The sequence below is a fragment of the Blastococcus sp. TF02A-30 genome (genome assembly GCF_003319185.1).
In the GTDB taxonomy this organism is placed as follows: domain Bacteria; phylum Actinomycetota; class Actinomycetes; order Mycobacteriales; family Geodermatophilaceae; genus Blastococcus.
This window is the reverse complement of sequence record NZ_QOHJ01000006.1, coordinates 227,876-285,158: the sequence shown is the minus strand read 5'-3', so window position 1 is coordinate 285,158 and position 57,283 is coordinate 227,876. Positions and strand designations below refer to the sequence as shown.

Annotated in this window: 51 protein-coding genes, 5 tRNA genes and 1 pseudogene (1 of these 57 only partly in view); 14 read left to right on the top strand and 43 right to left on the bottom strand. The window is 74.2% G+C overall.

What is annotated here, in order from left to right:
- Nucleotides 1–194 precede the first annotated feature (194 nt).
- The 10 genes and pseudogenes from DQ241_RS21470 to DQ241_RS15250 all read right to left on the bottom strand — a co-directional run.
- Nucleotides 195–764, bottom strand: a pseudogene (locus tag DQ241_RS21470) (heparan-alpha-glucosaminide N-acetyltransferase domain-containing protein); the annotation flags it as partial.
- Nucleotides 765–770: 6 nt separating this feature from the next.
- Nucleotides 771–1,313, bottom strand: coding sequence for a hypothetical protein (locus tag DQ241_RS15290; protein WP_113831045.1), 543 nt, complete (start codon nt 1,311–1,313; stop codon nt 771–773).
- Nucleotides 1,314–1,323: 10 nt separating this feature from the next.
- Complete coding sequence (locus tag DQ241_RS15285; protein ID WP_113831044.1) at nt 1,324–2,532, bottom strand: glycosyltransferase family 4 protein; 1,209 nt, start codon at nt 2,530–2,532, stop codon at nt 1,324–1,326.
- The gene (locus DQ241_RS15280) at nt 2,532–3,491 is read right to left on the bottom strand and encodes a phosphatidylinositol mannoside acyltransferase (RefSeq protein ID WP_113831043.1); all 960 of its coding nucleotides are present in this window, start codon (nt 3,489–3,491) and stop codon (nt 2,532–2,534) included. The genes DQ241_RS15285 and DQ241_RS15280 overlap by 1 nt, the downstream gene beginning before the upstream one ends.
- Nucleotides 3,488–4,105 (bottom strand): phosphatidylinositol phosphate synthase, encoded by a 618-nt coding sequence (gene pgsA, locus DQ241_RS15275; RefSeq protein ID WP_113831042.1) that lies wholly within the window; start codon nt 4,103–4,105, stop codon nt 3,488–3,490. Before pgsA ends, DQ241_RS15280 begins: the two co-directional genes overlap by 4 nt.
- Entirely contained in the window at nt 4,105–4,710 is a 606-nt protein-coding gene (locus DQ241_RS15270) for an HIT domain-containing protein (RefSeq protein WP_233492460.1), read from the bottom strand. The genes pgsA and DQ241_RS15270 overlap by 1 nt, the downstream gene beginning before the upstream one ends.
- A complete protein-coding gene (gene thrS / locus DQ241_RS15265; RefSeq protein WP_113831041.1) occupies nt 4,707–6,746 on the bottom strand; it encodes a threonine--tRNA ligase in 2,040 nt (679 codons plus the stop codon). The genes DQ241_RS15270 and thrS overlap by 4 nt, the downstream gene beginning before the upstream one ends.
- 55 nt (nt 6,747–6,801) lie before the next feature.
- Nucleotides 6,802–7,914, bottom strand: a complete 1,113-nt coding sequence (locus tag DQ241_RS15260) for a CapA family protein (RefSeq protein ID WP_233492459.1) — start codon at nt 7,912–7,914, stop codon at nt 6,802–6,804.
- A 10-nt stretch (nt 7,915–7,924) separates the two neighbouring features.
- Nucleotides 7,925–8,467: an MOSC N-terminal beta barrel domain-containing protein gene (locus DQ241_RS15255; RefSeq protein ID WP_113831039.1), complete on the bottom strand. Its 543-nt coding sequence runs from the start codon at nt 8,465–8,467 to the stop codon at nt 7,925–7,927.
- Nucleotides 8,468–8,476: 9 nt separating this feature from the next.
- Entirely contained in the window at nt 8,477–8,881 is a 405-nt protein-coding gene (locus DQ241_RS15250; protein ID WP_113831038.1) for an HNH endonuclease, read from the bottom strand.
- Nucleotides 8,882–9,051: 170 nt separating this feature from the next.
- Here DQ241_RS15250 and DQ241_RS15245 point away from each other — a divergent pair, with 170 nt between their 5' ends.
- On the top strand, nt 9,052–9,612 hold the full coding sequence (locus DQ241_RS15245) for a dihydrofolate reductase family protein (RefSeq protein WP_113831037.1): 561 nt from the start codon (nt 9,052–9,054) through the stop codon (nt 9,610–9,612).
- A 79-nt stretch (nt 9,613–9,691) separates the two neighbouring features.
- Here DQ241_RS15245 and DQ241_RS15240 read toward each other — a convergent pair.
- Both DQ241_RS15240 and DQ241_RS15235 read right to left on the bottom strand, forming a co-directional pair.
- Nucleotides 9,692–9,763, bottom strand: a tRNA-Val gene (locus DQ241_RS15240).
- Between the two features lie 26 nt (nt 9,764–9,789).
- A complete protein-coding gene (locus tag DQ241_RS15235; protein WP_233492457.1) occupies nt 9,790–10,278 on the bottom strand; it encodes a TIGR02611 family protein in 489 nt (162 codons plus the stop codon).
- A 233-nt stretch (nt 10,279–10,511) separates the two neighbouring features.
- On the opposite strand from DQ241_RS15235, the gene DQ241_RS15230 reads away from it, so the two are divergent.
- From DQ241_RS15230 to DQ241_RS15215, 4 genes are all read left to right on the top strand, one after another.
- Nucleotides 10,512–10,970, top strand: a complete 459-nt coding sequence (locus tag DQ241_RS15230; protein ID WP_113831036.1) for an SsgA family sporulation/cell division regulator — start codon at nt 10,512–10,514, stop codon at nt 10,968–10,970.
- An 83-nt stretch (nt 10,971–11,053) separates the two neighbouring features.
- Nucleotides 11,054–11,126, top strand: a tRNA-Gly gene (locus tag DQ241_RS15225).
- A 41-nt stretch (nt 11,127–11,167) separates the two neighbouring features.
- Nucleotides 11,168–11,238, top strand: a tRNA-Cys gene (locus DQ241_RS15220).
- Between the two features lie 55 nt (nt 11,239–11,293).
- A tRNA-Val gene (locus DQ241_RS15215) sits at nt 11,294–11,365 on the top strand.
- Nucleotides 11,366–11,422: 57 nt separating this feature from the next.
- Here DQ241_RS15215 and DQ241_RS15210 read toward each other — a convergent pair.
- A complete protein-coding gene (locus DQ241_RS15210; RefSeq protein WP_233492456.1) occupies nt 11,423–11,932 on the bottom strand; it encodes a GNAT family N-acetyltransferase in 510 nt (169 codons plus the stop codon).
- Nucleotides 11,925–12,521 carry a dephospho-CoA kinase gene (coaE, locus tag DQ241_RS15205; RefSeq protein ID WP_113831035.1) on the bottom strand — a complete coding sequence of 199 codons (597 nt, stop codon included), beginning with the start codon at nt 12,519–12,521 and terminating at the stop codon, nt 11,925–11,927. The genes DQ241_RS15210 and coaE overlap by 8 nt, the downstream gene beginning before the upstream one ends.
- A 147-nt stretch (nt 12,522–12,668) precedes the next feature.
- On the opposite strand from coaE, the gene DQ241_RS15200 reads away from it, so the two are divergent.
- Nucleotides 12,669–12,941: a hypothetical protein gene (locus DQ241_RS15200; protein WP_113831034.1), complete on the top strand. Its 273-nt coding sequence runs from the start codon at nt 12,669–12,671 to the stop codon at nt 12,939–12,941.
- Nucleotides 12,942–13,245: 304 nt separating this feature from the next.
- On the opposite strand, the gene rpsA is transcribed toward DQ241_RS15200, so the two are convergent.
- The gene (gene rpsA / locus DQ241_RS15195) at nt 13,246–14,718 is read right to left on the bottom strand and encodes a 30S ribosomal protein S1 (protein ID WP_113831033.1); all 1,473 of its coding nucleotides are present in this window, start codon (nt 14,716–14,718) and stop codon (nt 13,246–13,248) included.
- 220 nt (nt 14,719–14,938) lie between these two features.
- Between rpsA and DQ241_RS15190 the strand changes: the two genes are divergently transcribed.
- On the top strand, nt 14,939–15,793 hold the full coding sequence (locus tag DQ241_RS15190) for a class I SAM-dependent methyltransferase (RefSeq protein WP_113831032.1): 855 nt from the start codon (nt 14,939–14,941) through the stop codon (nt 15,791–15,793).
- A 71-nt stretch (nt 15,794–15,864) separates the two neighbouring features.
- Here the strand turns inward: DQ241_RS15190 and polA are convergent, their stop codons facing one another.
- Nucleotides 15,865–18,603, bottom strand: coding sequence for a DNA polymerase I (gene polA / locus DQ241_RS15185; protein WP_113831031.1), 2,739 nt, complete (start codon nt 18,601–18,603; stop codon nt 15,865–15,867).
- A 64-nt stretch (nt 18,604–18,667) separates the two neighbouring features.
- Between polA and DQ241_RS15180 the strand changes: the two genes are divergently transcribed.
- The gene (locus DQ241_RS15180) at nt 18,668–19,078 is read left to right on the top strand and encodes a PaaI family thioesterase (protein ID WP_113831198.1); all 411 of its coding nucleotides are present in this window, start codon (nt 18,668–18,670) and stop codon (nt 19,076–19,078) included.
- On the opposite strand, the gene DQ241_RS15175 is transcribed toward DQ241_RS15180, so the two are convergent.
- From DQ241_RS15175 to DQ241_RS15145, 7 genes are all read right to left on the bottom strand, one after another.
- Nucleotides 19,062–19,706, bottom strand: coding sequence for a GNAT family N-acetyltransferase (locus DQ241_RS15175; protein ID WP_158545943.1), 645 nt, complete (start codon nt 19,704–19,706; stop codon nt 19,062–19,064). The genes DQ241_RS15180 and DQ241_RS15175 overlap by 17 nt on opposite strands.
- Nucleotides 19,707–19,815: 109 nt before the next feature.
- The gene (locus tag DQ241_RS15170; protein ID WP_370444385.1) at nt 19,816–20,529 is read right to left on the bottom strand and encodes an ABC transporter ATP-binding protein; all 714 of its coding nucleotides are present in this window, start codon (nt 20,527–20,529) and stop codon (nt 19,816–19,818) included.
- A gap of 2 nt (nt 20,530–20,531) precedes the next feature.
- Nucleotides 20,532–21,356, bottom strand: a complete 825-nt coding sequence (locus DQ241_RS15165) for an ABC transporter ATP-binding protein (protein ID WP_113831028.1) — start codon at nt 21,354–21,356, stop codon at nt 20,532–20,534.
- Nucleotides 21,349–22,536, bottom strand: a complete 1,188-nt coding sequence (locus DQ241_RS15160) for a branched-chain amino acid ABC transporter permease (protein WP_113831027.1) — start codon at nt 22,534–22,536, stop codon at nt 21,349–21,351. Before DQ241_RS15160 ends, DQ241_RS15165 begins: the two co-directional genes overlap by 8 nt.
- Nucleotides 22,533–23,522, bottom strand: coding sequence for a branched-chain amino acid ABC transporter permease (locus DQ241_RS15155; protein ID WP_113831026.1), 990 nt, complete (start codon nt 23,520–23,522; stop codon nt 22,533–22,535). The genes DQ241_RS15160 and DQ241_RS15155 overlap by 4 nt, the downstream gene beginning before the upstream one ends.
- Before the next feature lie 86 nt (nt 23,523–23,608).
- Nucleotides 23,609–24,763 carry a branched-chain amino acid ABC transporter substrate-binding protein gene (locus DQ241_RS15150; protein ID WP_113831025.1) on the bottom strand — a complete coding sequence of 385 codons (1,155 nt, stop codon included), beginning with the start codon at nt 24,761–24,763 and terminating at the stop codon, nt 23,609–23,611.
- A 272-nt stretch (nt 24,764–25,035) separates the two neighbouring features.
- Nucleotides 25,036–25,635, bottom strand: coding sequence for an ANTAR domain-containing response regulator (locus DQ241_RS15145; RefSeq protein WP_113831024.1), 600 nt, complete (start codon nt 25,633–25,635; stop codon nt 25,036–25,038).
- A gap of 78 nt (nt 25,636–25,713) precedes the next feature.
- Here DQ241_RS15145 and DQ241_RS15140 point away from each other — a divergent pair.
- Both DQ241_RS15140 and DQ241_RS15135 read left to right on the top strand, forming a co-directional pair.
- Nucleotides 25,714–25,787, top strand: a tRNA-Leu gene (locus tag DQ241_RS15140).
- A gap of 54 nt (nt 25,788–25,841) precedes the next feature.
- Nucleotides 25,842–27,446 carry a pyridoxal-dependent decarboxylase gene (locus tag DQ241_RS15135; RefSeq protein ID WP_233492455.1) on the top strand — a complete coding sequence of 535 codons (1,605 nt, stop codon included), beginning with the start codon at nt 25,842–25,844 and terminating at the stop codon, nt 27,444–27,446.
- 7 nt (nt 27,447–27,453) lie between these two features.
- Here the strand turns inward: DQ241_RS15135 and DQ241_RS15130 are convergent, their stop codons facing one another.
- The 15 genes from DQ241_RS15130 to DQ241_RS15060 form a co-directional block, all read right to left on the bottom strand.
- Nucleotides 27,454–28,335, bottom strand: coding sequence for an acyl-CoA thioesterase II (locus DQ241_RS15130; protein WP_113831023.1), 882 nt, complete (start codon nt 28,333–28,335; stop codon nt 27,454–27,456).
- Complete coding sequence (gene pyk / locus DQ241_RS15125) at nt 28,332–29,747, bottom strand: pyruvate kinase (RefSeq protein ID WP_113831022.1); 1,416 nt, start codon at nt 29,745–29,747, stop codon at nt 28,332–28,334. The genes DQ241_RS15130 and pyk overlap by 4 nt, the downstream gene beginning before the upstream one ends.
- A 100-nt stretch (nt 29,748–29,847) precedes the next feature.
- Entirely contained in the window at nt 29,848–31,338 is a 1,491-nt protein-coding gene (locus DQ241_RS15120; RefSeq protein WP_113831021.1) for a glutamate synthase subunit beta, read from the bottom strand.
- On the bottom strand, nt 31,331–35,986 hold the full coding sequence (gltB, locus tag DQ241_RS15115) for a glutamate synthase large subunit (RefSeq protein ID WP_113831020.1): 4,656 nt from the start codon (nt 35,984–35,986) through the stop codon (nt 31,331–31,333). Before gltB ends, DQ241_RS15120 begins: the two co-directional genes overlap by 8 nt.
- A gap of 355 nt (nt 35,987–36,341) precedes the next feature.
- Complete coding sequence (gene lgt, locus DQ241_RS15110) at nt 36,342–37,277, bottom strand: prolipoprotein diacylglyceryl transferase (RefSeq protein ID WP_113831019.1); 936 nt, start codon at nt 37,275–37,277, stop codon at nt 36,342–36,344.
- Entirely contained in the window at nt 37,274–38,074 is an 801-nt protein-coding gene (gene trpA / locus DQ241_RS15105; protein WP_113831018.1) for a tryptophan synthase subunit alpha, read from the bottom strand. The genes lgt and trpA overlap by 4 nt, the downstream gene beginning before the upstream one ends.
- Complete coding sequence (trpB, locus tag DQ241_RS15100; protein WP_113831017.1) at nt 38,071–39,420, bottom strand: tryptophan synthase subunit beta; 1,350 nt, start codon at nt 39,418–39,420, stop codon at nt 38,071–38,073. Before trpB ends, trpA begins: the two co-directional genes overlap by 4 nt.
- 16 nt (nt 39,421–39,436) lie before the next feature.
- Entirely contained in the window at nt 39,437–40,246 is an 810-nt protein-coding gene (gene trpC, locus DQ241_RS15095) for an indole-3-glycerol phosphate synthase TrpC (protein WP_113831016.1), read from the bottom strand.
- Between the two features lie 102 nt (nt 40,247–40,348).
- Complete coding sequence (locus DQ241_RS15090) at nt 40,349–40,972, bottom strand: Trp biosynthesis-associated membrane protein (protein ID WP_113831015.1); 624 nt, start codon at nt 40,970–40,972, stop codon at nt 40,349–40,351.
- A complete protein-coding gene (locus tag DQ241_RS15085; RefSeq protein WP_113831014.1) occupies nt 40,969–42,465 on the bottom strand; it encodes an anthranilate synthase component I in 1,497 nt (498 codons plus the stop codon). The genes DQ241_RS15090 and DQ241_RS15085 overlap by 4 nt, the downstream gene beginning before the upstream one ends.
- Nucleotides 42,462–42,824: a phosphoribosyl-AMP cyclohydrolase gene (hisI, locus tag DQ241_RS15080; RefSeq protein WP_113831013.1), complete on the bottom strand. Its 363-nt coding sequence runs from the start codon at nt 42,822–42,824 to the stop codon at nt 42,462–42,464. Before hisI ends, DQ241_RS15085 begins: the two co-directional genes overlap by 4 nt.
- Nucleotides 42,825–42,849: 25 nt before the next feature.
- Nucleotides 42,850–43,308 (bottom strand): hypothetical protein, encoded by a 459-nt coding sequence (locus DQ241_RS20630; RefSeq protein ID WP_158545942.1) that lies wholly within the window; start codon nt 43,306–43,308, stop codon nt 42,850–42,852.
- A 248-nt stretch (nt 43,309–43,556) separates the two neighbouring features.
- Nucleotides 43,557–45,221, bottom strand: a complete 1,665-nt coding sequence (locus DQ241_RS15070) for an FAD-binding dehydrogenase (RefSeq protein ID WP_233492454.1) — start codon at nt 45,219–45,221, stop codon at nt 43,557–43,559.
- Nucleotides 45,222–45,288: 67 nt separating this feature from the next.
- The gene (locus tag DQ241_RS15065; RefSeq protein ID WP_199584588.1) at nt 45,289–47,127 is read right to left on the bottom strand and encodes an ABC transporter ATP-binding protein; all 1,839 of its coding nucleotides are present in this window, start codon (nt 47,125–47,127) and stop codon (nt 45,289–45,291) included.
- Nucleotides 47,124–48,899 (bottom strand): ABC transporter ATP-binding protein, encoded by a 1,776-nt coding sequence (locus tag DQ241_RS15060; RefSeq protein ID WP_233492453.1) that lies wholly within the window; start codon nt 48,897–48,899, stop codon nt 47,124–47,126. The genes DQ241_RS15065 and DQ241_RS15060 overlap by 4 nt, the downstream gene beginning before the upstream one ends.
- Before the next feature lie 117 nt (nt 48,900–49,016).
- Between DQ241_RS15060 and DQ241_RS15055 the strand changes: the two genes are divergently transcribed.
- Nucleotides 49,017–49,619, top strand: coding sequence for a TIGR03085 family metal-binding protein (locus DQ241_RS15055; protein WP_113831010.1), 603 nt, complete (start codon nt 49,017–49,019; stop codon nt 49,617–49,619).
- Here DQ241_RS15055 and hisF read toward each other — a convergent pair.
- Genes hisF through priA form a run of 3 tightly spaced genes read right to left on the bottom strand, consistent with a single transcriptional unit; the run spans nt 49,616 to nt 51,503 of the window.
- Nucleotides 49,616–50,386, bottom strand: coding sequence for an imidazole glycerol phosphate synthase subunit HisF (hisF, locus tag DQ241_RS15050; RefSeq protein ID WP_113831009.1), 771 nt, complete (start codon nt 50,384–50,386; stop codon nt 49,616–49,618). The two genes, DQ241_RS15055 and hisF, sit on opposite strands and share 4 nt — an antisense overlap.
- Complete coding sequence (locus DQ241_RS15045; RefSeq protein WP_113831008.1) at nt 50,383–50,775, bottom strand: RidA family protein; 393 nt, start codon at nt 50,773–50,775, stop codon at nt 50,383–50,385. The genes hisF and DQ241_RS15045 overlap by 4 nt, the downstream gene beginning before the upstream one ends.
- Entirely contained in the window at nt 50,772–51,503 is a 732-nt protein-coding gene (priA, locus tag DQ241_RS15040) for a bifunctional 1-(5-phosphoribosyl)-5-((5-phosphoribosylamino)methylideneamino)imidazole-4-carboxamide isomerase/phosphoribosylanthranilate isomerase PriA (RefSeq protein WP_113831007.1), read from the bottom strand. The genes DQ241_RS15045 and priA overlap by 4 nt, the downstream gene beginning before the upstream one ends.
- A 51-nt stretch (nt 51,504–51,554) precedes the next feature.
- Here priA and DQ241_RS15035 point away from each other — a divergent pair, with 51 nt between their 5' ends.
- Both DQ241_RS15035 and DQ241_RS15030 read left to right on the top strand, forming a co-directional pair.
- A complete protein-coding gene (locus tag DQ241_RS15035) occupies nt 51,555–52,154 on the top strand; it encodes a nitroreductase family protein (RefSeq protein ID WP_113831194.1) in 600 nt (199 codons plus the stop codon).
- Complete coding sequence (locus tag DQ241_RS15030; protein ID WP_113831006.1) at nt 52,141–52,899, top strand: SDR family NAD(P)-dependent oxidoreductase; 759 nt, start codon at nt 52,141–52,143, stop codon at nt 52,897–52,899. The genes DQ241_RS15035 and DQ241_RS15030 overlap by 14 nt, the downstream gene beginning before the upstream one ends.
- Here the strand turns inward: DQ241_RS15030 and DQ241_RS15025 are convergent.
- Nucleotides 52,896–55,238, bottom strand: coding sequence for a M20/M25/M40 family metallo-hydrolase (locus DQ241_RS15025; RefSeq protein ID WP_113831005.1), 2,343 nt, complete (start codon nt 55,236–55,238; stop codon nt 52,896–52,898). The genes DQ241_RS15030 and DQ241_RS15025 overlap by 4 nt on opposite strands.
- A 41-nt stretch (nt 55,239–55,279) precedes the next feature.
- Nucleotides 55,280–55,918 (bottom strand): imidazole glycerol phosphate synthase subunit HisH, encoded by a 639-nt coding sequence (gene hisH, locus DQ241_RS15020; RefSeq protein ID WP_113831004.1) that lies wholly within the window; start codon nt 55,916–55,918, stop codon nt 55,280–55,282.
- 168 nt (nt 55,919–56,086) lie between these two features.
- Between hisH and DQ241_RS15015 the strand changes: the two genes are divergently transcribed.
- Nucleotides 56,087–57,283, top strand: partial view of an HNH endonuclease signature motif containing protein gene (locus DQ241_RS15015; RefSeq protein ID WP_199584587.1) — the 5' portion only. The gene runs 42 nt beyond the window's last position; 1,197 of the gene's 1,239 nt are visible here — the first part of the coding sequence; its start codon is at nt 56,087–56,089; the stop codon falls past the right edge of the window.

Sequence of the window (57,283 nt, the reverse complement as noted above, 5' to 3'; positions counted from 1 at the left end):
CGCTGTGCGGCCACGCCCCCGAGAACCACGAGAGCTCCCACGTGCCCCGGTCGGCCGCGATGCCGGCGTCCAGCCCCTCGGCTGCCGCCGTACCGCCGCCGAACTCCCGGGCGCTCAGCCATCCCCCCCGCGTAGCCCGCCACCGCCGCGGCGCTGCCCCACCCCACCAGCCGGGCGCGCACGCCGGCGCGGCGCAGGTCCTGCCGCCCGATCGCCAGGCCCACGAGCACGAACACCCACCACAGCAGCGCCGGGTAGAACCCGGTCACGGTGAGCGCGACGAACGGCAGCTCCTCGTCGCCGTGGTCCACCGCGATCTGCCCGACCCCCACGATGACGGGGGGCGCGACCACGGTGAGCCCGGCAGCGAGCAGCAGCAGGCGGCGCGGGGACCAGCCGAGCACCGGCAGCGCCAGCACGAAGAGGACCGCGTACGCGCCGAGGATCACCGCGACGAAGGTGTCGAGCAGCTCCAGCAGGCCACCGATGAGGAAGATCCAGGCGGCCCGCACGAAGACGCGCACCCGGGCCCGCACCAGCGCGTCCCCGGTCGCCGGCTCGTGCCCGCCGGACAGCAGGGCGATGGAGACCCCCGCCAGGGTGGCGAAGAGGATCGACGGGCGGCCGTGCACGACCGCTCCCCAGGAGGAGGGCGACCAGCCCAGCCGGTCGTCCAGGCCCAGGTGGGCGCCGAACATGCCGAGGACGGCGAGGCCGCGGGCGAGGTCGATCCCCCCGATCCGCCCCGGGGCCTCCGGCGGCACGCCGGCTCAGGCCCCGCGGTGCCGGTCGGCGCCGACCAGCGTGCCGGTCAGCCGGTCGTCGATGTCGAAGAAGCGCGGCATGGGCCGCGACGCGTGCACCCGCAGGAGCCTGGTGAGCCGGCGGTGCCGCAGGGCCTGGGTGTCGCGCACCGCGTCGTTGTAGAAGCGCCGGGCCAGGACGACCCTCGTGCTGGTGCCCGCCAGGTCGGTCCGCAGCGAGACCGGCACCCCGACCAGGTCGGGCGGGAGCTCGCGGAGCTCGCGGCCGAGGGCGTTCTCGGCGACCTCCCGGTCGCCCCCGGCGGGGGCGCGGACCGCGGCGGCGACCGCGGCCAGCCGGGCGGCGCGCTCCTCGCCCAGGGCAGCGGGGTACTGCCGTGCCAGCTCCTCGGCCAGCCCGGCGCGGCGCTGCAGCTGCGTCTCCAGCGCGTTGCGTGCCCGGGCCACCCGTCCCTCGAGCCGGCGGAGCCGGGTGAGCGTCCAGCCGGTCCAGGCCACCAGCACGACGAGCACCGCTGCGGCGAGCAGCAGGAGGGCCTGGGCGGTCATGGGACTCACGCTAGCGGGGCACCCACCGCCTGCGGGAGGACCGCGGCCGCGAGGCGGTCGGCGGGATCGCCGGGAAGTCCTCGTGCTCCCCCGCGGTCACCGTTCCCCCACCGGCGGGGAGGACGGTCTCGTAGACGGCCAGGATCCGGCGGGCCAGCACCTGCCAGTCGTACTGCGCCGCGGCCGCCGAGCCGCGGGCGGAGAGCTCGGCCCGCCGTTCGCTGTCGCCGAGCACGTCGACCAGCGCCCGGGCCAGCGCGCCGGGGTCCCCGCGGCGGACCAGCACCCCGGCCGTCCCGTCCTCGAGCACGCGGGCGAAGGCGTCCAGGTCGCTGGCGACCACGGGCGCGCCGGCCGCCATCGCCTCGATCAGGATCACGCCGAAGGACTCGCCGAGCAGGTTCGGCGCGCAGTACACGTCCACCGAGCGCAGCAGCGCGGCCTTGTCGGCCTCGCTCACCTCGCCGAGCAGCGCGACGTGCGGCCGGAGGTCCTCGCCGATCAGCGCGCTCACCGCGTCGGCGTTCCCGCGCCCGGCGATCAGCAGCCGGGCCCCCGGGTGGGTGGCGACGACGGTGCGCAGGGCCTCCAGCAGCACCGGCAGGCCCTTGCGCGGCTCGTCGAAGCGGCCGACGAACCCGATCGTGGGGCCGTCGCCGCGGATCGCCGCCGGCAACGTCGGGCCGTCGGCGAAGAAGCCCACGTGCACGCCGTTCGGGATGATCACCGCGTCGCCGCCCAGGTGCTCGACCTGCACCCGGCGGGCGAAGTCGGAGACCGCGATCCGGCCGCTGATCCGCTCCAGCCACGGGCGCACGACCGGCCCCCAGGCGGCCAGCCACTTGGAGCGGGTCGTCGCGGTGTGGAAGGTGGCGACGATGGGCCCGGTGGCGATCATGCAGACCAGCAGCGACACCGACGGGGGCGCTGGTTCGTGCACGTGGACGACGTCGAAGCGCCCGTCCCGCAGCCAGCGGCGGACCCGGGCGGCCGACACCGGTCCGAACTGCACGCTGGCCATCGAGCCGTTGTAGGGCACCGGCACGGTGCGGCCGGCGAAGGTGATGAACGGGTCGTCGATGGACTCCTCGCGCTCGGCGGGGGTCAGCACCTCCACGTGGTGGCCCAGCCCGCGCAGCGTCTCGGCCAGGTCCCGCACGTGGTACTGCACCCCGCCGGGCACGTCCCACTGGTAGGGGCAGACCAGGCCGATGCGCATCAGACCCGGACCTCCCGGGAGGCCCCGGCCCGCTGCGCGGCGGGCGGGTCGGGTGGCACGTCCGCCCAGATCCGGCCGAGCATGTGCCAGTCCTCGGGCTGGGTCGCGATCGTGGCGGTGAAGGCGTCGGCCACCCCCTGCATGGCGGCCGCGACCCGGTCCTTGAGCCGGCCCGGGCCCTGCACCGGCACCTCCGGGTGGACGCAGACCCGCCAGCCGGACGGGGTGAACTGGCAGACCGCCGGCACGAGGGCCGCGCCGGTGCGCTCGGCGAGCAGCGCGGCACCCGACGGCATGGTGGCCGGTCGGCCGAAGAAGGAGACGGGGACGCCGCCGGCACCGAGGTTCCGGTCGACGAGCAGGCAGGCGACGCCGGCGTCGGCCAGCCAGTCGCGCAGCACCTCGGAGCTGGGCCGTTCGCCGCCGGTCAGCGGCACCACCCGGAAGCCGAGCGTCTCGCGGTACTCCAGGAAGCGCCGGTACAGGGACTCGGGCCTGAGCCGCTCGGCGACGGTCATGAACGGGCCGCCGAGCCAGTCGACGAACCACGCGCCGGCGGCGTCCCAGTTGCCGCTGTGCGGGAGGGCGACGATGACGCCGCGCCCCTCGGCGCGGGCCCGGGCGATGTGCTCGATCCCGGGCAGCACGCTGTCGCGGCGGATCCGGTCGGCGGTCAGGGTCGGCAGCCGGAACGCCTCCTGCCAGTACCGGGCGTAGGAGCTCATGGCCCGCCCGGTCAGCTCGTCGAGGTCGCTCTCGGACAGGGTGCCGCCGGTGGCCACCCGGAGGTTCGCGCGCAGCTGGCGCACGCCCTTCCCGTCGCGCCCGGCCGCCCAGCGCCCGGCCCGGTCGAAGGCGCCGCGGGCCCACGGCTCGGGCAGCATCCGGACCACGCGCCAGCCGGCCCCGTAACCCGCGTCGGTGAGGCCGGCCAGCAGCCGCTCGCGGGCGCCGCTCACGGCTCGATCCGGCGTCCGGCGGCGGACCGCTTCACCGCCAGCACGCGCTGCCCGACGGTCACCGCGCTGCCGGCCAGCAGCACCCACAGGGCCACGTGCACGGCGTACGGGATGCCCAGGCCGGTGAAGCCCGTGCCGGTGAGCACCAGGATCAGCCGCTCGGTGCGCTCGACGATCCCGACGTCGCAGGACAACCCCATGCCCTCCGCGCGGGCCTTGATGTAGCTGGTGAGGACGCCGAGAACCAGGCAGAGCAGGGCCAGCAGGACGAGCAGCCGGTTGTCGCCCTCCCCCGAGTACCACCAGACGAGGGCGCCGAAGATCGCGGCGTCGGCCGCCCGGTCGCCCACGGAGTCGAGGACCGCGCCGAACACCGAGCCGCCCCCGCGCAGGCGGGCCAGCGCGCCGTCGAGCATGTCGAGCAGCACGAACAGCGTGACCGTGAAGGCACCCCAGAAGAGGTGCCCCGTGCCGATCAGGAGGACCGCGCCCAGGACCGCACCCACCGTGCCGGTGACGGTGACCGCGTCCGGCGTGACCCCGGCCCGGTTCAGCCGGGACACGACCGGCTTGACGACCTTCGCGACGGCGGGGCGCGCGTTGACGCCGAGCACTACGCCTCCTCGCCCTCGGGCACGCGCGCGGGCCACGCCGCGGCCAGCAGCGCCCGGGTCTCACGCAGCACCTGCGGCAGCACGCGGGTGAGCCCGACGACCGGCATGAAGTTGGTGTCGCCGCCCCAGCGCGGCACGGCGTGCTGGTGCAGGTGGTCGGCGATGCCGGCCCCGGCGACCGAGCCCTGGTTCATCCCGATGTTGAAGCCGTGCGCCCCGGCCACCGTGCGCACGACCCGCATCGCCGTCTGGGTGAAGGCGCCGAGCTCCGCGACCTCCTCGGCGGTGAGGTCGGTGTAGTCGGGCACGTGGCGGTACGGCACGACCATCAGGTGCCCGGCGTTGTACGGGTACAGGTTGAGGACGGCGAAGACCGTCGTCCCCCGGGCCACGACCAGGCCCTCCTCGTCGGTCATCGTGGGGATGACGCAGAACGGGCAGTCGTGCGCGCCGGTCGGCTTGCCCTCGCCGCGGATGTAGGCCATCCGGTAGGGCGTCCACAGGTGCTGGAAGACGGTGGCCGGGCCACCGTCGTCGGAGGAGACGGCGATCCGGTAGGGCTCATCGCCCCCGGCCCACCCGGGTCCGTCGAGGGGCGCGCTCATCCGGCCACCTGCGGGGTCTCCGCGGTCGGGTCGGCGTTGTGCCGCGCGGCGATCCACGCCTCGACCTGGGCGACGGCGTCGTCGACCGGCACCCCGTTGCGCTGGGAGCCGTCGCGGTAGCGGAAGGAGACCGCGCCCGCCTCGGCGTCGGTGGCCCCGGCGATGAGGACGAACGGCACCTTCTGCTTGCTGGCGGTGCGGATCTTCTTCTGCATCCGGTCGTCGGAGTCGTCGATCTCCACCCGGATGCCGCGCGCCCTCAGCTTCAGCGCGACGTCGCGCAGGTAGGGCACCTGGTCGTCGGTGACCGGGATGCCGACGACCTGCACCGGGGCCAGCCAGGCCGGGAAGGCGCCGGCGTAGTGCTCGGTGAGGACGCCGAAGAAGCGCTCGATCGAGCCGAACTTCGCCGAGTGGATCATCACCGGCTGCGCGCGGCCGCCCTCGGGCGTCGTGTACTCCAGGCCGAACCGGGCCGGCTGGTTGAAGTCGTACTGGATGGTCGACATCTGCCAGGTGCGGCCGATGGCGTCCTTGGCCTGGACGGAGATCTTCGGGCCGTAGAAGGCGGCACCGCCCGGGTCGGGGACGAGCTCCAGCCCGGTCTCCTTCGCCGCGTCCTCGAGGACCTGCGTGGCGACCGCCCACTCCTCGTCGGAGCCGATGAACTTGCCCTGCTTGTCCGGGTCGTCGCCGCGGGTGGACAGCTCGAGGTAGTACTCGTCCAGGCCGAAGTCGCGCAGCAGGCCGAGCACGAACGCCAGCAGGTGCCGGATCTCGCCCGGCGCCTGCTCCGGGGTGACGTAGCTGTGCGAGTCGTCCTGGGTCAGCCCGCGTACCCGGGTCAGGCCGTGCACGACGCCGGACTTCTCGTACCGGTAGACGGTGCCGAACTCGAAGAACCGCAGCGGCAGCTCGCGGTAGGACCGCCCGCGCGACCGGAAGATCAGGTTGTGCATGGGGCAGTTCATGGCCTTGAGCCGGTACTCGCTGTTCTCCAGCTCCATGCCGGGGAACATCGTGTCCGCGTAGTACGGCAGGTGGCCGGAGGTCTCGAACACCCCGCTCTTGGTGATGTGCGGGGTGCCGACGTAGTCGAAGCCCTCCTCGATGTGCCGACGGCGGACGTAGTCCTCCATCTCCCGCTTGATCACCCCGCCCTTGGGGTGGAAGACGGCCAGGCCCGAGCCGATCTCGTCGGGGAAGCTGAACAGGTCCAGCTCGACCCCCAGCCGGCGGTGGTCGCGGCGCTCGGCCTCGGCCAGGTGCTCCAGGTACGCCTTGTGCGCGTCCTTGCTCTCCCAGGCGGTGCCGTAGATGCGCTGCAGCTGGGGGTTCTTCTCGCTCCCCCGCCAGTAGGCCGCGGCGGACCGGGTCAGGCTGAACGCCGGGATGCTGCTCGTCCGCGGCAGGTGCGGACCCCGGCACAGGTCGGTCCACACCCGCTCCCCGGACCGCGGGTCGAGGTTGTCGTACATCGTCAGCTGCGCCCCGCCGACCTCGACGGAGGCACCCTCGGCGGCGTCGGATGCGCCGCCCTTGAGCCCGATCAGCTCGAGCTTGTACGGCTCGTGCGCCAGCTCGCCCTTCGCGTCGTCGTCGCTGATCTCGCGCCGGGCGAAGTGCTGACCGGCCCGGACGATCTCCTGCATCCGCTTCTCGAGCGCCTTGAGGTCCTCGGGCGTGAACGGGCGCTCGGGGTCGAAGTCGTAGTAGAAGCCGTTCTCGACCGGCGGGCCGATGCCCAGCCGGGTGCCGGGGAACAGGTCCTGCACCGCCTGCGCGAGCACGTGCGCGGTGGAGTGCCGGATGACCGCGCGGCCGTCCTCGCTGGAGGCGGCGACCGCCTCCACCTCGGCGTCGGAGTCGGGCACCCACGCCAGGTCCTTGAGGTCGCCGGAGGCCACGTCGCGGACGACGACGGCGCCGTCGGGTCCCTTGAGCGGGACGCCGGCCGCCTTGAGCGCGTCCGCGGCAGTCGTCCCGGCCGGCACCCGGACGGGACCGACGGCGGTGGGCGAGGGCTGCGTGGGCACGGGGACGCTCCAGGGATCAGGCGGGCAGACGCCCCGAGCCTAGTGCGCGCCGGGCTCAGTCCCGGACGACGTCCAGCCCGGCGGCCACCGCGCCCCGCCGGTCGAGGACCTCGAAGATCCGCGACCAGCTCACCGGATCGGCCGGCACCACCTGGACCCCGGTGCCGATCTCGATGCGCAGCGGCACCGCCTCGGCGTGCGCCACCGCGAACCGGCCGTCGTCCCCGCGGGTGAAGGTGAAGCGGGCGGCGACGGAGTCCTCGGTCGGGTACCCCTCGGTCGCGTGCTCGGCGACGTGGTTGCCCAGGCCGTAGGCCACCCACTTCCCGTCGATCCGCTCGAACGGCTGCACCACGTGCGCGTGGTGGCCCAGCACGAGGTCGACGTCGGGCGACGCGAGCAGCGCCCGGACCGCCGCCACCTGCGTCTCGGTCGGGTCGTTCCGGTACTCCTGGCAGCAGTGCAGGCTGGCGACGACGACGTCGGCTCCCGCCGCCCGCGCCCGCCCGGCCGCGGCCAGGACCCCCTCGACGTCCGGGACCGCGGCCACGTCGACCGACCACTCCCGCCCGGGCGGCAGCGGCACCCCGTTGAGGCTGAAGGTGGCGGCGACGTGCCCGACCGTGACCCCGCCGACGTCGACCAGCACCGGCTCCTGACCCTCGGCCTGGCTGCGGTAGGTGCCCGCGTGCGCGATCCCGGCCGCGTCGAGCGCGTCCAGCGTGCGGGTGAGCCCCTCGAAGCCGTCGTCCAGCGAGTGGTTGGACGCGGTGGAGCACAGGTCGTAGCCCGCGCCGGCGAGCGCGTCGACGATCTCCGGCTGGACGGCGAAGCTCGGGTAGCCGCGGTACGGGCCGCCCTCCGGCGCGACCGGCGTCTCCAGGTGGCAGATCGCCAGGTCGGCGTCGCCGATGATCCCGGAGACGGGGGCGAACACGCCGCTGAAGTCGTAGGACCCGTCGGGCCGCTGCGCCCCGTCGGTGAGCCGGCGTCCCTGGTGGACGAGCACGTCCCCCGTCGCCACGAGCGTGAAGCTCTCCGGCTCCGGCGGCGCCGTCGCGGTCGCCCGGGGGTCGGGCGCCGGGGCCGGGTTCTCCGGCGTCCCCGGCTCCGCGCCGCAGGCGGCGGTCAGGAGCACGGCCGCCGCGGCGGCCACCCAGCGGCGCACGACCGGCAGGCTAGAGCAGGACGGCGTCCCCGACGGTGATCTCGCCGGGCTGTCGCACCTCGGCGTAGACGCCCAGGCAGTGCTTGGGCGTGCGGGTGACCACCAGCTCGGCGGTCCCGATCCGCACGGTGCGCCCCACCCACGTGCGCTCGTCGTCGTCGGGCAGGTCGAGCACGACGTTGGCCCGCGGGTCCTCGGCCGAGCACCCCTCGGGGACGTCGCCGGCCCCGGCTCGGTCGATCGCCTGCCGGGAGACCAGGTGCACGGCGGCGGCGTCGGCGCCGGACCCCTCCACCGCGCGCAGCCGCACGGGGCGACCCAGCACCGCGGTGGCGGCGCGCTCGTCGGCCGCCGGGTCGCCGGTCGGCGCGACGCCGGTGAGTCCCGGGGCGTGTTTGCTCCGCACCACCTCGTCCGTGGTGGCGTCCACGAGGGTCCAGGCCCGGTCGCCCTCGGGGCCGGTGGGCGTCAGCCGCACCCGCTCCCGTGCCGCGCCGGCCATCGACTTGACCGGGTAGATCCAGATGCCCGCCACCGTGCCGTCGGTCGTCACGGCTCGACCCTAGGCCGGGACCGCGGCACCGCCGCCCCGGCGGCGGAGCCGGCGCAGCTGGGCGTCCAGGTACGGCCGTGCCCGCCGCTGACCGCCCTCCCGGGCGATGGCACCGGCCAGCGCGGTGAGCGCCCGCGCCAGGCGGGGCTCGTCGGGCGACCAGCCGCGTCGGTCGCACTCCTCCAGCCACTCCACGGGGCCGCGGTGGCCGCGCTCGGAGTTGCACCTCCGGCAGGCCGCGACCTCGTTCTCCAGCCAGGACGGGCCGCCCTTGACCCGGGGCACGACGTGCTCCCGCGTCGGCGGCACCAGGGGACCGAACGCCCGGCCGCACCAGATGCAGGTGGCGCCGTCCCGGTCGACGGCGGAGCGGAGGCGCTGCGCGCGACCGGGCTGCGTTCCCACCCTGCCCATGGTCCCCCGTTCCGGCCGACGACGCCGGTGCTCCGCATCCCGGATCGCCGGAACCCGGCCACGAGCACCACCACCTGGACGACGAGAGCGATGAGATCGAGCGGCCGCACAGGTCACAGCCCACGAGCGCGGGGAGCCGACCGTCGCGCCGCGACCCGGAGGGATCCCGCATGGCCAAGCTCATCTACTCGATGGTGACCTCGCTGGACGGCTACGCCGAGGCGACCGAGGGCGACCTCGGCTGGGGCGCCGCCGACGACGAGGAGGTGCACACCTTCATCGGCGACACCTTCCGGCACGTGGGCACGTACCTCTACGGCCGGCGCATGTACGAGACGATGGTCTTCTGGGAGACGGCGCACGAGCTGCCCGACGCCCCGCCGTTCGTCGTGCAGTACGCGCGGGACTGGCAGGCGGCCGAGAAGGTCGTCTACTCCACGACGCTGGACCAGGTGTCGAGCGAGCGGACCAGGCTCGAGCGGAGCTTCGACCCGGAGGCGGTCCGCCGGCTGAAGGACGGGTCCGGCTCCGACCTCACCGTGGACGGACCGACCCTGGCCGCCCAGGCGATCCGGGCCGGGCTGGTGGACGAGTACCACCTGTTCCTCACCACGAGCGTCGTCGGCGGCGGCAAGCGCTTCTTCCCCGACGGGGTGCGCCTGGACCTCGAGCTGGTCGAGGAGCGGGCCTTCGCCAGCGGCCTGCTCTACGCGCGGTACCGGACGCGCTGAGCCGCCCCCGGACGTCGCGGCCGCAACACGGCGAAGGGCCGGGCCCCCGTTTCCCGGGAGCCCGGCCCTTCCGTGCGGGTGGGCGATACTGGGTTCGAACCAGTGACCTCTTCGGTGTGAACGAAGCGCTCTACCACTGAGCCAATCGCCCGGTGCGTCGTCGATTGTGCCAGATGCTCACCGCCAGAGCGGCACCCACCCCGGCACCCATCCGGGAACACCGAGCAGGTGCAGGGTCACCACCAGGACGCCGTAGACGAAGGCCGCGGTCAGCAGCCCGATCAGCACCCGCACCCAGATCGGCTGCGTGCTGACCCAGTCGGTCCAGCGCTTGACGTGCTTCCGGGTGAACTCCAGCAGCCGCTCGGCCCAGGTGAACTCCGACGCCAGGACGAACAGCCCGGCGATGACCGTGAGCCAGCCCGGCCCGGGGAGCGGGATGGTCGCCAGGCCCACGGCGACGATCAGGCCGCCGACGACACCGACCGCCACCCGGTACCCGTGGTTGACGCTGCGCCGCGCGGCCAGCCGGCGACGCCAGGCGGTGTCGGCCACGCGCTCGCGCAGGCTGCGGACGTCGTCCTCGTCGTACCGGGCGATCCGTTCGTCACGGGTCTCCCGGTGCCGCTCGGGCGCCGTCGTCTCCGGTCCGTTCAGCCTCGTCACCCGCCCGGTCGTGCTCGTGCCGTCGGGACGACGGCCTGCCCCGCAGCCTACGGGGCCGCGTGGGGCCGCCGGGGCTGCTGTTCCCCCGTCCGGGAGGAACCCGCGTGATCCCGTTTCCGAACCCCCATCGGCGGACACATAGGGAGGCGTGACCGAGAACCGTGGCGGCTGGTACGTGTGTGACAGGAGTGACGAACCACGTCACTTCCCGACCGGGACGTCGTTGACCTGACATGGCCAGCCGATGGACTCCCGGGCACACCTCGCCGATCACGCTGCAGCTCATCGGGCCGCAGTCGTGGACCGAGGTGCCGGCGCTGCTCTGCTACGAGATCTCCGACCCCTACGCCGTCCGGATCGCCTTCGGTGACCTCGGCGAGGACGACGCCGCCGCGGACGACGGCATCGCGTGGCTGGTGAGCCGCGAGCTCCTCCGCGCCGGCCTGGACGCCCCGGCCGGCGAGGGTGATGTGCGCATCTGGCCGGCGCACGCGGCCGCCGACGTCCTGTTCCTGCACCTGCGCGCACCCTCGGGTGAGGCGCTGTTCGAGCTGTCCCGCGCCACCGTCGCCGGGTTCCTCCGGCAGACCGAGGCGATGGTGCCCTCGGGGACGGAGAGCGACCTGCTCGCCCTCGACGACGAGCTGCACGCCCTGCTGTCCAACGGCGGAACGGACCCGTCGGGGCGCTGACCTGGGGAAACAGGCCTGACACCCCCTCCGGGGACCCCCCCTCGCAAGCCCCGGATCGGGTCAGGTAATGTTCTCCCTGCAACGCGGACGTGGCTCAGTTGGTAGAGCATCACCTTGCCAAGGTGAGGGTCGCGGGTTCGAATCCCGTCGTCCGCTCGGAACCTCGGGCGCTGATCGAGAGATCAGCGCCCGCGTGCGGTGGAGTGGCCGAGAGGCGAGGCAACGGCCTGCAAAGCCGTCTACACGGGTTCAAATCCCGTCTCCACCTCGTTCTCCCCCGCGGAGCACGAGCGCGGAGGAGGGACCGGTCGCGAGACCGGGCCGGGCGATTGGCGCAGCGGTAGCGCGCTTCCCTGACACGGAAGAGGTCACTGGTTCGATCCCAGTATCGCCCACAACGAGAACCCCAGGACGCCGATCCGGCGCCTGGGGTTCTGCCGTTCCGGGAGTCGCTAGCCGTTGAGCGGCAGCTGGGCCCGGACCCCCTCCCGGTCCACCCGTGTGGCGAAGCCCACCGACCGCAGCGCCGCGAGAGCGCCGCGGTTGCCGGGAGCCGTGTCGGCCACGACCCGTCGGGCGCCGGCCGCCCTCGCCCGGTCGACCACGAGACCGAGGGCCTCGGCGCCCAGACCGCGGCCGCGGGCGTCGCGCGCGAGCCAGAGCCCCACCTCCACGACGCCCGGCTCGGCCAGGCGCCGGAGCCGGGCGCCGCCGACGACCCGCGCCCGACCGGCGACCTCCACGACCGCCCAGGTGGCCTCTGCCGCCGGGCCGTCCAGCCCGGGACGGCGGTCGCGGTGGAACGCGCGCAGCCACTCCACCCGCTCGGGCGTCCACCCCTCCCCCGGCGTCACGGCCGGGGTGACCTCGTCGGCCGCGGCACCGTCGAGCGCTGCCGCCACGAGCTGGTCGAGCAGCGCCTCGCCGACCGGCTGCAGCTCGACCCGTGCGGGATCAGCCACGGGCCGGCTCGACCCGTTCCACCCAGAACCGGTCGACCTGGGCGGCGAGCTCCTCGGGGGTGCCGGTGTTGTCCAGGACGACGTCGGCGACGGCGCGGCGCTGCTCGTCGGTCGCCTGCGCGCCGATGCGGGCGCGCGCGTCGTCCTCGGTCAAGCCCCGGCCCACGAGGCGCGCCACCCGCGTCTCCGTGTCGGCCTCGACGACGAGCACTAGGTCGTAGGAGGCCGCCTGGCCGGTCTCGACCAGCAGGGGGACGTCGTTGACCACGACGGCGCCGTCCGGGACCTCCGCGAGCAGCTCAGCGGACCGGGCGCGCACCAGCGGGTGGACCAGGGCGTCCAGCCGGGCCCGCGCCTGCGGGTCGGCGAAGACGAGCGCGGCCAGGGCGGGCCGGTCGAGGGCGCCGTCGGCGGTCAGCACCCCGTCGCCGAACGCGTCGACGACCGCGGCCAGACCCGGGGTGCCGGGTGCCACCACCTCGCGGGCGATGCGGTCGGCGTCGATCAGGACGGCGCCCCGCTCGACGAGCAGCTTCGCCACCGTGCTCTTGCCCGAGCCGATCCCACCGGTCAGTCCGATCCGCAGCATGCACGGACAGTAGCGAGCCGACGCCGGTGTTGGTCACGAAGAGATAACACGGGTGCGTGTCGACCGGCGCGTCGCACCAGTCACACGAGTCCCACCGATAACGTCCGTCCCGGCGAACTTCCCCGCCGAGAGAGGCAGAACCGAACCATGTCCGTTGCCACGTCCGCCGGTACCCCGTCGACCCGTGCTGCCCGCCGTGGCGCCGGCCGGCACCGGCTCGGCACGCCCACCGGGGTGCGCTGCACCGACATCCCGGCCGTCCGCGAGCGCATGGCGTTCCAGCGCCCCGCTCCGGCCCCCCGCAACTCGTTCCTGCGCTGGCTCTTCCAGGCCCCGCCGACCGGCCGGCACACCTGGACCTTCCTGGCCGGCAACGGCGGCCGCCCGCGCACCGCGTTCGCCATCATCCTCAGCCTGTAGCAGGGCAGCCTCCCCTCGCAGGGAACGCGAGAGGCCCCGCGGACCAGTGGTCCGCGGGGCCTCTCGCGCGTCTCGCGGGAGACGCGCCCACCTCGACCTCGCGGTGTCGTAGCGAGGTGCGCGGTCGACGGCGAGGCCGACCACCGCACCGCGAGGGCAGGGATGCACCGGAGGGCAGGCCCGCGCCGCGAGGACGAGCAGGGAGCCGGCGCGCCCGGCCCGGCAACGCCGGAGGCCCAGGACCACGTGGGTCCTGGGCCTCCGGTGTGTCCAGCGCTCAGGCGTTCAGCGCCGAGCTACCTGCTCACTCGCCGCCGGCGAGCTTGGCGCGCAGGGCGGCCAGGGCCTCGTCGCTGGCCAGCGTGCCGCCACCGGTCGCGGCGGCGTCGCCACCGGCCGGAGCGTCGCCGCTGGTGTAGTTGCCACCGGCCGCAGCCTCGGCGTCGGCCTCCTTGGCCGCCGCGATCTGCTTGCGGTGCGCCTCGAAGCGGGCCTGGGCCTCGGCGTACTGCCGCTCCCACGTCTCGCGGGCCTCGTCGTAGCCCTCGAGCCACTCGCCGGTCTCCGGGTCGAAGCCCTCGGGGTAGATGTAGTTGCCCTGCTCGTCGTACGAGGCCGACATGCCGTAGGCGGCCGGGTCGAACTGCTCCTCGTCGCCGATGACGCCCTCGTTGGCCTGCTTGAGCGAGAGCGAGATGCGGCGGCGGTCCAGGTCGATGTCGATGACCTTGACCAGGATCTCGTCGCCGACCTGCACGACCTGCTCGGGGATCTCCACGTGGCGCTCGGCCAGCTCGGAGATGTGCACCAGGCCCTCGATGCCCTCGTCGACGCGCACGAACGCACCGAAGGGGACGAGCTTGGTGACCTTGCCCGGCACGACCTGACCGATCTGGTGCGTGCGGGCGAACTGGCGCCACGGGTCCTCCTGCGTCGCCTTCAGCGACAGGGAGACGCGCTCGCGGTCCAGGTCGACGTCGAGGACCTCGACGGTGACCTCCTGGCCCACCTCGACGACCTCGGACGGGTGGTCGATGTGCTTCCAGGACAGCTCGGAGACGTGCACGAGGCCGTCCACGCCGCCCAGGTCGACGAACGCACCGAAGTTGACGATCGAGGAGACGACGCCGGTCCGGACCTGACCCTTGGCGAGCTTGTTGAGGAACTCGCTGCGGACCTCGGACTGGGTCTGCTCCAGCCACTGGCGGCGGGAGAGGACGACGTTGTTGCGGTTCTTGTCGAGCTCGATGATCTTGGCCTCGAGCTCGCGGCCCACGTAGGGCTGCAGGTCGCGGACGCGGCGCATCTCGACCAGCGAGGCCGGGAGGAACCCGCGCAGACCGATGTCCAGGATGAGGCCACCCTTGACGACCTCGATGACGGTGCCGGTGACGACCTCGTCGGCTTCCTTCTTCGCCTCGATCGTGCCCCAGGCGCGCTCGTACTGGGCGCGCTTCTTGGACAGGATCAGACGGCCTTCCTTGTCCTCCTTCTGGAGAACCAGGGCTTCCACCTCGTCGCCGACCTTGACGACCTCGTTCGGGTCGACGTCGTGCTTGATGGAGAGCTCGCGCGAGGGGATGACGCCCTCGGTCTTGTAGCCGATGTCCAGCAGCACCTCGTCCCGGTCGACCTTGACGATGACGCCCTCGACGATGTCGCCATCGTTGAAGTACTTGATCGTGGCGTCGATGGCGGCGAGGAAGTCCTCGGCGCTGCCGATGTCGTTGACGGCGACCTGGGGGGTGCTGGAAGGACGGACCTGGGTGGAGGTCATGTGGTTGGTTGCTCCGGACGGTTTATGCGTAGGGACAGGACTGCCCGCGACCCTGCGGCCGCGGGGATGATCAGCGGGGAGAGCCGGCTCTGGCGTTCCGTGTGGGGAAAACCACGACAGACCTCTGGCGCATTCCCCATGGTACGGACGTCCGGACCACCGGGTCCACCTGGGTCCGGCACGTCGGTCCCGCGCTGCGGCGTGTCACCATCGGCGCGTCATGAGCCGACCGCCCTCCTCCTCCCCCGGCCTGCCGCTGGGCAGCGACGGGTACCCCGCCGCGGGCGGCGTCGCCCGCCGGCCGGCGGGTCAGGCCGAGTCCGCGCGCGCCAACCGGCTCTGGTGGGACGCGGCCGCGCCGGCCTACCTGGCCGAGCACGGCACCGACCTGGGTGACGCCGACTTCCTGTGGTGCCCGGAGGGTCTCCGCGAGGCCGACGCGCACCTGCTCGGCGACGTCGCGGGGCGCCGGGTGCTGGAGATCGGCTGCGGGTCCGCACCGTGCGCCCGCTGGCTGGCCCGCCACGGTGCCGACGTCGTCGCGCTCGACGTCTCGGGCGGGATGCTCGCCCGGGCGGCGGAGCTGAACCGGGCGACCGGCATCCCGGTCCCGCTGCTGCAGGCCGACGCCGGCGCGCTGCCGCTGGTGTCGTCGTCGGTCGACGCGGCGTGCTCGGCGTTCGGCGGTCTCCCGTTCCTCGCCGACGCGCAGGCGGTGCTCGCCGAGGTGGCGCGCGTGCTGCGGCCCGGCGGGCGGTTCGTCGCCTCGGTGAACCACCCGTTCCGCTGGCCGTTCCCCGACTCCCCCGACCCCGAGGACCTGCAGGTCACCTCGTCCTACTTCGACCGGCGGCCCTACGTGGAGACCGACGGCTCGGGGCGCACCGTCTACGTCGAGCACCACCGCACGGTCGGCGACTGGGTGCGCGCCGTCGTGGGCGCCGGCCTCCTGCTCACCGACCTGCTCGAGCCGGAGTGGACACCGGGACGCACGCAGAACTGGGGCCAGTGGTCCCCCGAGCGCGGCGCCCTGGTCCCCGGCACGCTCATCCTGGTCGCGGAGCGGCCGGCGTAACGAACAGGAGCGGCCTCGCCCCAGGGGCCCGCCCTGAGCTCGCGAAGGGTGGGGAGGGGCGAGGTCCTTCTTCAGTGGGCGGCTTCGTCCCACGTCCGGCCGAAGCCGACCGAGACCTCCAGCGGCACCGACAGCTGGGCGGCGCCGGCCATCTCCCGGCGGACCAGCGTCTCCAGGGCGTCCTTCTCCCCCGGCGCCACCTCGAGCACGAGCTCGTCGTGCACCTGCAGCAGCATCCGCGAGCGCAGCCCCTCGGCCTCGATCGCCTTCTCCACGTTCAGCATGGCGACCTTGATGACGTCGGCCGCCGAGCCCTGGATGGGGGCGTTGAGGGCCATCCGCTCGGCCATCTCGCGGCGCTGCCGGTTGTCGCTGGTCAGGTCGGGCAGGTACCGGCGCCGGCCCAGCGTCGTCTCGGTGTAACCGGTCATCCGCGCCTCGTCGACCACGCCGTCGAGGTAGTCGCGGATCCCGCCGAAGCGCTCGAAGTAGGCGTGCATCTGCCCCCGCGCCTCCTCCGGCGTGATCCGCAGCTGCTGCGAGAGCCCGTAGGCCGACAACCCGTAGGCCAGGCCGTAGCTCATCGCCTTGATCCGGCGGCGCATCTCCGGGTCGACCTGGTCGATCGGGATGTCGAACGCCCGCGAGGCGACGAACGAGTGCAGGTCCTCCCCCGACATGAAGGCCTCGATCAGGCCCTCGTCGCCGGAGAGGTGCGCCATGATCCGCATCTCGATCTGGCTGTAGTCGGCGGTCATCAGCGACTCGTAGCCCTGCCCGACCACGAACGCCTGGCGGATCCGGCGGCCCTCGGCGGTGCGGATCGGGATGTTCTGCAGGTTCGGGTCGGTCGAGGAGAGCCGGCCGGTGGCCGCGACGGTCTGCTGGAACGTGGTGTGGATCCGCCCGGCGTCGTCGACCATCGGGATCAGGCCGTCGATGACCGTGCGCAGCCGGGTCACGTCGCGGTGCCGCAGCAGGTGCTCGAGGAACGGATGGCCGGTCTGGGCGAGCAGGCTGGTCAGCGCCTCGGCGTCGGTGGTGTAGCCGGTCTTGTTCTTCTTGGTCTTGGGCAGGCCCAGCTCGTCGAAGAGCACCGTCTGCAGCTGCTTGGGCGAACCGAGGTTCACCTCGCGGCCGATGACGGCGTAGCACTCGGCCGCCGCGGCGGCGACGCCCTCGGCGAACTCCTTCTGCAGCTCGTGCAGGAAGTCGAGGTCCGCCGCGATGCCGCGGTACTCCATGGCGGCCAGCACCCGGGTCAGCGGCAGCTCGATCTGGCCGAGGAGCGCATCGCCGCCGCGCTGGCCGAGCACCTGCTCCAGCGCGTCCGACAGGTCGTTGACGGCCACGGCCTTGAGCACGTCGGCCTTCGCCGCCTCCGCGGCCAGGTCCTCGTCGCTGGGGCCCAGCCCGTCCAGGGTGAGCTGGCCCTCGGCCTCCGCGGCGTCCTTGAGCTCGCGGCGCAGGTAGCGGACGGCGAGGTCGCCGAGGTCGAACGAGCGCTGACCGGGCAGCGCCAGGTAGGCGGCCAGCGCGGTGTCGCTGACCAGCCCGGCCAGCTCCCAGCCGCGCGCCCAGATCGCCAGCAGCGGGCCCTTGACCTCGTGCACGACCTTGGGCCGGTCGGCGTCGGCGAGCCAGGCGGCCAGCGCCTGCTCGTCGGCCACCTCGAGATCGGGACCCAGGTCGACGAACGCCGTGTGGTCGTCGGCGGCGGCCAGCGCGAGGCCGGTCAGCTCACCGGTGCCCCGACCCCAGGTGCCCCGGAAGATGACGCCGGTGTGCCCGGTGCGGGCGTGCGCGTCGAGCCACTCCCCCAGCCCGCCGGCCGGGACGTCGTCGACCGTGACGTCGAAGCCGCCCTCGACCTCGGGCTCGGCGCTGGTCAGCGTGGCGAACAGCCGGTCGCGCAGCACGCGGAACTGCAGGTTGTCGAAGAGGGTGTGCACCTCGTTGCGGTCCCACGGCTGGACGGCGAGGTCCTGGGGGCCCACCTCCAGCGGCACGGCGCGGTCGAGCTCGGTGAGCCGGCGGTTCTGCAGCACCGAGGAGAGGTGCTCACGCAGCTTCTCGCCGACCTTGCCCTTGACGGTGTCGACCTGGTCGACCAGCGCGTCGAGCGAGCCGTACTCGCGCACCCACTTGGCCGCGGTCTTCTCGCCCACGCTCGGGATGCTGGGGAGGTTGTCGCTCGGGTCGCCGCGCAGCGCCGCGAAGTCGGGGTACTGCGCCGGCGTCAGGTTGTACTTGGCCTCGACCTCCGCCGGCGTGAACCGGGTCATGTCGGAGACGCCCTTGCGCGGGTAGAGCACCGTGACGTGCTCGTTGACCAGCTGGAGCGCGTCGCGGTCACCGGTCGCGATGAGCACGTCCATGCCCTGCTCGACCGCCTGGACGGTGAGCGTGGCGATGACGTCGTCGGCCTCGTAGCCCTCCGCGGTGATGACCGGGACGCGGAGCGCGCCCAGCACCTCCTGGACGAGGCTGACCTGGCCGCGGAAGTCGGTGGGGCTCTCCGAGCGGTTGGCCTTGTACTCGGCGTAGATCTCGCTGCGGAAGGTCTTGCGGCCCACGTCGAAGGCGACCGCCAGGTGGGTCGGCTGCTCGTCGCGCAGGATGTTGATCAGCATCGAGGTGAAGCCGTACACCGCGTTGGTCGGCTGCCCCGTCGTCGTCGAGAAGTTCTCGACCGGCAGGGCGAAGAACGCCCGGTAGGCCAGCGAGTGGCCGTCGAGCAGCAGCAGCCGCGGGCGGGTGCCCGTGCTGGCGGGGACGGCGGGCGCGGAGGTGGAGACCGGAGCGGACATCGCCGCCAGCTTAGGTCCGGGCACCGACAGCCGGGACGCCCCGGCCGGTGGCTACGGTGCCCGGGTGACCACTCCTCCCCCTGACTGGCTGCCCGACGGCATGCGCAGCCCGCTGGACGACAAGCTGGGCGTGCGGATCGTCGACTACGACCCCGACCGGCTGGTCGCCACGATGCCCGTGGCCGGCAACGAGCAGCCCTTCGGTCTGCTCCACGGCGGCGCCACCTGCACGCTCGTGGAGACCATCGGCTCGGTGGCCGCGGCGCTGGGCGCCGGTCCGGACAAGCAGGTCGTGGGGATCGAGCTCAACGCCAGCTACCTGCGGGCCGCGACGTCGGGCACGGTGACCGCGGTGTGCACCCCCGTCCGGCGGGGGCGGTCGCTGTCGACGTTCCTCATCGACATCACCGACGACCAGGGCAACCGGACGGCGACCGCCCGGCTGACCTGCATGACGCTCAGCCCGAAGCGGTAGCCGACCGCGCCGGCGGCACCGGCCGCCGGCGCGCGGCCGGCAGGACCCGCCGCGGCTGCGGGACCGGCAGCCAGCTGCGCCGCCACGACGCCAGGGTCCGGCCCAGCGTCTCGACGGCGACGATCCGCCGCGTGGTCAGCGGCGCGAAGCCCATCCGGGCGAGGAAGCGCTGCCGCTCCGCCTCGTGCCCACCGACCGCGGCCACCACGTGCGCGGCGCCCACGCGCGAGGCGTGCTCGGCCGCGGCCGCCAGCAGGGCAGCACCGGCACCGCGACGGCGGTGCTCCCGGTGCACGACCAGGTTGTCGACGGTCACCTGCGGCACGCCGAGGACGACCGAGAGCGGGTCGACGCCCAGCACGGCCAGTCCCACGGCCACCTCGGCGGTGTCCGCCCCGCCGTCGGCCGCGCTCGGACCGGGGAGGACCGCCAGCACCACCTCGTGGTGCGGATCGGCCAGCAGCCTCCGGAACCCCGCGGCGGCGGCGGCGCCGGGCACCTGGCCGGTCAGCACCTCCTCCGCGTGGGCGTCGGCGCGGTGCTGGCGCACGAGCGCCAGCACGGCGGGCAGGTCGTCAGGACGCGCGGTGCGCGTGACGACGCGGGAACGCGGTGCGGACCCTGGCACGGGTGCCTCCCCCTGGAGCGGTGAGCGCAGGGTGCACCCACCGCTCCGGGGAGGAGCGAGCGGCGCGCCGACCCGTGTGACGCACGGGACGGGCGCGGCGTCTCGCGACCTAGACGTCACCACCGAGGTACGCCGCGCGGACGCTGTCGTCGTCGGCGAGCTCCCGGCCCAGGCCCTCCCGCACGACCTCACCGGTCTCGAGGATGTAGGCGCGGTCGGCGATCTTGAGCGCCTGGGCGGCGTTCTGCTCGACCAGCAGGATCGTCGTCCCCTGCTCGCGGATCTCCTTGATGATCGAGAAGATCTGCTGGATCAGCTTGGGCGCCAGCCCCATGGACGGTTCGTCCAGCAGCAGCAGCGTCGGGTGCGACATGAGCGCCCGCCCGATGGCCAGCATCTGCTGCTCGCCGCCGGACATCGTGCCCGCCGCCTGGTCGCGCCGCTCGTAGAGCCGCGGGAACAGCCCGAAGACCCGCTCCAGGTCCGCCGACCGCGTCCTGGCCCGGTCCGCGCGCGCGTACGCGCCCATGTCCAGGTTCTCGACGACGGTCATGCCCGGGAAGATCCGCCGCCCCTCGGGCGACTGGCTGATGCCCAGAGGGACCCGCTCGTGCGACGCCATGTGGGTGATGTCGCGGCCCTGGAACCGGACGGCCCCGGCCCGCACCTTGCGCAGGCCGGACAGCGTCTTCAGCGTCGTCGTCTTGCCGGCGCCGTTGGCCCCGATGAGCGTGACCACCGACCCCTGCTCGACGGAGAAGGTGATGTCCCGGATGGCCTCGATGCGCCCGTAGTTGACGCACAGCCCCTCGACCTCGAGCAGCATCAGAGGTCCCCTTCCTCGTCGACCTCGGTGCCCAGGTACGCGGCGATCACCGCAGGGTCGTTGCGGATCTCCGCCGGCACCCCTTCGGCGATCTTGCGCCCGAACTCGAGCACCGCGACGCGGTCGGACACGCCCATGACCAGGCCCATGTCGTGCTCGATGAGCAGCACGGTGAGGCCGCGGTCGCGGATCCGCCGGATCAGGTCCATCAGCTGGGCCTTCTCGGCCGGGTTGAACCCGGCCGCCGGCTCGTCCAGGCACAGCAGCCTCGGCTTGGTCGCCATGGCGCGGGCGATCTCGAGCCGGCGCTGCTCGCCGTAGGACAGGTTGCGGGCCAGCTCGTCGGCCCGGCGCTCCAGGCCGAGGAAGCGCATGACCTCGCGCGCGGTCTCCTCGCCCTCCCGCTCCTCGCGGCGGTGCCGCGGGGACCGGACGAGCGCGTCGATGACGTTGGTGCGGTGGTGGGCGTCCGCACCGACCAGGACGTTCTCCAGCGCCGTCATGTTGCCGAACAGCCGGATGTTCTGGAACGTGCGCGCGATGCCCAGCCGGGTGATGGCGAAGCGCTTGCGCCGGCCCAGCGGCTCACCGGCGAAGCGGACCTGCCCCGACGTCGGCTGGTAGACCCCGGTCATCACGTTGAAGCAGGTGGTCTTGCCGGCGCCGTTGGGCCCGATCAGCCCGAGGATCTCGCCCTCGCGCACGGCGAAGCTCACGCCGTCGAGGGCCTTGAGACCACCGAACTGGATGCTGACGTCGTCGAGCTCGAGCAGCGCCGCCCCCGTGCGGGGCGCGGACTGCTCGGCCAGCGGTGCCTCAGGCACGGTCGGCCCCTTCCTCGAGTGCTTCGAGCTGTTCGTCCACTGCTTGGGCCCGGCGGGTCCGCCGTGGGGGGATCAGCCCCTGCGGCCGGAAGTTGGCCAAGACGAGCAGCGCCGCACCGAAGACGAGCAGCCGCCACTCCTCGAAGCCGCGGAACCGCTCCGGCAGGTAGGCCACCACGATGGCGCCCAGGATGACGCCCCACCGGTTGCCGGCACCGCCGACGACGACGGCGGCGACGAACAGGATGGACAGGAGCAGCTGGAAGGACTCGGGGTTGATGAACCCCTGCCGCGAGGCGAACAGGGCGCCGGAGAGGCCGCCGATGAACGCGCCCGAGGCGAAGGCGAGCAGCTTGAACTTGAACGTGGGGACGCCCATGAGCTCGGCGGCGTCCTCGTCCTCGCGGGTGGCCTCCCACGCCCGGCCGATCCGGGACAGGCGCAGCATCCGGTCGGCCCCCAGGATCACGAAGATCACCGTGAGCGCCAGCCAGTAGTACGGGGCCTGGTCGGCGACGCCGAAGAACAGGAACGTCGTCTTGTCGTCCAGGTCGAGGAACGCCGTGGCTCCCTCCCACTGGAGGTGCGGCAGCTCGAACAGCTCGACGCTCGGCGGCCGCGGGACCCCGGTGATGCCCTTCGCCGCACCCAGCCACTCGGTGTTCAGCGCGGTGAGCCGGATGATCTCGCCGAAGCCGAGCGTGACGATGGCCAGGTAGTCGCCGCGGACGCGCAGCGTCGGGGCGCCGAGCAGCACACCCGAGATGGTCGTGAAGAGCACGGCCAGCGGGATGAGCAGCCACCAGGACCACTGGGCCTGCAGCGACCCGAGCACGGCGACGGTGTAGGCACCGATGGCGTAGAAGCCGACGTACCCGAGGTCGAGCAGGCCGGCGTAGCCGAGCACGATGTTGAGCCCCAGCGCGACCAGCACGTAGCTGGCCACGGTGAACAGCACCGCGCCGAAGTCGGTGTCCGGGGTGCTGATGATCGGGATCTCCAGCAGCGGCAGCGCGTAGAGCAGCACCACCAGGAGCCCGATCAGCGCCCACTTGACCGGCTTGGGCAGGCCGGACACTCGGCGCGCCAGCGCGCCGCGGTCCCAGCCCAGCCGCGGTCCCCACGCCATGGAGCGCGCCGAGCCCGACTCGGTGTCGGGGGAAGCCTTCCCTGAAGTCATGCGCGGGCCCTCCCCAGGCTCTCGCCGAGCAGCCCGGTGGGCCGGAACAGCAGGATGACGACCAGCAGCAGGAACGCGACGACGTCGCGCCACTCCGACCCGATCAGGGCCGAACCGTAGTTCTCCGCCAGGCCGAGGACGAAACCGCCCAGCAGCGCGCCGCGCACGTTGCCGATGCCTCCGAGGACCGCGGCGGTGAAGGCCTTCACGCCGAGCAGGAAGCCGGCGTTCCAGCGGGTGACGCCGAAGCGCATCAGGTACAGCAGCGCCGCCGCGCCGGCCATGATCCCGCCGACGAGGAACGTCGCGCGGATGATCCGGTTGCGGTTGACGCCCATGAGCGCGGCGGCCTCGGAGTCCTGCGCCACGGCGCGGATGCCCTTGCCGGTGCGGGTGCGCCGGATGAACTGGTCCAGCGCGATCATCATGACGACCGCGCTGACGATGATGATGACGTCGACGTTGGTGACCGTGTACCCGCCGACCGTGAACAGCCCCTCGGTCTCCAGCGGGTTGCGGAAACGGGTGTTGTCGCGCGCGGACCGGACGTAGGGGTCCAGGTCGTCGCGCAGCCCGAACCAGCCGACGATCCGGTCGCGCAGACCCATGATCTCGGCCAGCGCGAAGCTGGCGCCGATCGCGCTGATGAGCGCGACGAGCTTGGGGGCGTCGAGCCGGATGAGCCGGCGGTACGCCACCCGCTCCAGCAGCAGGGCGACGCCGCCGCTGACGGTCATGGCGGCCAGCAGCGCCAGCAGCAGGACGCCGATCACGACCGGCAGGGCGCTGCCCGGGGCGACGCCCACGGCCACGGTCACCCAGACCGCGGCGAAGCTGCCGAACATCCAGACTTCGGAGTGGGCGAAGTTGATCAGCTGGAGCACGCCGTAGACGAGCGTGTAGCCGAGGGCGACGAGCCCGTACACGGCGCCGAGCACGAGACCGGTGACGGTCAGCTCGACGAAGTTGTTGATCAGGAAGGACACAGGGCCTCCGGGCCGCGGCAGAGGTCGGCGCGGCCGGGCTCCCTCAGCGAGGGGGCCCGGCCGCGCCCTGGTGGGTCAGCGGGAGATCAGTCGGTCTCGATCTCCTGGTCGGCCACGATCTCGCCGTTCTCGACCTTGTAGGCCCAGACGGAGATGTTCTCGACCTCACCGCTCTCGTCGAAGGACACCTGCTTGGTGATGCCCTCGCCGCTGTAGTCGTTGATCCACTCCAGCAGCGACTCGCGGTCGGTGTTGCCCTCCTTGATGCCCTCGAGCATCACGTTGGCCGCGTCGTAGGCCTCGGCCGAGTAGGTCGCCGGCGCGGAGCCGAACGCCTCCTCGAAGGCGGTGAAGAACTCCTGCTGCTCCTCCGGCGGGAGGCACGGGCAGGTGATGATCGTGCCCTCGGCGGCGTCACCGGCCGCCTCGATGAAGCCCGGGTCCTTCACGCCGTCGGCCACCACGAAGGTGGCGTCGACACCGGCACCGCGCATCTGCTGGACCAGCAGGCCGGCCTCGGCGTAGTAGCCGCCGAAGAAGACCGCCTCGGCACCCGAGTCGCGGATCGCGGTGATGGTGGCCGAGAAGTCGGTCTGACCGGTCTGGATGGTGTCCTCGCCCACGACCGCGTCGGCGAGCGACTCGTTCACGATCTCGGCGAGACCGGCACCGTAGGCCGACGCGTCGTCGACGACGAAGACCGACGGGGCCTGCAGGACGTCGGAGATGTAGGTCGCGGCCGCCGGGCCCTGGCTGTCGTCGTTGCCGAGGATCCGGTGGAAGGTGTCCCAGCCGTTCGTCGAGAGCGCCGGGTTGGTGGCCGAGGCGGAGATGGTGGGCAGGCCACCCTCCGCGAAGATCGGGCCGGCGGTGTCGGACTCGCCCGAGAAGGCGGGGCCGACGATGCCGATCACCGAGTCGTCACCGATGGCCTGGGTGGCCAGACCGGTGGCCTGGTTCGGGTCACCGGCGGAGTCGTACTCCTCCAGCCCGACCTGGCAGTCGGCGTTCTCCTCGTTGAACTGGTCGACCGCCAGCTGCACGCCGTTGCGGATGTTGATGCCCAGGTTGGCGGCCGCGCCGGTCAGTGCACCGAAGTAGCCGATCGCGATGTCCTCGCAGCTGCCGGCGTCGCCGCCGCCCGAAGCGTTGTCGTCGTCGCCACCCGTGGTCCCGCCGCAGGCGGTGAGCGCCAGCGCCGCGGCGAGCAGCGGAACGCCCGTCTTGACCGAGAAACGCACATGTCCTCCTGAACAAGTCGGCGGGCCGCGGTTCGGCGCGCCGGACGTCGTGCCGTCCCGACGGGATCGGCGGACACGAACCCTAGGGGGCGATCCGCACGGGCCGAACCGGACGTGGGGGGATCGTGACCGTCTCGTGATCGCGGGGGGAAATGGCCGCTTCTGCCATTCCCGCGTACCGGTACGGGTCGGTCCGTCGATTCCCAGGCGGCCGCAAGGAACCGCCTAAGGAAGCACTGCCGGTGATGCGGGTGGAGCCGCTACACCGACGGTCAGGCGGGCGACGCCTCCGGGGCGGCGGTGCCGTCGAGGACCTCCTGGGCGAGGGCCTTCATCGACGTGCGCTGGTTCATGGCGGTCCGCTGGATCCACCGGAAGGCCTCGGCCTCGGTCAGCCCGCGGTCGGCCATCAGCTTGCCCTTGGCCTGCTCCACGACCTTGCGGGTCTCGAGCCGCTCCTCCAGCGTGCGCACCTCGCCGTCCAGGGCCGTCATCTCGGTGAACCGGGCGCGGGCCACCTCGATGGCGGGGACCAGGTCGTTCTTGGAGAAGGGCTTCACCAGGTAGGCCATGGCGCCGGCGTCACGGGCCCGCTCGACCAGCTCGCGCTGGCTGAAGGCGGTCAGCACGATGACGGGGGCGATCCGGGCCGAGGCGATCTGCTCGGCGGCCGACAACCCGTCGAGCACCGGCATCTGGATGTCGAGGATCACGAGGTCCGGCGTCAGCTCGCGGGCGCGGTCGACGGCCTGCTGCCCGTCGCCCACCTCGGCGACGACCGAGTACCCCTCCTCCTCGAGCATCTCCTTGAGGTCGAGGCGGATCAGCGCCTCGTCCTCGGCGATGAGGACCCGGATCGTCTCGCTGCTCACGTCGCAGAGCCTAGCCAGGACCGGGCGCCCCCACCTCCCCCGCTACGCTCATCGGGCTACCGGGGCCCGCTCCGGAACGCCCCCGTACCCCAATCGGCAGAGGGAGCGGATTCAAAACCCGCGCAGTGTGCGTTCGAGTCGCACCGGGGGCACCGAGCCCGTCGACCGCGTTCCGGCCCGGTCGCGGCACCCAATACCGTGGGCGCGTGACCGAGCCCGCCCCGCACATGACGCCCGAGCAGTTCCGGCAGCACGGCCACGAGGTGGTCGACTGGATCGCCGACTACTGGTCGCGCATCGGCTCGTTCCCCGTGCGCTCGCAGGTCGCCCCCGGCGACGTCCGGGCCGCGCTGCCCACCGCTCCCCCGGAGCAGGGCCGGCCCTTCGGCGAGGTGCTGGCCGACCTCGACCGCGTCGTCGTCCCCGGGCTCACGCACTGGCAGCACCCGGGCTTCTTCGGCTACTTCCCCGCCAACACCTCCGGCCCGTCGGTCCTCGGCGACCTGGTGTCCGCCGGCCTGGGCGTCCAGGGCATGTCGTGGGTGACCAGCCCGGCGGCCACGGAGCTCGAGCAGCACGTCATGGACTGGTTCGCCGAGCTCCTGGGTCTGCCCGCCGCGTTCCGGTCGACCGGCGCCGGCGGCGGCGTCGTCCAGGACTCCAGCTCCGGCGCCAACCTGGTCGCCCTCCTCGCGGCCCTGCACCGCGCCTCCGGCGGGGCGACCGTGCGCCACGGCGTGGAACCCGACCGGGTGACCGTCTACGTCTCCTCGGAGACGCACTCCTCCATGGAGAAGGCGGTCCGGGTGGCCGGCCTCGGCAGCGACGCGGTGCGCATCGTGGAGGTCGACGGCGACCTGGCCATGGACCCCGGCAAGCTCGCCGCCCGCATGGAGCGGGACGTCGCCCGGGGCTACACGCCGGTGCTCGTCTGCGCGACGGTCGGCACCACCTCGACGACGGCGGTCGACCCCCTGGCCGCCATCGGGCCCATCTGCCGCAAGCACGGCGCGTGGCTGCACGTGGACGCCGCCTACGCCGGGGTCAGCGCGGTCGCCCCCGAGCTCCGCCCGCTCCAGGCCGGCGTCGAGTGGGCCGACAGCTACACCACCGACGCGCACAAGTGGCTGCTCACCGGGTTCGACGCCACGCTGTTCTGGGTCGCCGACCGCGCCGCGCTCACCGGCGCCCTGGCGATCCTGCCCGAGTACCTCCGCAACGCCGCGACCGACGCCGGCACCGTGGTCGACTTCCGCGACTGGCAGATCCCGCTGGGCCGCCGCTTCCGCGCCCTGAAGCTGTGGTTCGTGCTGCGCTGGTACGGCGCGGAGGGGCTGCGCGCGCACATCCGCGGCTCCGTGGCGCTCGCCCAGGAGCTGGCCGGCTGGGCGGCGGCCGACGAGCGCTTCGACGTCGTCGCCCCGCACCCGCTGTCCCTGGTCTGCCTGCGCCCCAGCTGGCCGGAGGAGGTGGACGCCGACGTCGCCACCATGACCCTGCTGGAGCGGCTCAACGACGGCGGGGAGGTCTTCCTGACCCACACCACCGTCGGCGGCCGGGCGGTGCTCCGCGTGGCCGTGGGGGCGCCGGCGACGACGCGGGCGCACGTGGAACGGCTCTGGGCGCTGCTGCGCGAAGGCCACGACTGGCTGGCCGCCGACTTCGCCGCCGCGGCCGCGGAGCGGGCCGCGGCCCGGGCCGCCGAGCGGGAGCAGGCCGAGCGGGAGCGGGCCGAGCGCGCGCAGGCCGAGCGGGAGATCGCGGACCGGGAGGTCGCCGAGGAGCCGGCCGCCGGTCAGCCCGCGGGCTGACCGGCCCTCAGGCCTCGAGCGAGCGGATGAGGCCCTGCTGCGCGACGCTCGCCACGTGCGTGCCGTCGGCCGCCCAGATCTGCCCGGTGCACAGCGCCCGCCCGGCGGAGGCGGCCGGGCTGTCGGTCTCGTAGAGGAACCACTCGTCGGCCCGCACGGGGCGGTGGAACCAGACGGCGTGGTCGAGGCTGGAGCCCACGTACTTGCCGCCCCAGCCGCCGCCCAGGCGGGCCAGACCGGCGGAGAGCAGCGTGAGGTCGCTGACGAAGGTCAGCGCCGCGTCGTGCACCGACTGCTCCTCGGGCAGCCGGCCGGACACCCGCATCCAGACCCAGCTCTTCGTGGCCGGGTAGCTCTTCGGGCGGGGGTCGAACGGGTCCTCGAGCAGCCGCTGCTCGACCGCCTGGCTGATGGTGAGCGCCGCGCGTGCCTCCTCGCCGCGGCTGGCCACCAGGTCGGCGAGGGTCGGCAGGCTCTCCGGAGCCGGCACGTCGGGCATGGGGAGGGCGTGCTCGGCCACCGGCTCCTCCCCCGCCGACGCGTCGGCGGTGAGGGCGAAGATCGCGACGTCCTCCCCGCGCCGCCGCTGCCAGGCCACGACCCGGCGCGTGGTGAAGGTCCGGCCGTCGCGGATCCGCTCGACGGCGTACCGGATCTCCTCGTGCGGGTCGCCGGGCCGGAGGAAGTAGGAGTGCAGCGAGTGCACCCCGCGCCCCTCCGGCAGGGTGCGGGTCGCCGCCATCAGCGCCTGACCGGCCACCTGGCCGCCGAAGATGCGCTGCAGCGGGGTACGGGGGGTCCGCCCCACGAAGACGTCGGGCTCGCGCTCCTCGAGCTCGAGCACCGCCGTCAGCGCTGCGGCCTGCGTCTCCCCCGTCCCCGTGCTCACGAGTCGGTGCCCACCTCGTGCACGCGGATCAGGTTGGTCGAGCCGACGGTGTTGGGCGGGCTGCCGGCGACGACGACGACCCGGTCGCCGACCTTGAGCCGGCCGATCGACAGCAGCGAGAAGTCCACCTGCTCGACCATGTCGTCGGTGTGCTCGACCTGCGGGACGAGGAAGGTCTCCACGCCCCAGGACAGGGCGAGCTGGCTGCGCACCCGTGCGTCGACGGTGAACGCCAGCAGCGGCTGCCGGGGGTGCAGCGCGGCGAGCCGGCGGGCGGTCTCGCCGGTCTGGGTGAAGGTGGCCAGGGCCTTGACCTCCAGCGCCTCGCCGACGTCCTTGGCCGCGCGGACGATCGCCCCGGACCGGGACCGCGAGCGCCGCAGGATCTCCGGCACGCTGACGTCGTCGCTCTCGACCGCGTCGATGATCCGCTCCATCGTGCGGACCGCGGCGATCGGGTGGGCGCCCACCGACGTCTCGCCGGAGAGCATGACCGCGTCCGCGCCGTCGAGCACCGCGTTGGCGACGTCGGAGGCCTCGGCGCGGGTCGGCCGCGAGTTCTGGATCATCGACTCGAGCATCTGGGTGGCCACGATGACCGGGCGGTTGCGCTCGCGGGCGGCCTGGATGGCCCGCTTCTGCACCAGCGGCACCTGCTCCAGCGGGAGCTCGACCCCGAGGTCACCGCGAGCGACCATCAGCCCGTCGAAGGCCTCGACGATCTCCTCGAGCCGCTCGACCGCCTCGGGCTTCTCCAGCTTGGCGATGACCGGGACCTCGACGTCCTCCTGGCGCATGATCTCGCGCACCAGCTCCGCGTCGGCGGCGGAGCGGACGAAGGACAGCGCGATGAAGTCGACGCCCAGGTGCAGGGCGAAGCGCAGGTCCTCCTCGTCCTTGTCGGACAGGGCGGGGACGCTCACGGCCACGCCGGGCAGCGACAGGCCCTTGTTGTTCGAGACCGGGCCGCCCTCGACCACCAGGCAGAAGACGTCGGGGCCCTCCACGCGGACCACCGTGAGGGCCAGCTTGCCGTCGTCCACGAGCAGCCGGTCGCCGACGACGACGTCGTTGGCGAGGTCCTTGTACGTGGTGGACACGCGCTGGGCGGTGCCGGGGACGTCCTCGACCGTGATGCACACCTGGCTGCCGGTGGGCCACTCGACGGGGCCGTCGGCGAAGGTGCCGAGCCGGATCTTGGGGCCCTGCAGGTCGGCGAGGATGGCGACGGCGCGGCCGGTGCGGTCCGACGCCTCGCGCACCAGCCGGTAGGAGGTGGCGTGGTCGGCGTGCGCGCCGTGGCTGAAGTTGAGCCGGGCGACGTCCATCCCCGCCTCGACGAGGGCGGTGACCTGCTCGAGGGAGCCGGTCGCCGGACCGAGGGTGCAGACGATCTTGGCGCGTCGGGACATGGGGATAACGCTAGTGGCTAGACGAACTGTCCGTCGGAGCGGCCCGGGTCAGGCCCCGCGTGTCGGGGACCGACCTCGGGACGACCCGGGCCGCTGCCGCTCACCGGAGCGCGACCGCCGTCGGCGTGACCGGTCGCGGCAGCGCCGACCGGCCGGTCAGCCAGGCGTCGGCGGCGGCGGCCGCCGAGCGGCCCTCCGCGATCGCCCACACGATCAGCGACTGCCCGCGGCCCATGTCGCCGGCCACGAAGACGCCCGGCACCGTCGACATGAACTCCGCGTCGCGCGCGACGTTGCCGCGCCCGTCGACGTCGACCCCGAGCGCGTCGACCAGGCCCTCCCGCTGCGCCCCGGTGAACCCCATAGCGAGGAAGACCAGGTCCGCCGGCAGCTCCCGCTCGGAGCCCTCCACCTTCTGGAAGCGGCCGTCGACCCGCTCCACGTCGTGGATGAGCAGCGCGCGCACGTTGCCGTGCTCGTCGCCCTCGAAGCGCTCGGTGTTGACCGAGTAGAGCCGCTCGCCGCCCTCCTCGTGGGCGCTGGAGACCCGCATGATCATCGGGTAGGTCGGCCACGGGTTGCTGCCGTGGTCCCGGCGGTCCGGCGGCGCCGGCATGATCTCCAGCTGGGTGACCGAGGCGGCCCCCTGCCGGTGCGCGGTGCCGAGGCAGTCGGCGCCGGTGTCACCGCCACCGATGATCACGACGTGCTTGCCGTGGGCGTTGATCGGCGGGTCGTCGAGCTCGCCGAGCGCCTGGCGGTTGCCGTAGGGCAGGTACTCCATGGCCAGGTGGATGCCGGCCAGCTCGCGGCCCGGGGCCGGGAGGTCGCGGCCGATGGTCGCGCCACCGGCGAGGACGACGGCGTCGTACTCGTCGCGGAGCTGCTCGGCGCTGGGGGCGCCGTCCCGGCCGCTGCCCACCTCGACCCCGGTGACGAACCGGGTGCCCTCGCCGCGCATCTGGTCCAGCCGCCGGTCCAGGACCGACTTCTCCATCTTGAACTCGGGGATGCCGTAGCGGAGCAGCCCGCCGACCCGGTCGGCCCGCTCGTAGACGGTGACCTCGTGGCCGGCGCGGGTCAGCTGCTGGGCGGCGGCCAGCCCGGCCGGACCCGAGCCGACGACGGCGACCTTCTTGCCGGTCCGCTCGGCGGGGACCTGCGGCTCGACCCAGCCCTCGTCCCAGGCGCGGTCGATGATCTCCCACTCGATCTGCTTGATCGTGACCGGCGACTCCTGCAGGTTCAGCACGCAGGAGCCCTCGCACGGGGCGGGGCACAGCTTCCCGGTGAACTCGGGGAAGTTGTTCGTCGCGTGCAGCCGCTCGATCGCGGTACGCCAGTCGTCGCGGCGGGCCAGGTCGTTCCACTCGGGGATCAGGTTGGCCAGCGGGCAGCCGTGGTGGCAGAACGGGATGCCGCAGTCCATGCAGCGGGCGGCCTGCGTGCGCACGGCCGACACCGGGAAGACGGCGTCCTCCCCGTTCTGCCGGGAGAGGTAGACGTCCTTCCAGTCGAGGATGCGGACGTCGACGGGGCGGCGCGGCGGCAGCGCCCGGTCGAACTTGAGGAATCCGGTCTGGTCAGCCACGAGCCGCCTCCATAACTGCGACGTCGACGTCGGTGCCGGCCGCTTCGGCCGCGCGCTTGGCTTCGAGCGCGCGACGGTAGTCGCGCGGCATGATGATGCTGAACTGCTCCGACCAGCGGCCCCAGTCGGCCAGCAGCGCGTGGGCCACCGTCGACTCCGTCTCCGCCGCGTACCGGACCAGCACGTCGCGCAGCCACTGCGCGGACTCCCCGTCCAGCGGCTCGATGTCGACCATCTCGCCGTTGACCCGGTGCTTCGCCAGGTCGAGCACGTACCCGATGCCCCCGGACATGCCGGCCGCGATGTTGCGGCCGGTGGCGCCCAGGATCACCGCGCGACCGCCGGTCATGTACTCCAGCGCGTGGTCGCCCACGCCCTCGACGACGGCGAGCGCCCCGGAGTTGCGGACGCAGAACCGCTCCCCGACCCGGCCGCGCAGGAAGATCTCGCCGCCGGTCGCCCCGTAGCCGATCACGTTGCCGGCGATCACGTTGTCCTCCGCGGCGAAGGGTGCCTCGCGCGACGGCCGGACCACGATCCGCCCGCCGGACAGGCCCTTGCCGACGTAGTCGTTGGCGTCGCCGTAGAGCCGCATGGTGATGCCGCGCGGCAGGAAGGCGCCGAAGGACTGGCCGGCCGACCCGCCGAAGGTCAGGTCGATCGTGCCGTCCGGCAGGCCCTCGCCGCCGAAGCGGCGGGTGACCATCGAGCCGAGCATCGTGCCGACGGTGCGGTTGACGTTGCGCACCGGCAGCTCGAGGCTGACCGGCCGCGCGTCCAGCAGCGCGCCCTCGCAGAGCTGGATCAGCGTCTGGTCCAGGGCGACGTCCAGGCCGTGGTCCTGGTCGCGCACCTTCCGCAGCGGCGTCCCCTCGGGCAGCTCGGGGACGACGAGCAGCGGGCTGAGGTCGAGCCCGGCGGCCTTCCAGTGGTCGACCGCCGTCCGGGTGTCGAGCAGCTCGGCGTGGCCGATCGCCTCGTCCAGGCTGCGGAAGCCCAGCTCCGCCAGGTACTCGCGCACCTGCTCCGCGAGGAACTCGAAGAAGGTGACGACGAACTCCGGCCTGCCGGTGAACCGGCTGCGCAGCTCGGGGTTCTGCGTCGCGACACCCACCGGGCAGGTGTCGAGGTGGCAGACCCGCATCATCACGCAGCCGGAGACGACCAGCGGCGCGGTCGCGAAGCCGTACTCCTCGGCGCCCAGCAGCGCGGCGACGACGACGTCGCGGCCGGTCTTCATCTGGCCGTCGGCCTGCACGGTGATCCGGTCGCGCAGCCCGTTGGCCAGCAGCGTCTGCTGCGTCTCGGCCAGCCCCAGCTCCCACGGGGAGCCGGCGTGCTTGAGCGAGGTGAGCGGCGCCGCGCCGGTCCCGCCGTCGTGGCCGGAGATGAGCACCAGGTCGGCGTGCGCCTTGCTCACGCCGGCCGCGACCGTGCCGACCCCGACCTCGGCGACCAGCTTGACGTTGATCCGCGCCTGGTCGTTCGCGTTCTTCAGGTCGTGGATGAGCTGCTTGAGGTCCTCGATCGAGTAGATGTCGTGGTGCGGCGGCGGGCTGATCAGGCCGACGCCCGGCGTCGAGTGCCGGGTGCGGGCCACCCACGGGTACACCTTGCCGCCGGGCAGCTGGCCGCCCTCACCGGGCTTGGCGCCCTGCGCCATCTTGATCTGGATGTCGTCGGCGTTGACCAGGTACTCGCTGGTCACGCCGAACCGGCCGCTGGCCACCTGCTTGATCGCCGAACGGCGCAGGTCGCCGTTCTCGTCCGGGGTGAACCGGTCGGGGTCCTCGCCGCCCTCACCGGTGTTGGACTTGCCGCCCAGCCGGTTCATCGCGATGGCGAGGGTCTCGTGGGCCTCCTGCGAGATGGAGCCGTAGCTCATCGCGCCGGTCTGGAAGCGCTTGACGATCTCGCTGACCGGCTCGACCTCCTCCAGCGGCACGGGCGGGCGCACGCCGGTCCGCAGCGTGAAGAGCCCGCGCAGCGTGCCGGCGTCCTCGGAGAGCTTGTCGACGGCCTCGGTGTACTTGCGGAAGACGTCGTACTGCCGCGAGCGGGTGGCGTGCTGGAGCAGGAACACCGTCTCGGGGTTGAACAGGTGGATCTCGCCCTCGCGGCGCCACTGGTACTCGCCGCCGACCTCGAGCCGCCGGTGCGCGGTCTCGGTCGGGTTCTCCGGGTAGGCCCGGCGGTGGCGCATGGCCACCTCCTCGGCCAGGACGTCGATGCCGACGCCGTCCAGGGGCGCGGAGGTACCGGTGAAGTACTCGTCGACGACGTCCTTGGACAGGCCGACGGCCTCGAAGATCTGGGCCATCGTGTACGAGCCGACGGTGCTGATGCCCATCTTGCTCATGACCTTGAGGACGCCCTTGCCGAGCGCCTTGACCACGTTGCGGACGGCCTGGGCCGGCTCGACACCGGTCAGGTGGCCGTCGCGGATGAGGTCCTCGATCGACTCGAAGGCCAGGTAGGGGTTGACCGCGGCGGCGCCGTAGCCGAGCAGCAGGGCGACGTGGTGCACCTCGCGGCAGTCGCCGGACTCGACGACGAGCCCGACCTCCATGCGGGTCTTCTCCCGCACCAGGTGGTGGTGCACCGCGGCGGTCATCAGCAGCGACGGGATCGGGGCGCGCTTCTCGTCGCAGTCGCGGTCGGACAGCACGATGATCCGCGCGCCGGCGGAGATCGCCTTGCTGACCTTGGTCCGCAGCTCCTCGACCGCCTGCGCCAGCGCGGGACCGCCGCCGTTGACGTCGAAGTGGCCGGTGATCCGGACGGCGGCGTAGCCGGGCAGGTCGCCGTCGTCGTCGATGTGCAGGATCTTGGCCAGCTCGTCGTTGTCGATGACGGGGAACGGCAGGAACACCTGGCGGCAGGAGGCGGGGCTGGCCTGCAGCAGGTTCTGCTCCGGACCGAAGGTGCGGCCCAGGCTGGTGACCAGCTCCTCGCGGATCGCGTCCAGCGGCGGGTTGGTCACCTGGGCGAACAGCTGCCCGAAGTAGTCGTAGAGCAACCGCGAGCGGTCCGACAGGGCGGCGATGGGGGTGTCGGTGCCCATGGAGCCGATCGGCTCCGCGCCCGAGGCGGCCATCGGCTGCAGGAGGACCCGCAGCTCCTCCTCGGTGTAGCCGAACAGCGCCTGGCGCCGGACGACGGACTCGTGGCTGGGCCGCGAGCGCCGGCGCTCGGGCAGCGAGGGCAGGTGGACCAGCCCGGCGTGCAGCCAGTCGTCGTAGGGGTGCTCGGCGGCCAGCGCGCCCTTGACCTCCTCGTCGGAGACGATCCGCCCCGACGAGGTGTCGACCAGGAACATGCGGCCCGGCTGCAGCCGGCCCTTGGCGACGACGTCGGCCGCCGGGATGTCGAGCACGCCGACCTCGCTGGCGAGGACCACCAGGTCGTCCTTGGTGTGCCACCAGCGGCCCGGGCGCAGCCCGTTGCGGTCGAGGACGGCGCCGATGAGCGTGCCGTCGGTGAAGCAGACCGCGGCCGGCCCGTCCCACGGCTCCATGATCGAGGAGTGGAACCGGTAGAAGGCCCGGCGGGCCGGGTCCATCTCGTCGTGGTTCTCCCAGGCCTCCGGGATCATCATGAGCACCGCGTGCGGCAGCGAGCGGCCCGACAGGTGCAGCAGCTCGAGGACCTCGTCGAAGGTCGCCGAGTCGCTGAAGTCGCTCGCGGTGACCGGGAAGATGCGCTCCAGGCCGAGCTCCGAGGCGGGACCGGCCGGGCCGTCGAACAGCTCGGTGGCCAGCTTGGCCTCGCGGGCCCGCATCCGGTTCCGGTTGCCCTTGATCGTGTTGATCTCGCCGTTGTGCGCGATGAAGCGGAACGGGTGGGCCAGCGGCCAGGACGGGAAGGTGTTGGTCGAGAACCGGCTGTGCACCAGCGCGATCGCCGACTCGTAGCGCTCGTCGCGCAGGTCGGGGAAGAACAGCGGCAGCTGGTCGGTGGTCAGCATGCCCTTGTAGGTGATCGTCCGCGACGACAGCGAGGCGATGTAGAGGGAGCTGCCGGCGTCGACGGCGGCCCGCTCGGCCCGCTTGCGCAGCACGAAGGAGCGGCGCTCAAGCCGGGTGACCCCGTTGCACTCGACGTTGCCGCCGAAGGCCTTCTCGTCGGCGCGGGCACCCATGGTCTCGGCGACGAACAGCTGGGCGAAGTGCGGCATGACCGCGCGCGCCGTCGGACCGAGGTCGGCACCGTCGGGGTCGATCGGCACCTCGCGCCAGCCGAGGACGGTGAGGCCCTCCTCCTCCGCGAGCCGGGCGACGTCCTCGTAGCGGGCGGCCCGCTCGGCGTCGTCGGCGGGGAGGAACGCGATGCCGACCGAGTACTCGCCCAGGGGCGGCAGGTCGAAGTCGACCGAGGCGCGCAGCAGCGCGTCGGGGACCTGGGTCAGGATGCCGGCGCCGTCACCGGAGTTCGGCTCGGCACCGGCGGCACCCCGGTGGTCCAGGTTGTGCAGCGCGGTGAGCCCCTTCGCGACGATGTCGCGGGAGCGGCGGCCACGGGCGTCGGCCACGAAGGCCACGCCGCAGGCGTCCTTGTCGTTCGCCGGGTCGTACAGGCCGGTGGCGGCGGGCACGGCGGAGAACGGGACAGCGGTGCCGCGGGTGGCGGGGGCGGAGAGGTCGGACATGTCACTCCCGTCGTCGGCGGTCGGCCGGCCCTCGGAGGAGGACCGGACGGGGCGGGTGCCCGGGCCGGGGGTCAAGGGCGGCGATGGAGGCAGCACGTGGGGAGAGCGCACCGCGGCCGGGGCAACGTACGCCCCGGCACCGACGACTGCTCGCGAGCCCCCCGGGTGGTGACCGGCGGGGCTGTCGTGCGCGGGGCGACGCTGGCCCGGTTCCGACGGGGTGACCCGGCCAGGATCGCCGGCGGGTCTGGCGAAAGGGTACACAGCCGTAACACCCCGGCCGCGACGGCGAACATCACATCCTGCGCGTCGGCAGGATCACACCGGTCGTCGTCCGGAACGACGCGGGCGGCGGTCAGCCGGCCGGCGGCCGGGGCTGCTCCGGCCCGGCCCCGGAGGCCGGGGACGCGGGCGAGGACGCCTCGGCCGGGGCCTCGGCCGCCGCCGCCTCGGCGCCCCGGGTGATCACCTCGCGCGGGCGGCCGCGCTGCCAGACCAGGTAGGCGACGGCGAGCAGCCCGACGACGACCGCGGTGAACACGTTGAGCCGCACGCCGAGGACCGTCTCGGCGTAGTCGGTCCGGAGGAGCTCGATCCACAGCCGCCCCGCGCAGTAGCTGGCGACGTAGAGGGCGAAGGCCCGGCCGTGGCTGAGCTTGAAGCGGCGGTCGGCCCAGATGACCAGCGCGGCCGCGGCCAGGTTCCACAGCAGCTCGTAGAGGAAGGTGGGGTGGAACGTGCCCAGCACCACCGGCTCGCCGTCGGCGCCCACGACCGCCCGGCCGCCGCGCCAGTCGTAGATGGTCAGCGCCCAGGGCAGGTCGGTGGCCCGCCCGTACAGCTCGTTGTTGAACCAGTTGCCCAGCCGGCCGATCGCCTGGGCGACCAGCAGGCCGGGGGCGATCGCGTCCGCGAAGGCCGGCAGCGGGATGCCGCGGCGGCGGCAGGCGATCCAGGCACCGACCCCGCCGAGGGCGATGGCCCCCCAGATGCCGAGCCCGCCCTCCCAGATGGCGAAGGCGCGCAGCGGGTCCCCGCCCTCGCCGAAGTACGGGCGCGGCGTGGTGAGCACGTGGTAGATCCGGCCGCCGACGATGCCGAAGGGCACCGCCCAGACGGCGATGTCGAGCACGTCGCCCGGGGCGCCGCCGCGGGCGACCCAGCGCTTCTCGGTGAGCCAGATCGCGGCGATGATGCCGGCGACGATGCAGAGCGCGTAGGCCCGGAGCGGGAAGGGGCCGAGCTCCCAGACGCCCTGCGTCGGGCTGGGGATGGCGGCGAGGACGGTCATGCCGTCACCGCCGCGCGGCGGACGCCCTCGGCGAGGTCCGCGGTCAGGGCACGCACCCCGTCGGGGCCGCGTCCCTCCAGCAGCTCCCGCACGTAGGCCGAGCCGACGATGACCCCGTCGGCGAAGGCGGCGACCTCGGCGGCCTGGTCGCCGTCCGAGACCCCCAGGCCGACGCAGACGGCCAGGTCCGGGGCCGCCGCGCGGGTGCGGCCCACGAGGGTCTCGGCGGCGTCGCCGACCGTGGCCCGGGTGCCGGTGACCCCCATGGTGGAGGCCGCGTAGACGAAGCCGCGGCAGGCCGCCGTCGTCGAGCGCAGCCGCGCCTCCGTGGACGACGGCGCCACGAGGAACACCCGGTCCAGGCCGGCGCGGTCGCTGGCCGCGATCCACTCCCCCGCCTCGTCCGGGATCAGGTCGGGGGTGATCGCGCCCGCCCCGCCGGCGGCGGCCAGGTCGGCGGCGAACCGCTCGACCCCGTAGCGCTCGACCGGGTTCCAGTAGCTCATCACCACCGCGACGGCGCCGGCGGCGGCGACCGCCTCGACCGCGCGCAGCACGTCGCGCATGCCCACCCCGGCCCGGACGGCGACGTCCACGGCCTCCTGGATGACCGGCCCGTCCATGCCGGGGTCGCTGTAGGGGACGCCGATCTCCACGACGTCGGCGCCGGCCTCGACGGCCGCCACCATGGCCTCGATCGAGCGCTCCACGTCGGGGTAGCCGACGGGCAGGTAGGCGATCAGCGCGGCGCGGCCCTCCGCCTTCGCCGCGGCGATTCGCGAGGCCAGGAGGCTCATGCCGTCTCCCCTGCGTCCGGGCCGGCGACGGCCTCGTCGTTGCTGATGGCGCCCTCGGTGGCCTGCTGGTCGGTGTCCAGCCCGGGGCCGGGATCGACCTCCTCGCGGTCGCCGAGGCCGAACCACGCCGACGCCGTCTCGACGTCCTTGTCCCCGCGGCCGGACAGGTTGACCAGCAGCAGCGCGTCCGGCCCGAGTTCCCGGCCCAGCTCCATCGCGCCGGCCAGCGCGTGCGCGGACTCGATCGCCGGGATGATCCCCTCGGTGCGGCAGAGGAGCGCGAAGGCCTCCATCGCCGCGGCGTCGGTGACCGGGCGGTACTCCGCCCGCCCGATGTCGTGCAGGTAGCTGTGCTCCGGTCCGACGCCGGGGTAGTCCAGCCCGGCGCTGATCGAGTGCGACTCGATGGTCTGCCCGTTGTCGTCCTGCAGGAGGTACGAGCGGGCGCCGTGCAGCACGCCGGGCGAGCCGCCGGTGATGGTGGCGGCGTGCCGGCCGGTCTCCACGCCGTCGCCGGCGGCCTCGAGGCCGACCAGCCGGACGCCCTCGTCGGGGACGAAGGCGGTGAAGATGCCGATCGCGTTGGAGCCGCCGCCCACGCAGGCGAGCACGGCGTCGGGCAGCCGTCCCTCCCGCTCGAGCACCTGGGCGCGCGCCTCGTCGCCGATCACCCGCTGGAAATCGCGGACCATCGCCGGGAACGGGTGCGGGCCTGCGACGGTGCCGAACACGTAGTTCGTCGTCTCGACGTTGGTGACCCAGTCGCGGAACGCCTCGTTGATTGCGTCCTTGAGGGTGCGGGAGCCGGTGGTCACCGGGATGACCTCGGCGCCCAGCAGCCGCATCCGGGCGACGTTGAGCGCCTGGCGGCGGGTGTCTTCCTCGCCCATGTAGACGGTGCAGGACAGCCCCATGAGCGCCGCCGCGGTCGCCGTCGCCACGCCGTGCTGACCGGCGCCGGTCTCGGCGATCACCCGCGTCTTGCCGATCCGCCTGGTGAGCAGGGCCTGGCCCAGCACGTTGTTGATCTTGTGCGAGCCGGTGTGGTTGAGGTCCTCGCGCTTGAGCAGCACCCGGGCGCCGCCGCAGTGCTCGGCGAACTTCGGGACCTCGGTGACCGGGCTGGGCCGGCCGGTGTAGTCGCGCTGGAGCCGGGCGAACTCCTCGAGGAAGGCGGGGTCGACCCGCATGGCCTCGTAGGCCTCGGTCAGCTCGTCGAGCGCGGCGATCAGCGCCTCGGGCACGAAGCGGCCGCCGAAGACACCGAAGTGTCCGGTGGCGTCGGGCCAGCCCGGGCGCGCCAGGAGGCCGAGTTCTCCGGGCTGCGGCGGGCTGGTGGTCGTCATGCCCCCAGCGTAGGGATCAGCGGGTGGTGCGCGGCGTCGCGGGGTGCGAGCCGGCGGTGACCAGGTCGGCCACCGCCTGGCGGGCGTCGCCGGCGGTGACCAGCCCCTCCCCCACGAGGACGGCGTCGGCACCGGCCGCCGCGTAGCCGATCAGGTCGTGCGGGCCGCGGACGCCGGACTCGGCGACCTTGACCACCTCCGACGGCAGCCCCGGGGCGATCCGCTCGAAGGTGGAGCGGTCGACCTGCAGCGTGGTGAGGTCGCGGGCGTTGACGCCGATCACCGAGGCGCCGGCGGCCAGGGCGCGGTCGGCCTCGGCCTCGGTGTGCACCTCCACCAGCGCCGTCATGCCGAGCGACTCGACCCGCTCGAGCAGCCCGACCAGCGCGTTCTGCTCCAGCGCGGCGACGATCAGCAGCACGACGTCGGCGCCGTGGGCGCGGGCCTCGTGCACCTGGTAGCTGCTGACCACGAAGTCCTTGCACAGGACCGGCACGTCGACGACGGCGCGCACCGCGTCCAGGTCGGCCTGCGAGCCACCGAAGCGGCGGCGCTCGGTGAGCACCGAGATGACCCGGGCGCCGCCGGCGGCGTACTGGGCGGCCAGCGCGGCGGGGTCGGGGATGTCGGCCAGCGAGCCCTTCGACGGGCTGCGGCGCTTCACCTCGGCGATCACGCCGACGCCGGGCGCCCGCAGGGCGGCCAGCGCGTCCAGCGCCGGGCGCGCGGCCGCGGCGGCGGCCTTGACCTCGGCGAGCGGGGTGAGCGCCTCGCGCGCGGCGGCGTCCTCGCGGGCGCCGGCCACGATCTCGTCGAGCACGTTCACCTGGACCGTCCCCTTCGCACGCCTGATTGACCCGGTCCACTCTAGAGGCGGCGGGTACCGGCCCCGTCCCCGGGGGCGGAGTTCCGCTCCGTCGCGGTACCGCTATGCGGAGCGCTCGTCCCCGGGCGCGTCGGTGGGGTCCTCGCCCCGGTCGAGCGCCTTCCAGGCCGCCTGCGCGCGGTCCTCGTCGGTCATCGGACGGCCGGGCCGCGGGGGTCCGGCGGGTGCCCCGGCCCGCTCGTAGCGGCGCCCCATGCCCGGCCAGCCCCGTCCGCGCAGCACGGTGAGCAGCCCCGCGGCGACGGCGACCAGGCCGGCCACCAGCACGAGGACCGGCCACGCGGCGCTCAGCGCGGTGCTCGTGCCGGACACCGTCGCACCGGTCAGGCCGGGCAGGCCGGCCGCGGCGTCGTCCACCCCTCCGGTCAGCACCTCGGTGCCCGACCAGACGAGCGTGACGCCGGCGACGGCGACCAGCAGGCCGACCGCGACCCGCGCCGCTCCGCGCACCGCCAGCAGCGCCACGGCGGCGGCCAGCAGGACCAGCCCGGCGGCGGGCACCAGCGGCGCGGCGTCGGAGCCGGCCAGCTCGCCCGCGACCGGCGGCAGCGGCGCCCGGCGGGTGGCGGTGACCTCCGCCCACGGCTGGCCGGCGGCCCACAGCGCCAGCGCCCCGGCCAGCACCGCCCCGAGGACGGCGGTCGTCAGCTCGCGCCGGGCGGTCACCCGATCTCCCGCAGCTTGGCGGCGGTGGCGATCGCCGAGAGCACCGCGCGCGCCTTGTGCCTGGTCTCGGCCTCCTCGGCGGCGGCGTCGCTGTCCGCGACCACCCCGGCGCCGGCCTGCACGTAGGCCCGCCCGTCGTGCAGGACGGCGGTGCGGATCGCGATCGCCATGTCCATGTCGCCGCTGGCGTCCACGTAGCCGACGGTGCCCGCGTACAGGGCGCGCCGGGTGGGCTCCAGGGACTCGATGATCTCCATCGCCCGCGGCTTGGGTGCCCCGGAGACCGTGCCGGCGGGGAACGTCGCGTCGAAGACGTCGAGGGCGTCGTGCTCGGGGGCCACCTCGCCGGAGACGGTGGAGACCAGGTGCATCACGTGGCTGTAGTGCTCCACCCGCATGAAGTCGGGGACGTCGACGCTGCCCGGGACGCACACCCGGCCGAGGTCGTTGCGCGCGAGGTCGACCAGCATCACGTGCTCGGCCCGCTCCTTGGGGTCGGCCAGCAGCCCCTCGGCCAGCCGCAGGTCCTCCTCGGGCGTGGCGCCGCGCGGGCGGGTCCCGGCCGGCGGGTGGACGACGGCGGTCGTGCCGGTGACCGTCACCAGCGCCTCCGGCGAGGAGCCGACGACGTCGAACGGCGACTCGCGGCCCTGGAAGCGCAGCAGGTACATGTACGGCGACGGGTTGGTCGCCCGCAGCACCCGGTAGAGGTCCAGCGCGTCGACGTCGGTGGCCAGCTCGAAGCGCTGCGCGAGCACCACCTGGAAGGCGTCGCCGGCCCGGATGTGCTCGCGGATGCGCTCGACGCCGGCCTCGAACTCGCCGGGCCGCAGGTTGCTGGTGACCGGCGGCGCGTCGGCCCGCTCGAGGACGGCGACCCCCGGGGGCACCGCCCGGGTCAGGTCCGCGGCCATGGCGTCGAGCCGGGCGACCGCGTCGTCGTAGCCGGCGTCCCCGCGCAGCACGTTGGCGATCAGCAGCACGCTGCCGTCGGTGTGGTCGAGCACCGCCAGGTCGGTGACCAGCATGAGCGCGAGCTCCGGCATGCCCAGGTCGTCGGTGCTGGACTCCGGCAGCCGCTCCAGCCGGCGCACCACGTCGTAGCCCAGGTAGCCGACCAGCCCGCCGGTGAGCGGGGGGAGGCCGGGGGTGCGCGGGCTGCGCAGCCGGCGGGCGAGCAGCCGGACGGCGGCCAGCGGATCGGCCGGCAGGTCGTCGGTGAGCCCGGGCAGCTCCTCCCCCAGCCACTGGGTGGCGCCGTCCCGCTCGGTCAGCACCCCGGCGCTGCGCACGCCGACGAAGCTGTACCGGGCCCAGCGCTTGCCCTGCTCGGCCGACTCGAGCAGCACCGTGCCGGGCCGGTTGCGGGCCAGCTTGCGGTAGATGCCGACGGCGGTCTCGCTGTCGGCCAGCAGCCGGCGGGTCACCGGGACCATCGGCGCGTCGTTCCAGGCGAACTCCTCACGCGGAGGCGTGGCGGTCCCCGACGTCACGCGGCACCGCCCGGTGCGAGCGGCAGGTCGCGGTGGAAGCAGCTGCGCTCGCCGGTGTGGCAGGCCGGTCCCTCCTGGTCGACGAGCAGCAGCAGCGCGTCGCCGTCGCAGTCCAGCCGTACCTCGCGGACGTGCTGCCGGTGGCCGGAGGTCTCACCCTTCACCCAGTACTCCTGCCGGCTGCGCGACCAGTACGTCGCCCGGCCGGTGGCGAGGGTGCGGCGCAGCGCCTCGTCGTCCATCCACGCGACCATGAGCACCTCGCCGGTGTCGTGCTGCTGCGCGACGGCGGCCACGAGGCCGGCGTCGTCGCGGCGCAGCAGCTCGGAGACGGCGGGGTCCAGGGTCGGGGCGGGCATGCCGCCAGTCTGCCGTGCCCCGCCGTCAGGCCGGTGGGGTGCCGGTGAACCAGCCGCGCGCGGCGTTGGTCAGCAGCAGCCCGAGCGCCACGGCCGGGCCGGCGAGGAAGAACAGCGTGAACGCCGCCAGCACGCCCTTGCCGTCCGAGCCCGGCACGTCGCCGACGACGTCGAGCAGCCGCGCGGCCCAGTACAGGGCGATGACCACCTGCGCGACGAGCGCCCCCGCCAGGGTGCGGTAGGCCGCCGGCGTGCGGCGGTTGAGCGCGAGCAGCCCGCCGACGACGAGCGCGACCACCGAGACCAGCTGCAGCACGGCGAGCACCGTCCCCTCGGTCGCGAGGCTCCGCGCCGTCTCCGACGTGTACACGCCGGGGCGGCCGCTGGAGGCGATGTCGGCGATCGAGGCGAAGAACCAGACGTACAGCGAGGCGATGAGCACGACGACGGCCTGCACGAACGCGAGCACGGCCGCGGTGACCACGGAGGCCGGCGTGCGCGGCGGGCGCGGCGGCGGCCCCCAGCCCGGGGCGCCGTAGGGACCCGGCGGCCAGCCACCGTAGGGCGGCGGGGCGTAGGTCGGGGGGGCGTAGGTCGGGGTGCCGTGCGGCGGGGGGCCCCAGGCGGGACCGGCCGGGGGCGCCGGCGGGCCCGACCACGGCGGTCCGGGCCGGGTCGGGGTGGCCGGGTCGGACCAGGGGTCGCGGCCGGCCGGCGGAGGTCCGGCGGACGTCACAGGGCCGCCGCCAGCGCCCGCCCCGCCGTGCGCCCGGAGAACAGGCAGCCACCGAGGAAGGTGCCCTCCAGCGAGCGGTAGCCGTGCACGCCGCCCCCGCCGAAGCCGGCCACCTCGCCGGCGGCGTACAGCCCCGGGAAGACCTCGCCGCCCGGGCGGAGGACCCGGCCGGAGAGGTCGGTCTCCAGGCCGCCGAGGGACTTGCGGGTGAGCAGGTTGAGCCGGACGGCGATGAGCGGCCCGGCCGACGGGTCGAGCAGCCGGTGCGGCTGGGCGACGCGGATCAGCTTGTCGCCGAGGTAGTTGCGGGCGCCGCGGATCGCGGTCACCTGCAGGTCCTTGGTGAACGTGTTCCCGATCTCCCGGTCGCGGGCGACGATCTCGCGCTCCACCTGCTCCAGCGCGACCTCGGGGGTGCCGCCGGTGATCCGGTTCATCCCGGCGACCAGCTCGGGGAGGGTGTCGGCGACGACGAAGTCCTCACCCTTGTCGAGGAAGGCCTGGACCGGTGCCGCGACGCCGGCCCGGGCGCGGTTGAGCAGCAGCCGGACGTCCTTGCCGGTGAGGTCGGGGTTCTGCTCGGAGCCCGACAGGGCGAACTCCTTCTCCACGATCTTCTTCGTCGCGACGAACCAGGTGTGCTCGTACCCGGTCTGCCCGATGTGGGCCAGCGTGCCCAGGGTGTCGAACCCGGGGAACAGCGGCACGGGGAGCCGCTGCCCGGTCGCGTCGAGCCACAGGGACGACGGGCCTGGGAGGATCCGGATGCCGTGCTTCGCCCATATCGGCGAGTGGTTGGCGATGCCCTCGGTGTAGTGCCACATCCGGTCGCTGTTGACCACGCTCGCGCCCGCGGCCTCGGTCGCCTCCAGCATGTGCCCGTCGACGTGCGCGGGGACACCGGACAGCAGCCGCTGCGGCGCCGGGCCGAGCCGGGCCGGCCAGTTCCTGCGGACCAGGTCGTGGTTGCCGCCGATGCCGCCGGAGGTGACGACGACGGCCTGCGCGCTGATCTCGAACGCGCCCACCTCGGTGCGCGAGCTGGCCTCTCCGCGGGCGACGTCGCTCGGCTCGAGGACCGCGCCCCGCACGCCGGTCACCGCGCCGTCGGTGACGACGAGCTCGGAGACGCGGTGCCGGAAGCGCAGGTCGACCAGGCCCCGCGCGGCGGCGTCGCGGACCCGGCGCTCGAAGGGCGCGACGATGGCGGGGCCGGTGCCCCAGACGATGTGGAACCGGGGCACGGAGTTGCCGTGACCGGTGGCGGTGTAACCGCCGCGCTCGGCCCAGCCGACGATCGGGAAGAAGCCGATGCCCTGCTCCTTGAGCCAGGCGCGCTTCTCCCCCGCGGCGAACTGGAGGTACGCCTCGGCCCACTGGCGCGGCCAGTGGTCGCTCTCGCGGTCGAAGCCGGCGGTGCCGAACCAGTCCTGGCGGGCCAGCTCCAGCGAGTCCCTGACCCGCAGCCGGCGCTGCTCCGGCGAGTCGACGAGGAAGAGCCCGCCGAACGACCAGAACGCCTGCCCGCCGAGGGAGGCCTCGGGCTCCTGGTCGACCAGCACGACCTTCTTGCCGGCGTCGGCCAGCTCGGCCGTGGCGACCAGCCCCGCGAGCCCCGCGCCCACCACGACGACGTCTGCCTCGATGCGTCCGTTGTCCACGACGACGACGCTAGCGGGCCGGGCGCTCGCTGCACCGCCCGTGCCGGGGGCGACTCGCCCGGCCGGGTCAGCCGACCGGCTCGGGCTCCCCCGCGGAGGAGCGCCGCCAGGACGCGTGCAGCCGCGCGTAGACGCCGTCGGCGTCCACCAGCTCCGCGTGCGAGCCGCGCTGCACCACGTGCCCCGCGTCGACCACGAGGACCTCGTCGGCGCGCTCGGCGGTGGAGAGGCGGTGCGCGATGGTCAGCGTGGTCCGGCCGGTGGTGAGCAGGTCCAGCGCGCGGGTGAGCCGTTGCTCGGTGGCCGGGTCGACGGCGCTGGTCGCCTCGTCGAGGACCAGCAGGTCCGGGTCGGCCACGTAGGCGCGGGCGACCGCGACCAGCTGCCGCTCCCCCGCCGACAGCGACTCGCCGCGCTGGCCGACCGGCGTCGCCACGCCCTGCTCCAGACCCGCCACCCAGGCGCCGAGGCCGAGCTCGTCGAAGGCGGTGGCCACCTCGGCGTCGGTCATGCCCGGGCGCCCGTAGCGCACGTTGTCGGCGACGGAGGCGTCGAAGAGGAAACCGTCCTGCGGGACCATCACGACCCGCGAGCGCAGCGAGGCGAACGCGACGTCGGCCAGCGGCACCCAGCCGGCGTCGTCCGAGCCGAGCAGCACCCGCCCCTCGACCGGGTCCATCAGCCGGGTGACCAGCTTGGCGAAGGTGGTCTTGCCCGAGCCGGTCTCGCCGACGATGGCGACGCGGGTCCTCGGGGCGATGGCGAGGTGGACGTCGTCGAGGGCGGCGCGGGCGCCGGGTGCGTACCGGAAGGTGACGTGCTCGAAGCGCACCCCGAGCGGTCCCGGCGGCAGCTCGCGCACCCGGTCCGGCGTGGCGATCGCCGGGTCGCGGACGTCGGGCTCGGTGTCGAGGACGTCGAGCACCCGGCGGAAGCCGGCGACGGCGTTCTGCGCCTCGTTGAGCACCTCGCTGGCCGTCTGCACGGGCGCGACGAAGAGCGTCACGAGGAAGAGGAAGGCGACCAGGGTCCCGGCGGTGATGTCGCCGGCCAGGCCCAGCAGCACGCCGACCACGACGACGGCGGCGTTGGCGACGGCGGCCACGAACTCACCGCTGACGTACACCGCCGCGGTGGTCCTCTGCGCCTGCACCGAGGCCCGGTAGTGCCGGTCGATCGCGGCGTCGATGCGCGCGGCGGTGCGGGCGCGGATGCCGTAGGCACGCACGGTGGGGGCACCGACCACGGACTCGGCGACGGCGGCCAGCACGTCGCCGACCCGCTCCCGCACGACGCCGTAGACCACCTGCAGCCGCTGGGCGAACCAGCGGATGGCGATCACCAGCGGCACGAAGCAGGCGAGCACGAGCAGGGTCAGCTGCCAGGAGTAGAAGAACATCACCGCGGTGGCGACGACGAGCTGCCCGACGCTGATCAGGCCGAGCACGCCGCCCCACTGCATGAACACCGAGAGCTGGTCGACGTCGCTGGTGACCCGCGAGACCAGCGAACCGCGCCGCTCGCCCTGCTGGTGCAGCACCGAGAGGTCGTGCACGTGGCGGAAGGCCCGCACCCGCAGCCCGGCCAGCGCGGTCTCCGTCGTCCGGAAGAGCCGGACGTTCATCAGGTACACCGCGACGGCGGTGAGCACGACGACCAGCGCGCAGGCGACCACCAGCCCGGTGACCAGCCCGAGGTCGGGGCCGCCGGCTGCGTTCAGCCCGCGGTCGATGACCTGCTGGACGGCGATCGGCACCACGACGCGGCCGGCGGTGGCGAGCAGGGCCAGGGCGAAGGTCGCCGGCAGGCCGCGGCGGAACTCGGGCATCATCCGCAGGCCCCGCCGGAGCGTGGCGACGGCGCCCTCCCGCCGCTCGCCGGCGATCTCCAGCGTCGCCGCGGTCACGCGGTCACCTCCGCCTGCGAGTAGGCCCGGACGAGTGCCGCGTAGCCGGGCACCTGCTCGAGCAGTTCGTCGTGGGTGCCGCGGGCGACGGCGCGGCCGCCCTCGAGCCACACCACCTCGTCGGCCAGCGCGATCGTGGCCTGGCGGTAGGCGACGACGACGACGGTCGCCGGGCTCTCGCTGGCGCGCAGCGCGTCGAGGATGCGCGCCTCGACCGCCGGGTCCACGGCGCTGGTCGCGTCGTCGAGGACCAGCAGGCGGGGGCGCCGGACGACGGCTCGGGCGAGCGCGAGCCGCTGGCGCTGGCCGCCCGACAGCGAGGCACCGCGCTCGCCGACCCGCGTGTCGAGGCCGTCGGGCAGGGCGGAGACGAAGCCGTCGGCGGCGGCGACCCGCAGCGCCGTCCACACCTCGTCGTCGGAGTGCTCGCCGCCGAGGGTGACGTTGCCGCGCACGGTGTCGTCGAAGAGGAACGCGCTCTGGGCCACGAAGGCGGCCTGGTCGCTCACCTCCCCCTCGCGGAGGCGGCGCAGGTCCACGCCGTCGAGCAGCACGGCGCCGTCGACGGGGTCGGTCAGCCGGACGAGCAGCCCGGCCAGGGTGGACTTGCCCGAGCCGGTCGGCCCGACCACGGCCACGGTGCGGCCGGCAGCGACATCGAACGTCACCTCGCGCAGGGTCGGGGTGGCGGCCCCGTCGAACCGGAAGTCCACGCCCTGCACCCCGACGCCGGCCCCCGTCGCGGTCGCGGTGGCGGCATCGGGCCCGTAGGGCGTCTCGCCGGTGGCGTCGAGGACCGGGGTGACCCGGTCGTAGCCGGCCAGGGCCCGGGGCAGGTCGGCCAGCACCCAGCCGATCGCGCGGATCGGCAGGGCCAGCAGGGTGAACAGGTAGGCGATGGAGACCAGGTCGCCGGCGTCGGTGGCGCCGTCCGCGGCGCGGTGCGCCCCGATGAGCAGGACGGCGAGCGTGCCCAGGTTGGGCAGCGCCTCCATGATCGGGTCGAACAGGCCGCGCACCCGGCCGACGGCCACCAGCCCGTCGCGCAGCTCGTCGGCGCGCGCCGCGAAGCGCTCCGTCTCGGAGGCCTCGCGGCCGAGGGTCTTCACGACCAGGGCGGCGTCGAAGCTCTCGTGCGCGATCTCGCTGACCTCGGCGCGCAGCTGCTGGGCCCGCTGCATCCGCGGGCTCATGATCTGGGAGTAGACGGCGTTGGCGACGAAGACCAGCGGGAAGACGACCAGCCCGACGACCGCGAGCAGCGGGTCGGTGGCGATCAGCGCGGTGACGGTGATCGCGATCATCACCAGCGCGCCGCAGGCGAACGGCAGCGGGGCGACGAAGAACCACGCCGCCTCGACGTCGGAGTTCGCGTTGGAGAGCAGCTGGCCGGTGGGGTGGCGCTGGTGCCACGACAGGGGCAGCCGCAGGTACTGGCCGGTGACCCGGCGGCGCAGGTCGGCCTGGAGGCGGTACTGCATGATCCCGGCGAAGAGCCGGCGGCCGATGATGCCGACGATCTTCAGCAGCGCGACGGCGATGATCGCGACCGCGGCGAGGGTCAGCGCCGTCCCGGTCGTCGCGCCGTCCTCGAACGAGGGCAGCAGCACCCGGTCGGTGATCTCGCCGATCACGAACGCGCTGGCCACCGTCATCGCGCCGTAGACGCTGCTGGCGCTCACCGCGGCGGCGAACATGCCGGGCTGGCCGGCCACGGCCCGACCGACGTGGCGCAGACCGCGCCGGACGACGGCGTCTCGACGGCGCGGCACGGGTCTCCTCGGGGTCGGGCGGGACAGCTCCCGCATGCTACGCGGTCGTTAGGTGCGCTAAACGGTCCGACGGACGGTGCCGGTTTCCCGGAGCACCGATGCCGGTAACTTCGCGCGGTGACCGTCTCTTCCCTCGCCCAGCGCGAGCGCCGGGCCCTGGCCGATCTGCTCAGCGAGCTGGGCCCCGACGCGCCGACCTGCTGCGAGGGGTGGACGACGGCACACCTGGCGGCGCACCTCGTCGCCCGTGACCGCCGGCCCGACGCGATGCCGGGCTACGGCCTGGAGATGGTCCCCGGCCTGTCCCGGCTGGGGTCGTGGTCGCACCGGGTCGAGGACCGGCTGCGCCAGGGCACCTCGTACGCCGACCTGGTGGCGCGCGTCCGCACCGGCCCACCGGCCTGGTCGCCGCTGTCGTGGCCCGGCCTGTCGGCGCTGAACGTCCCGGAGTTCGCCATCCACCACGAGGACGTGCGGCGGGCCCAGCCGGGCTGGCAGCCGCGCGACCTGCCGACGGCGGAGCAGGACCAGTTCTGGACCCCCGCCACGTTCTACGCCCGGCGCGGCGCCGGCCGCCGCGGGGCCGTGCTCCGCCGTCCCGACCGGCCCGAGGCGGAGGCCCGGATCGGCGCCGGCGAGCGCACGGTCGAGGGTGAGCCGCTGGAGCTGCTGCTGTGGGCGTCCGGCCGGCGCGACGTCGCCCGGGTGACCGTCTCCTAGCGGACCTGGACGCCGGCGCGGGCGAGCTCGCCCTTGACGTCGCCGATCCGGAGCTGGCCGAAGTGGAAGACGCTGGCGGCCAGCACGGCGTCGGCGCCGGCCTCGACCGCGGCCGGGAAGTCCTCGACCCTGCCCGCTCCCCCGCTGGCGATGACCGGCACGGTGACCTCGCGGCGCACCGCGCGGATCAGCTCGGTGTCGAAGCCGGCACGGGTGCCGTCGGCGTCCATCGAGTTGAGCAGGATCTCCCCCACGCCCAGCTGGGCGGCCCGCACGCACCACTCGACGGCGTCCCGTCCGGTGCCCTGCCGGCCGCCGTGGGTCGTGATCTCGAACCCCGAGTCGGTCGCCGCACCCTCGCGCACCCGCCGGGCGTCCACCGACAGCACCAGGACCTGGTTGCCGAAGCGGTCGGCGATCTCGGCGATCAGCTCCGGCCGGGCGACGGCGGCGGTGTTCACGCCGACCTTGTCGGCCCCGGCCCGCAGCAGCTTGTCGACGTCGTCGGTGCTGCGCACTCCCCCGCCCACGGTCAGCGGGATGAAGACGCTCTCCGCGGTGCGCCGGACGACGTCGTAGGTCGTCTCGCGGTTGCCCGAGCTGGCGGTGATGTCGAGGAAGGTGAGCTCGTCGGCGCCCTCGGCGTCGTAGACCCGGGCCATCTCCACCGGGTCGCCGGCGTCGCGCAGGTCGACGAAGTTCACGCCCTTGACCACCCGGCCGGCGTCGACGTCCAGGCACGGGATGACGCGCACGGACAGGCTCATGCCGGCACCCCGCGCACCGCGTCGGCCTCGATCTCGACCAGCATCGCCGGGTCGATCAGGGCCGCCACCTGCACCATCGAGGTGGCGGGGCGCACGTCGCCGAAGAACTCGCCGTGCACCCGCCCGACCTCCTCCCACCGGGAGATGTCGGTGACGAACATCCGCGTGCGGACGACGTCGGCCAGGCTGAAGCCGGCCCGCTCGAGGGCCTGCTGCAGGTTGGTCAGCGCCTGCCGGGTCTGCGCGGCGGCGTCGCCCGGGTGCGCGACGACGCCGTCGACGGTCGCCGTCGTCCCGCTCACCCACGCGGTGTCGCCGCGGACGACGACCCGGCTGTAGCCGACGACGCCCTCCCACGGCGCGCCGGAGGCGAACCGGACGACGCTCACGCCAGCTCCTCGGTCACCCGCAGCGCCTCGGGGAGGGTGAACGCGCCCGCGTACAGGGCCTTGCCGACGATCGCGCCCTCGACGCCGACGGCGGACAGCCCGGCCAGCGCGCGGATGTCGTCCAGGGAGCTGACGCCGCCCGAGGCGATGACCGGGCGCGGCGTCGCGGCGCAGACCTCGCGCAGCAGCTCCAGGTTCGGCCCCTTGAGGGTGCCGTCCTTGGTGATGTCGGTGACGACGTAGCGGGCGCAGCCCTCCGCGTCCAGGCGGGCGAGGGTCTCGTACAGCTCGCCGCCCTCCTGGGTCCAGCCGCGGGCGGCCAGCCGGGTGCCGCGGACGTCGAGGCCGACGGCGATCCGGTCGCCGTGCTCGGCGATCGCGCGGGCGCACCACTCGGGCGACTCCAGCGCCGCGGTGCCCAGGTTGACCCGGCGGCAGCCGGTCGCCAGGGCGGCTGCCAGCGACTCGTCGTCCCGGATGCCACCGGACAGCTCCACGTCGACGTCGAGCTCGCCGACGACGCGGGCCAGCAGCTCGCGGTTGGAGCCGCGGCCGAACGCGGCGTCGAGGTCGACCAGGTGCACCCACTCGGCGCCGTCGCGCTGCCACTGCATCGCGGCCTCGAGGGGGTCGCCATAGGAGGTCTCGCTCCCGGCCTCCCCCTGCACGAGACGGACGGCCTGACCGTCGGCGACGTCGACGGCGGGGAGCAGCTGCAGCTTCGGCACGACGACCAGCCTAGGAGCGGGCCCGTCGGGGACCTGCGGCAGGCTGTGGGCGTGGAGTTCGCAGAGGTGGTCCGCCGCCGTCGCATGGTGCGCGACTACGACCCCGACCGGCCGGTACCGGCCGAGGTGCGGGAGAAGCTGCTGGAGCACGCGATCCGGGCGCCGTCGGCCGGCTTCAGCCAGGGCTGGGCCTTCCTCGTGCTGGAGACCCCCGAGGAGCGGGAGCGGTTCTGGGCCGCGACCACCGGGCCCGGCGCCCCCGACGGCTGGCTGACCCGGATGCGGCGGGCGCCGCTGCTCGTCGTGCCGCTGGCCAACAAGGAGGCCTACCTCGACCGGTACGCGGAGCCGGACAAGGGGTGGACCGACCGCGACGAGTCCCGCTGGCCGGTCCCCTACTGGGACGTCGACGCCGGGATGGCCGCGCTGCTCATGCTGCTGACCGCGGTGGACGAGGGGCTGGGCGCGTGCTTCTTCGGCGTCCCGCCGGAGCGGGTCGCCGGGTTCCGGGCGGCGTTCGGTGTGCCCACGGAATACCGGCCGGTCGGCTGCGTGTCCATCGGCTACCCCGGCGGCGAGGACCGCCGGTCGCCGTCGCTGCGCCGGGGACGGCGCCCCGTGGAGGAGGTCGTGCACCGTGGCAGCTGGTGAGGGCCGGGCGGTCCTGGTGACTGGTTCGTCCCGGGGCGTGGGGCGGGCGATCGCGCACGCCTTCGCCGCCCGGGGCGACCGGGTGGTGGTGCACTCCGGCTCGTCGGTGGACGCCGCCGAGCGGGTGCGCGCGGAGCTCCCCGGCGGGGGGCACGCCGTCGTCGGCGGGGACCTCACCGACGCAGACGCGGTGGCGGAGGTGGTCGACCGGGCCGCCGATGCGCTGGGCGGGCTGGACGTGCTGGTCAACAACGCCGGCGGGCTGGTCGAGCACCCGCCGCTGACGACGTCCTACGGCGACTGGCAGGACTCCTGGGCGCGGACGCTGCAGCTCAACCTGGTGGCCGCGGCGAACGCCACCTTCCGGGCGGTGCCGCACCTGGTCGCCGCGGGCGGCGGCGCGATCGTGAACGTGTCGAGCCGCGCGGCGTTCCGGGGTGAGGTGGCGGCGCCGGCCTACGCGGCGGCCAAGGCGGGGCTCAACGCGTTCGCCCAGTCGATGGCCGTGGCCCTGGCGCCGCACGGCATCTCGGTGACGTGCGTGGCGCCCGGGTTCGTGCAGACCGAGCGCCCGCGCGAGGTGCTCGACGGCCCGTCCGGCGACGCGATCCGCGGCCAGTCGCCGTTCGGCCGGGTCGCCCGCGCCGAGGAGGTCGCCGAGGCGGTGGTGTGGCTGGCCTCGCCGGGGGCGAGGTTCTCCAGCGGCACGATCGTCGACGTCAACGGCGCCTCCTACCTGCGCTAGGGCCGGACCCGCCCGAGCGACGTCGTCCCGGAGACCACGACCAGGTCGGAGCTGTGCGTGCCGGCCGCGTCCACGCCCTCGGGGCGCGCCTCGAAGCCGGGCAGGCCGCGAAGCCCGTCGCTGCCGTCGACGACCCGCAGGGCGACCGGGCCGTCCCCCTCGACGCTGAACGCGACCTGCACGCCGTCGGCCCGCGGGGCGTGCACGGTCAGCCACAGCGAGGACCGGCCGACCGCCTCCTCCGGAACGGCCCAGCCGTCGACGCGGGCGCGGGCGATCGTGCCGCCGTCGGCCCGGATGTCCAGCGCGACCAGCCGCACGCCGTCGCGGCGCGGCGTGACCTGGACGGTGACCTCGCGGCGCCCACCGACCTCGGCGTCGCTCAGCACGGTCACCTCCGGCGGCGCCAGCGCGGCCGCCTCGGCGTCGCCGAGCGCGAGCTCGCGGCCGGCGAGGTACGGGAAGTCGACGGGCAGCTCGCCGCGGCGGTCCACGTAGCGGCCGGTGTGGTCGCCGGGCGAGCTCTCCCCGCTGGCCCACCACGCCTCGCCGGAGTCGGTGTCCAGGGCGTAGACGAGCTGGCTGGGCACCGGGGTGGCCGCGCCGAACCGGTCCACCTGCAGGCCGACGACCACGCAGGCCGCGGCGAGGACGGCGGCGACGCCAGGCACCGCGGCGGCGGACCAGCGGCCGGCGGCCCCGTCCGGATCGGGGAAGAGCAGCTCCACGGCGGGCAGCAGCGCGAGGGCGAGCAGCGTGGCGACGAGCGCGGGCGCGGCGCCGGCGGACAGCCCGAGCGCGGGGAGGAACAGCGCGACGGTCGGCGCGAGGACGGCGGCCGCGACGGCGCCGGAGACGAGGGCCGCCAGCAGCCGCACCGGCCCGGCCGGGGCGAGCGCGACGACGATGCCGGTCAGCGCTCCGGCCAGCGCCGGCCAGGCCGCGAGGTAGGACCCGCCGGGGGCCACGGCCGCGAGGACCACGCCCAGGACGGCGGACCAGACGAGAGCGCCCGCGACGAGCGCCGCGCCGCCCACCCGGCGACGCACCAGCGCGTACCAGGCCAGGACGACGGCGGCGACGAGCGCGACCGCGGCCAGCCGGAACCAGCCCGGCCGCCAGGGGTCGATCATGTCCGCGTAGCCCGGGCGGATCCGGACCAGCAGCGCCCACATCCCCTGCACGGCCAGCGGCGCCAGGGCGAGCGGGAGGAGCGCCAACCCGGCTCCGGCCGCGCTGCGCCGGAGGGTGGCGATGCCGCGCCGCGCGAGGACGAGCACGAAGCCGGCGACGGCGACCAGCGCGGCGACGGCGAGCGGCCAGACCAGGCTGCCCGGGTAGCGGACGATCTCGCCGAGGACCGGGAAGTACGTGGCGTCCTGGTCGCCCGGCTCGTCCAGGGTGGCGAGGTCGGCGTCGCCCAGGGCGCGGGTCAGGGCCAGGGCGTTGTCGCCCATCGCCTGCAGCGTGCGGCGGTCGAGGTTCTCCGGGGTGTCCTGCGGGGTGTGGTAACCGGCTGCGCCGTCGATGAAGGCGGTGTTCATGCCGGTGAAGTCGCCGTCGCGCAGCAGGACGCTGAAGTCGGTGTCGTTGGGCAGCGCCCGGTACACCTCGACGGCGAAGCTGCTGGCCACCGGGTGCGGCGCGGCGTCGGCGAAGACGCCCGCGAGGTCGGCGTTGCCGAGCGAGGTCTCGAACATGATCGGCGGACCGGTCGTGCCGCGGGCCTCGAAGTTGAGGACGACGCCGCCCTCGGCGGCGAGCGGGTGCGCGGCGGCGAACGCCTGGGCGCCGCACAGGCAGGCCTCCTCGGCGTCGGTGAGGACGACGACCACGTCGTTGCGCAGCGCGGGCCCCTCGGTCAGCGCGCGGACCGTCTCCAGCAGCGCCGCCACGCCGGAGGCGTCGTCGGAGGCGCCGGGGCCGGTCTCGACCGAGTCGTGGTGGGCCATGAGGAACAGCCGGCCGGTGGGTTCCGAGCCGGGGAGGACGCCGACGACGTTGCGGACGCGGGCCATCTCGGCCTCACCGGGGCTCCACTGGCCGGCGCCCACCGCGTTCTGCACGCGGGTGTCGAGGCCGAGGTCGGTGAGCCGGTCGACGAGGTGCTCGACCACGCGGGCGCCCGCCGCGCTGCCGGCGACGTGGGTCTCGGCGGCCACCACCTCGACCTGCTCGAACGCCCGGGCGGCGCTGAACCCGCCCGCCGGAGCGTCCCCGGGCGCCGGGGACGGCGGACGCAGCGAGACGACCGTGGCCGCGACGACGGCGAGGAGGACGGCGACGAGCAGGAGGCCGGCGATCCGGCCGGGGCGTCGCGGGGACCGCTGGCTCGGCACCGCGTCACCCTAGGCGAGCCGGGGCCCGCCGACCGGCAGGCTCAGTCGAGCGTGCGCAGCCAGTTCGTGAGCAGCTGGGCGCCGGCGTCCCCGCTCTTCTCGGGGTGGAACTGCGTCGCCGACAGCGCGGCGTTCTCGATGCCGGCGACGAAGCGGTCGCCGTGCTCGGCCCAGGTGACCTTGGGCGGGGCGATCGGCGAATCCGCACCGTCCTGGCCGAGGGTGAAGTTGCGGACGCCGTAGCTGTGCACGAAGTAGAAGCGCTCGTCCTCGAGCCCGTCGAACAGGACGGTGTCCCGCGGCGCCTGGACGGTGTTCCAGCCCATGTGCGGCAGCACGGGTGCCTCGAGCTGCTCGACGACGCCGGGCCACTCGCCGCAGCCCTCGGAGTCGTGGCCGTGCTCGACACCGTGCTCGAACAGGATCTGCATGCCGACGCAGATCCCGAGCACCGGGCGCCCGCCGGCCAGCCGGCGGCCGATGATCCGCGGCCCGTCGACGGCCTTGAGCCCGGCCATGCACGCCGCGAACGCGCCGACGCCGGGGACGACCAGACCGTCGGCCTCCAGGGCCGTCTGCGCGTCCGAGGTCACGGTGACGTCGGCACCGACCCGCTGCAGCGCGCGCTCGGCCGAGCGCAGGTTGCCCGAGCCGTAGTCGAGGACCGCCACCTTCTTCACACCTGCCACGCTACCGACCAGCGCGGGAGGCCCCGCCGGGATTCCCGGGAGCGGTGCGACGGGCGCCACGCCTGAGCCGCCTGTCAAGGGGCTGCCCGGATCTGTGGACAGACCGCTGACCTGGGGAAACGTCCTGCGCGGCACCCGGATCGTCGCTAGACTTCGCACATGTGTTCGAACGCTTCGTCTGCCGTGGACCGGGTGACCGGCGCGCTCGACGAGCTGGCCGCGGAGCCGGTCGAGGAGCTGGCCGGGCCGGCGTTGATCGAGCGGCTGGGTCCGCTGCTGGCGGTGCTGAACCGGGTCGGCGCGGAGGTGGCGCGCACGGTGCGCCGCTGCGAGGTCGTGGGCGCGTCCGAGCACGACGGCAAGGCGACGATGGCGTCCTGGCTCCGCGGTCACGCGCGGCTGCCGGCCGGATCGGCGAACCAGCTGGTGAAGGCCGGCCGGGCGCTGGAGCAGCTGCCGGCGGTTGCTGAAGCAGCGTCGGCGGGTGCGCTGCCGGTGGAGGCGGTCGCCGCGGTGGCCCCGGTGGTGGAGCCGGGCAACCTCGCCGCCGCGGCCGAGCAGGGCGTCGACGTCGGCGAGGTCGACCGGTTGCTGGCCGGCATCGCGGCCACCCGGCCGCACGCGGAGTTGCGGCAGGTGGTCGCGCACTACCTGGCCCGCCTGGACCCAGACGGCCCCGAGCCGGATCCGACCGAGTCCCGGCGGCTGGCGTGGACCCGGCACGACGACGGCAGCGTCGCGGGCCGGTTCGAGCTCGACGCGATCGGCGGGGAGAAGCTGCTCGCCGCGGTCGAGTCCATCCTGCAGGCCTCCCGGCCGGCTGGAGACGACCGCACCCGCGCCCAGCGGCAGGGTGATGCGCTGGTGCAGCTGTGCGATAACGCCCTCGCGACCGGTTCGCTGCCCACGCTGCGCGGGCACAAGCCGCAGGTGGTGGTCACCATCCCGCTGGAGGACCTGGTCGACCCCGCCACCGGCCCGGCGGCGGCCCGGACCGGGTTCGGGGCGGAGATCTCCGCTGCGCGCGCCCGCTGGCTGGCCTGCGACGGGCAGATCACCCGCGTGGTGATGGGCCCCGGTGGGGTGCCGCTGGAGATGGGCCGCAGCACCCGCCTGTTCCCGCCGCACATCCGCCGCGCCGCCGAGCTGCGCGACCGGCACTGCGTGTTCGCCGGCTGCGATGCCCCCGCCTGGTGGTGCGACACCCACCACCTCGACGAGTGGATGGCCGACAACGGCCGCACCGACCTGCAGAACTCAGCCCTGGTCTGCGAACGGCACCACACCAAGGTCCACCACGGCTTCCGGATCGAACGAGGTCCCGCCGGCCGATGGCACACCTACCGGCCCGACGGC

Excerpts from the sequence above, each read along its gene's own strand:
- DQ241_RS15290 (WP_113831045.1), bottom strand. The coding sequence starts at position 1,313 with ATGACCGCCCAGGCCCTCCTGCTGCTCGCCGCAGCGGTGCTCGTCGTG.
- DQ241_RS15285 (WP_113831044.1), bottom strand. The coding sequence starts at position 2,532 with ATGCGCATCGGCCTGGTCTGCCCCTACCAGTGGGACGTGCCCGGCGGG.
- DQ241_RS15270 (WP_233492460.1), bottom strand. The coding sequence starts at position 4,710 with ATGAGCGCGCCCCTCGACGGACCCGGGTGGGCCGGGGGCGATGAGCCC.
- DQ241_RS15250 (WP_113831038.1), bottom strand. The coding sequence starts at position 8,881 with ATGGGCAGGGTGGGAACGCAGCCCGGTCGCGCGCAGCGCCTCCGCTCC.
- DQ241_RS15245 (WP_113831037.1), top strand. The coding sequence starts at position 9,052 with ATGGCCAAGCTCATCTACTCGATGGTGACCTCGCTGGACGGCTACGCC.
- DQ241_RS15230 (WP_113831036.1), top strand. The coding sequence starts at position 10,512 with ATGGCCAGCCGATGGACTCCCGGGCACACCTCGCCGATCACGCTGCAG.
- coaE (WP_113831035.1), bottom strand. The coding sequence starts at position 12,521 with ATGCTGCGGATCGGACTGACCGGTGGGATCGGCTCGGGCAAGAGCACG.
- DQ241_RS15200 (WP_113831034.1), top strand. The coding sequence starts at position 12,669 with ATGTCCGTTGCCACGTCCGCCGGTACCCCGTCGACCCGTGCTGCCCGC.
- rpsA (WP_113831033.1), bottom strand. The coding sequence starts at position 14,718 with ATGACCTCCACCCAGGTCCGTCCTTCCAGCACCCCCCAGGTCGCCGTC.
- DQ241_RS15190 (WP_113831032.1), top strand. The coding sequence starts at position 14,939 with ATGAGCCGACCGCCCTCCTCCTCCCCCGGCCTGCCGCTGGGCAGCGAC.
- polA (WP_113831031.1), bottom strand. The coding sequence starts at position 18,603 with ATGTCCGCTCCGGTCTCCACCTCCGCGCCCGCCGTCCCCGCCAGCACG.
- DQ241_RS15160 (WP_113831027.1), bottom strand. The coding sequence starts at position 22,536 with ATGACTTCAGGGAAGGCTTCCCCCGACACCGAGTCGGGCTCGGCGCGC.
- pyk (WP_113831022.1), bottom strand. The coding sequence starts at position 29,747 with ATGTCCCGACGCGCCAAGATCGTCTGCACCCTCGGTCCGGCGACCGGC.
- gltB (WP_113831020.1), bottom strand. The coding sequence starts at position 35,986 with ATGTCCGACCTCTCCGCCCCCGCCACCCGCGGCACCGCTGTCCCGTTC.
- lgt (WP_113831019.1), bottom strand. The coding sequence starts at position 37,277 with ATGACCGTCCTCGCCGCCATCCCCAGCCCGACGCAGGGCGTCTGGGAG.
- trpA (WP_113831018.1), bottom strand. The coding sequence starts at position 38,074 with ATGAGCCTCCTGGCCTCGCGAATCGCCGCGGCGAAGGCGGAGGGCCGC.
- trpB (WP_113831017.1), bottom strand. The coding sequence starts at position 39,420 with ATGACGACCACCAGCCCGCCGCAGCCCGGAGAACTCGGCCTCCTGGCG.
- hisI (WP_113831013.1), bottom strand. The coding sequence starts at position 42,824 with ATGCCCGCCCCGACCCTGGACCCCGCCGTCTCCGAGCTGCTGCGCCGC.
- hisF (WP_113831009.1), bottom strand. The coding sequence starts at position 50,386 with ATGAGCCTGTCCGTGCGCGTCATCCCGTGCCTGGACGTCGACGCCGGC.